The organism is Qipengyuania sp. (genome assembly GCF_043423005.1).
Lineage (GTDB): Bacteria > Pseudomonadota > Alphaproteobacteria > Sphingomonadales > Sphingomonadaceae > Qipengyuania.
This window is the reverse complement of record NZ_JBHWMI010000066.1, coordinates 1-54,744: the sequence shown is the minus strand read 5'-3', so window position 1 is coordinate 54,744 and position 54,744 is coordinate 1. Positions and strand designations below refer to the sequence as shown.

The 54,744-nt window shown below is 66.1% G+C and carries 62 protein-coding genes and 1 tRNA gene; 11 read left to right on the top strand and 52 right to left on the bottom strand.

Annotated features, from left to right (window positions below):
• Both ACHFFA_RS10325 and ACHFFA_RS10320 read left to right on the top strand, forming a co-directional pair.
• Positions 1-385, top strand: a 385-nt coding sequence (locus ACHFFA_RS10325; protein WP_394270761.1) for a hypothetical protein, incomplete at its 5' end; no start/stop codon positions are given.
• Positions 386-789: 404 nt separating this feature from the next.
• Positions 790-1,869 carry a branched-chain amino acid aminotransferase gene (locus tag ACHFFA_RS10320; protein WP_394270760.1) on the top strand — a complete coding sequence of 360 codons (1,080 nt, stop codon included), beginning with the start codon at positions 790-792 and terminating at the stop codon, positions 1,867-1,869.
• 6 nt (positions 1,870-1,875) lie between these two features.
• Here ACHFFA_RS10320 and ACHFFA_RS10315 read toward each other — a convergent pair whose 3' ends face one another.
• The 4 genes from ACHFFA_RS10315 to ACHFFA_RS10300 form a co-directional block, all read right to left on the bottom strand.
• The gene (locus ACHFFA_RS10315) at positions 1,876-3,963 is read right to left on the bottom strand and encodes an NAD(+) synthase (protein ID WP_394270759.1); all 2,088 of its coding nucleotides are present in this window, start codon (positions 3,961-3,963) and stop codon (positions 1,876-1,878) included.
• Between the two features lie 72 nt (positions 3,964-4,035).
• Positions 4,036-5,043, bottom strand: coding sequence for a DNA topoisomerase IB (locus ACHFFA_RS10310; RefSeq protein WP_394270758.1), 1,008 nt, complete (start codon positions 5,041-5,043; stop codon positions 4,036-4,038).
• 84 nt (positions 5,044-5,127) lie between these two features.
• Positions 5,128-5,202, bottom strand: a tRNA-Gln gene (locus tag ACHFFA_RS10305).
• Between the two features lie 13 nt (positions 5,203-5,215).
• A complete protein-coding gene (locus ACHFFA_RS10300) occupies positions 5,216-5,533 on the bottom strand; it encodes a hypothetical protein (RefSeq protein ID WP_394270757.1) in 318 nt (105 codons plus the stop codon).
• Between the two features lie 328 nt (positions 5,534-5,861).
• On the opposite strand from ACHFFA_RS10300, the gene ACHFFA_RS10295 reads away from it, so the two are divergent.
• Positions 5,862-6,773: a hypothetical protein gene (locus ACHFFA_RS10295; protein WP_394270756.1), complete on the top strand. Its 912-nt coding sequence runs from the start codon at positions 5,862-5,864 to the stop codon at positions 6,771-6,773.
• Positions 6,766-7,611, top strand: coding sequence for a WecB/TagA/CpsF family glycosyltransferase (locus tag ACHFFA_RS10290; protein ID WP_394270755.1), 846 nt, complete (start codon positions 6,766-6,768; stop codon positions 7,609-7,611). The genes ACHFFA_RS10295 and ACHFFA_RS10290 overlap by 8 nt, the downstream gene beginning before the upstream one ends.
• 33 nt (positions 7,612-7,644) lie before the next feature.
• Here ACHFFA_RS10290 and ACHFFA_RS10285 read toward each other — a convergent pair whose 3' ends face one another.
• From ACHFFA_RS10285 to ACHFFA_RS10255, 7 genes are all read right to left on the bottom strand, one after another.
• Positions 7,645-9,663 (bottom strand): TonB-dependent receptor plug domain-containing protein, encoded by a 2,019-nt coding sequence (locus ACHFFA_RS10285; protein WP_394270754.1) that lies wholly within the window; start codon positions 9,661-9,663, stop codon positions 7,645-7,647.
• Between the two features lie 90 nt (positions 9,664-9,753).
• On the bottom strand, positions 9,754-10,158 hold the full coding sequence (locus ACHFFA_RS10280) for a hypothetical protein (RefSeq protein ID WP_394270753.1): 405 nt from the start codon (positions 10,156-10,158) through the stop codon (positions 9,754-9,756).
• 17 nt (positions 10,159-10,175) lie between these two features.
• Entirely contained in the window at positions 10,176-12,506 is a 2,331-nt protein-coding gene (locus tag ACHFFA_RS10275) for a M10 family metallopeptidase C-terminal domain-containing protein (RefSeq protein WP_394270752.1), read from the bottom strand.
• A gap of 171 nt (positions 12,507-12,677) precedes the next feature.
• Positions 12,678-14,030, bottom strand: coding sequence for an HlyD family type I secretion periplasmic adaptor subunit (locus ACHFFA_RS10270; RefSeq protein ID WP_394270751.1), 1,353 nt, complete (start codon positions 14,028-14,030; stop codon positions 12,678-12,680).
• Positions 14,027-15,769 carry a type I secretion system permease/ATPase gene (locus ACHFFA_RS10265; RefSeq protein ID WP_394270750.1) on the bottom strand — a complete coding sequence of 581 codons (1,743 nt, stop codon included), beginning with the start codon at positions 15,767-15,769 and terminating at the stop codon, positions 14,027-14,029. Before ACHFFA_RS10265 ends, ACHFFA_RS10270 begins: the two co-directional genes overlap by 4 nt.
• Positions 15,766-17,169 carry a TolC family protein gene (locus tag ACHFFA_RS10260; protein ID WP_394270749.1) on the bottom strand — a complete coding sequence of 468 codons (1,404 nt, stop codon included), beginning with the start codon at positions 17,167-17,169 and terminating at the stop codon, positions 15,766-15,768. The genes ACHFFA_RS10265 and ACHFFA_RS10260 overlap by 4 nt, the downstream gene beginning before the upstream one ends.
• Before the next feature lie 119 nt (positions 17,170-17,288).
• Positions 17,289-17,744, bottom strand: a complete 456-nt coding sequence (locus ACHFFA_RS10255; protein WP_394270748.1) for a molybdenum cofactor guanylyltransferase — start codon at positions 17,742-17,744, stop codon at positions 17,289-17,291.
• Between the two features lie 94 nt (positions 17,745-17,838).
• On the opposite strand from ACHFFA_RS10255, the gene ACHFFA_RS10250 reads away from it, so the two are divergent.
• From ACHFFA_RS10250 to ACHFFA_RS10235, 4 genes are all read left to right on the top strand, one after another.
• The gene (locus ACHFFA_RS10250; protein ID WP_394270747.1) at positions 17,839-19,020 is read left to right on the top strand and encodes a molybdopterin molybdotransferase MoeA; all 1,182 of its coding nucleotides are present in this window, start codon (positions 17,839-17,841) and stop codon (positions 19,018-19,020) included.
• 40 nt (positions 19,021-19,060) lie between these two features.
• On the top strand, positions 19,061-20,065 hold the full coding sequence (gene moaA, locus ACHFFA_RS10245; protein ID WP_394270746.1) for a GTP 3',8-cyclase MoaA: 1,005 nt from the start codon (positions 19,061-19,063) through the stop codon (positions 20,063-20,065).
• Between the two features lie 79 nt (positions 20,066-20,144).
• Positions 20,145-20,858 carry a hypothetical protein gene (locus tag ACHFFA_RS10240; protein WP_394270745.1) on the top strand — a complete coding sequence of 238 codons (714 nt, stop codon included), beginning with the start codon at positions 20,145-20,147 and terminating at the stop codon, positions 20,856-20,858.
• Positions 20,855-21,478, top strand: a complete 624-nt coding sequence (locus ACHFFA_RS10235; RefSeq protein WP_394270744.1) for a trimeric intracellular cation channel family protein — start codon at positions 20,855-20,857, stop codon at positions 21,476-21,478. The genes ACHFFA_RS10240 and ACHFFA_RS10235 overlap by 4 nt, the downstream gene beginning before the upstream one ends.
• Before the next feature lie 9 nt (positions 21,479-21,487).
• Here ACHFFA_RS10235 and ACHFFA_RS10230 read toward each other — a convergent pair whose 3' ends face one another.
• The 33 genes from ACHFFA_RS10230 to rpsL all read right to left on the bottom strand — a co-directional run bounded on the left by ACHFFA_RS10230 (position 21,488) and on the right by rpsL (position 42,909).
• On the bottom strand, positions 21,488-22,318 hold the full coding sequence (locus ACHFFA_RS10230; protein WP_394270743.1) for a hypothetical protein: 831 nt from the start codon (positions 22,316-22,318) through the stop codon (positions 21,488-21,490).
• A 90-nt stretch (positions 22,319-22,408) separates the two neighbouring features.
• Entirely contained in the window at positions 22,409-22,981 is a 573-nt protein-coding gene (locus ACHFFA_RS10225; protein ID WP_394270742.1) for a hypothetical protein, read from the bottom strand.
• 194 nt (positions 22,982-23,175) lie between these two features.
• On the bottom strand, positions 23,176-23,601 hold the full coding sequence (rplQ, locus tag ACHFFA_RS10220) for a 50S ribosomal protein L17 (protein ID WP_394270741.1): 426 nt from the start codon (positions 23,599-23,601) through the stop codon (positions 23,176-23,178).
• A 143-nt stretch (positions 23,602-23,744) separates the two neighbouring features.
• Positions 23,745-24,800 (bottom strand): DNA-directed RNA polymerase subunit alpha, encoded by a 1,056-nt coding sequence (locus tag ACHFFA_RS10215; protein ID WP_394270740.1) that lies wholly within the window; start codon positions 24,798-24,800, stop codon positions 23,745-23,747.
• A gap of 109 nt (positions 24,801-24,909) precedes the next feature.
• Positions 24,910-25,299 (bottom strand): 30S ribosomal protein S11, encoded by a 390-nt coding sequence (rpsK, locus tag ACHFFA_RS10210; RefSeq protein ID WP_047805755.1) that lies wholly within the window; start codon positions 25,297-25,299, stop codon positions 24,910-24,912.
• A gap of 75 nt (positions 25,300-25,374) precedes the next feature.
• A complete protein-coding gene (gene rpsM / locus ACHFFA_RS10205) occupies positions 25,375-25,743 on the bottom strand; it encodes a 30S ribosomal protein S13 (RefSeq protein ID WP_394270739.1) in 369 nt (122 codons plus the stop codon).
• Positions 25,744-25,966: 223 nt separating this feature from the next.
• Positions 25,967-26,611, bottom strand: a complete 645-nt coding sequence (locus ACHFFA_RS10200) for an adenylate kinase (RefSeq protein WP_394270738.1) — start codon at positions 26,609-26,611, stop codon at positions 25,967-25,969.
• Positions 26,612-26,638: 27 nt separating this feature from the next.
• The gene (gene secY / locus ACHFFA_RS10195; protein WP_394270737.1) at positions 26,639-28,003 is read right to left on the bottom strand and encodes a preprotein translocase subunit SecY; all 1,365 of its coding nucleotides are present in this window, start codon (positions 28,001-28,003) and stop codon (positions 26,639-26,641) included.
• A 105-nt stretch (positions 28,004-28,108) separates the two neighbouring features.
• On the bottom strand, positions 28,109-28,627 hold the full coding sequence (gene rplO / locus ACHFFA_RS10190) for a 50S ribosomal protein L15 (protein WP_394270736.1): 519 nt from the start codon (positions 28,625-28,627) through the stop codon (positions 28,109-28,111).
• Between the two features lie 91 nt (positions 28,628-28,718).
• Positions 28,719-28,898, bottom strand: coding sequence for a 50S ribosomal protein L30 (rpmD, locus tag ACHFFA_RS10185; RefSeq protein ID WP_394270735.1), 180 nt, complete (start codon positions 28,896-28,898; stop codon positions 28,719-28,721).
• Positions 28,899-28,904: 6 nt separating this feature from the next.
• Positions 28,905-29,726 (bottom strand): 30S ribosomal protein S5, encoded by an 822-nt coding sequence (gene rpsE, locus ACHFFA_RS10180; protein ID WP_394270734.1) that lies wholly within the window; start codon positions 29,724-29,726, stop codon positions 28,905-28,907.
• A complete protein-coding gene (rplR, locus tag ACHFFA_RS10175) occupies positions 29,726-30,070 on the bottom strand; it encodes a 50S ribosomal protein L18 (protein WP_394270733.1) in 345 nt (114 codons plus the stop codon). Before rplR ends, rpsE begins: the two co-directional genes overlap by 1 nt.
• A 1-nt stretch (position 30,071) precedes the next feature.
• Complete coding sequence (gene rplF, locus ACHFFA_RS10170) at positions 30,072-30,605, bottom strand: 50S ribosomal protein L6 (RefSeq protein ID WP_394270732.1); 534 nt, start codon at positions 30,603-30,605, stop codon at positions 30,072-30,074.
• On the bottom strand, positions 30,605-31,000 hold the full coding sequence (rpsH, locus tag ACHFFA_RS10165) for a 30S ribosomal protein S8 (protein WP_394270731.1): 396 nt from the start codon (positions 30,998-31,000) through the stop codon (positions 30,605-30,607). Before rpsH ends, rplF begins: the two co-directional genes overlap by 1 nt.
• 11 nt (positions 31,001-31,011) lie before the next feature.
• Entirely contained in the window at positions 31,012-31,317 is a 306-nt protein-coding gene (rpsN, locus tag ACHFFA_RS10160) for a 30S ribosomal protein S14 (RefSeq protein ID WP_160607316.1), read from the bottom strand.
• A 41-nt stretch (positions 31,318-31,358) separates the two neighbouring features.
• Complete coding sequence (rplE, locus tag ACHFFA_RS10155; RefSeq protein ID WP_394270730.1) at positions 31,359-31,943, bottom strand: 50S ribosomal protein L5; 585 nt, start codon at positions 31,941-31,943, stop codon at positions 31,359-31,361.
• Positions 31,936-32,256, bottom strand: coding sequence for a 50S ribosomal protein L24 (rplX, locus tag ACHFFA_RS10150; protein WP_394270729.1), 321 nt, complete (start codon positions 32,254-32,256; stop codon positions 31,936-31,938). Before rplX ends, rplE begins: the two co-directional genes overlap by 8 nt.
• A complete protein-coding gene (rplN, locus tag ACHFFA_RS10145; protein WP_138615862.1) occupies positions 32,256-32,624 on the bottom strand; it encodes a 50S ribosomal protein L14 in 369 nt (122 codons plus the stop codon). Before rplN ends, rplX begins: the two co-directional genes overlap by 1 nt.
• Positions 32,625-32,698: 74 nt before the next feature.
• The gene (rpsQ, locus tag ACHFFA_RS10140; RefSeq protein WP_394270728.1) at positions 32,699-32,989 is read right to left on the bottom strand and encodes a 30S ribosomal protein S17; all 291 of its coding nucleotides are present in this window, start codon (positions 32,987-32,989) and stop codon (positions 32,699-32,701) included.
• A gap of 10 nt (positions 32,990-32,999) precedes the next feature.
• A complete protein-coding gene (gene rpmC / locus ACHFFA_RS10135; RefSeq protein WP_394270727.1) occupies positions 33,000-33,230 on the bottom strand; it encodes a 50S ribosomal protein L29 in 231 nt (76 codons plus the stop codon).
• Positions 33,227-33,661, bottom strand: coding sequence for a 50S ribosomal protein L16 (gene rplP, locus ACHFFA_RS10130; RefSeq protein WP_394270726.1), 435 nt, complete (start codon positions 33,659-33,661; stop codon positions 33,227-33,229). The genes rpmC and rplP overlap by 4 nt, the downstream gene beginning before the upstream one ends.
• A gap of 20 nt (positions 33,662-33,681) precedes the next feature.
• On the bottom strand, positions 33,682-34,377 hold the full coding sequence (gene rpsC / locus ACHFFA_RS10125; RefSeq protein WP_394270725.1) for a 30S ribosomal protein S3: 696 nt from the start codon (positions 34,375-34,377) through the stop codon (positions 33,682-33,684).
• Position 34,378: 1 nt separating this feature from the next.
• Positions 34,379-34,756 (bottom strand): 50S ribosomal protein L22, encoded by a 378-nt coding sequence (gene rplV, locus ACHFFA_RS10120; protein WP_394270724.1) that lies wholly within the window; start codon positions 34,754-34,756, stop codon positions 34,379-34,381.
• Positions 34,756-35,031: a 30S ribosomal protein S19 gene (gene rpsS, locus ACHFFA_RS10115; RefSeq protein WP_394270723.1), complete on the bottom strand. Its 276-nt coding sequence runs from the start codon at positions 35,029-35,031 to the stop codon at positions 34,756-34,758. The genes rplV and rpsS overlap by 1 nt, the downstream gene beginning before the upstream one ends.
• 6 nt (positions 35,032-35,037) lie before the next feature.
• Positions 35,038-35,874, bottom strand: a complete 837-nt coding sequence (gene rplB, locus ACHFFA_RS10110) for a 50S ribosomal protein L2 (protein WP_394270722.1) — start codon at positions 35,872-35,874, stop codon at positions 35,038-35,040.
• A 4-nt stretch (positions 35,875-35,878) separates the two neighbouring features.
• Positions 35,879-36,199, bottom strand: coding sequence for a 50S ribosomal protein L23 (locus ACHFFA_RS10105; RefSeq protein WP_394270721.1), 321 nt, complete (start codon positions 36,197-36,199; stop codon positions 35,879-35,881).
• Positions 36,192-36,827: a 50S ribosomal protein L4 gene (gene rplD, locus ACHFFA_RS10100; protein ID WP_394270720.1), complete on the bottom strand. Its 636-nt coding sequence runs from the start codon at positions 36,825-36,827 to the stop codon at positions 36,192-36,194. Before rplD ends, ACHFFA_RS10105 begins: the two co-directional genes overlap by 8 nt.
• Positions 36,828-36,831: 4 nt before the next feature.
• On the bottom strand, positions 36,832-37,707 hold the full coding sequence (gene rplC / locus ACHFFA_RS10095) for a 50S ribosomal protein L3 (RefSeq protein ID WP_394270719.1): 876 nt from the start codon (positions 37,705-37,707) through the stop codon (positions 36,832-36,834).
• Between the two features lie 225 nt (positions 37,708-37,932).
• Complete coding sequence (gene rpsJ, locus ACHFFA_RS10090) at positions 37,933-38,244, bottom strand: 30S ribosomal protein S10 (protein ID WP_394270718.1); 312 nt, start codon at positions 38,242-38,244, stop codon at positions 37,933-37,935.
• Between the two features lie 314 nt (positions 38,245-38,558).
• Positions 38,559-39,734 (bottom strand): elongation factor Tu, encoded by a 1,176-nt coding sequence (gene tuf, locus ACHFFA_RS10085; RefSeq protein ID WP_394270717.1) that lies wholly within the window; start codon positions 39,732-39,734, stop codon positions 38,559-38,561.
• A gap of 91 nt (positions 39,735-39,825) precedes the next feature.
• Positions 39,826-41,919, bottom strand: a complete 2,094-nt coding sequence (fusA, locus tag ACHFFA_RS10080) for an elongation factor G (protein WP_394270716.1) — start codon at positions 41,917-41,919, stop codon at positions 39,826-39,828.
• A gap of 84 nt (positions 41,920-42,003) precedes the next feature.
• Positions 42,004-42,474, bottom strand: coding sequence for a 30S ribosomal protein S7 (gene rpsG / locus ACHFFA_RS10075; RefSeq protein ID WP_394270715.1), 471 nt, complete (start codon positions 42,472-42,474; stop codon positions 42,004-42,006).
• Between the two features lie 63 nt (positions 42,475-42,537).
• Positions 42,538-42,909: a 30S ribosomal protein S12 gene (gene rpsL, locus ACHFFA_RS10070; RefSeq protein ID WP_019831557.1), complete on the bottom strand. Its 372-nt coding sequence runs from the start codon at positions 42,907-42,909 to the stop codon at positions 42,538-42,540.
• Positions 42,910-43,344: 435 nt separating this feature from the next.
• Here rpsL and ACHFFA_RS10065 point away from each other — a divergent pair, with 435 nt between their 5' ends.
• Together ACHFFA_RS10065 and ACHFFA_RS10060 are read left to right on the top strand one after the other, a co-directional pair.
• Positions 43,345-45,507: an RNA degradosome polyphosphate kinase gene (locus tag ACHFFA_RS10065; RefSeq protein WP_394270714.1), complete on the top strand. Its 2,163-nt coding sequence runs from the start codon at positions 43,345-43,347 to the stop codon at positions 45,505-45,507.
• A complete protein-coding gene (locus ACHFFA_RS10060; RefSeq protein WP_394270713.1) occupies positions 45,504-47,003 on the top strand; it encodes a Ppx/GppA family phosphatase in 1,500 nt (499 codons plus the stop codon). Before ACHFFA_RS10065 ends, ACHFFA_RS10060 begins: the two co-directional genes overlap by 4 nt.
• 4 nt (positions 47,004-47,007) lie before the next feature.
• Here the strand turns inward: ACHFFA_RS10060 and apaG are convergent, their stop codons facing one another.
• Positions 47,008-47,406 (bottom strand): Co2+/Mg2+ efflux protein ApaG, encoded by a 399-nt coding sequence (apaG, locus tag ACHFFA_RS10055; RefSeq protein ID WP_394270762.1) that lies wholly within the window; start codon positions 47,404-47,406, stop codon positions 47,008-47,010.
• A 79-nt stretch (positions 47,407-47,485) separates the two neighbouring features.
• Positions 47,486-48,691, bottom strand: coding sequence for an O-succinylhomoserine sulfhydrylase (metZ, locus tag ACHFFA_RS10050; protein WP_394270712.1), 1,206 nt, complete (start codon positions 48,689-48,691; stop codon positions 47,486-47,488).
• 86 nt (positions 48,692-48,777) lie between these two features.
• On the opposite strand from metZ, the gene ACHFFA_RS10045 reads away from it, so the two are divergent.
• Positions 48,778-50,049, top strand: a complete 1,272-nt coding sequence (locus ACHFFA_RS10045; RefSeq protein WP_394270711.1) for a phospholipid carrier-dependent glycosyltransferase — start codon at positions 48,778-48,780, stop codon at positions 50,047-50,049.
• 3 nt (positions 50,050-50,052) lie between these two features.
• Here the strand turns inward: ACHFFA_RS10045 and ACHFFA_RS10040 are convergent, their stop codons facing one another.
• From ACHFFA_RS10040 to gor, 6 genes are all read right to left on the bottom strand, one after another.
• Positions 50,053-51,192 (bottom strand): glycosyltransferase, encoded by a 1,140-nt coding sequence (locus ACHFFA_RS10040; protein WP_394270710.1) that lies wholly within the window; start codon positions 51,190-51,192, stop codon positions 50,053-50,055.
• Between the two features lie 71 nt (positions 51,193-51,263).
• Complete coding sequence (locus ACHFFA_RS10035) at positions 51,264-51,863, bottom strand: DNA repair protein RecO (protein WP_394270709.1); 600 nt, start codon at positions 51,861-51,863, stop codon at positions 51,264-51,266.
• Between the two features lie 18 nt (positions 51,864-51,881).
• Positions 51,882-52,154: a hypothetical protein gene (locus tag ACHFFA_RS10030; RefSeq protein WP_394270708.1), complete on the bottom strand. Its 273-nt coding sequence runs from the start codon at positions 52,152-52,154 to the stop codon at positions 51,882-51,884.
• Between the two features lie 46 nt (positions 52,155-52,200).
• Complete coding sequence (locus ACHFFA_RS10025) at positions 52,201-52,473, bottom strand: accessory factor UbiK family protein (RefSeq protein ID WP_394270707.1); 273 nt, start codon at positions 52,471-52,473, stop codon at positions 52,201-52,203.
• 43 nt (positions 52,474-52,516) lie between these two features.
• Complete coding sequence (locus ACHFFA_RS10020; protein WP_394270706.1) at positions 52,517-53,068, bottom strand: TspO/MBR family protein; 552 nt, start codon at positions 53,066-53,068, stop codon at positions 52,517-52,519.
• 103 nt (positions 53,069-53,171) lie between these two features.
• Positions 53,172-54,521, bottom strand: a complete 1,350-nt coding sequence (gene gor / locus ACHFFA_RS10015; protein ID WP_394270705.1) for a glutathione-disulfide reductase — start codon at positions 54,519-54,521, stop codon at positions 53,172-53,174.
• Positions 54,522-54,744 lie beyond the last annotated feature (223 nt).

Here is a 54,744-nt window from a genome sequence, read left to right as displayed (position 1 = left end):
CACTATCGACAATCCGCGCACCCCGGGCGACTGGAGCTACGCGCAGGTCGCCGGCGGGACCATCGCTCGCTATTCCGCCGGCGGCGCTCCGCTGTTCGCGATCGGCTGCGATACCGCGTCCCGCCGCGTCATGCTGACGCGTGAAGGCGTAACCACAGGCCCAGGCGGCGGTATGACGATCCGCACCGAGACAGCCGATCGGACCCTGCCCGCCACCCGCAATGCCGCCGGCACCGCGGCGAGCGCACAGGTCGCCGCCCGCGAGCCGCTGCTCGATGCGATCGCCCTGACGCGCGGCCGGTTCGCGGTGGAACTGGCCGGGACGCCGAACCTCTATCTTCCGAACTGGGCCGAGGTTTCCCGGGTGATCGAGGATTGCCGCTGAGCCTGCTGCGGTGCCGCTGAACAGGCACCGGCAAGGCGGGAAAGTCTGACGTGGGAAAACTTTTTTACAAGGCTTGTTTTCGCGCGCGCGGCGACTCAAATATGTCCCCGGGATCGGCGGCGCACGCAGGTCTTGAACCCCGGTGAAACGCGGGTTCTCAGCTCACTAGCTTGAAAGGAGGTGATCCGATGTCTCATGGTTCAGTAGCGAGGTCGGTGAAGATCCGCGCGGAGCATATTCGGTAAACCTCATTGCCGAGTAAGGCGACGTGAGCGGCACTTCCGGCCGCTGACCATGCGAAGGGCGGTTCCTCTCTGACGAGGGGGCCGCCCTTCTCATATGCGGGGCGCAGGTTCCCCGGCGCTCGCCTTGCGAAATCGCCGGAGTCCGACTACCCGCGCGGAATGATTTTCGAGCAGCGTCTGCACCCCGCCCCCGTCCCCTCGGCCATTCGCGACGAGGCGCTGGCGGATCCTGGCTTCGGCAAGCTTTTCACCGATCACATGATTGTGATCGACTACGACGCCGATCAGGGCGGCTGGCACAGCGCAAGCATCGGCCCGCGGGAACCCATCGCGCTCGACCCGGCCGCCGCCGTGCTGCATTACGCGCAGGAAATCTTCGAAGGAATGAAGGTCTACAAGCAGGCGGACGGCAGCCTTGCCCTGTTCAGACCCGAACGCAACGCCGCACGCCTCAATGCCAGCGCCCGGCGGATGGCCATGCCCGACCTGCCCGAAGAACTGTTTCTGGAAGCGGTCCGCAAGCTCGTCGACATCGACCGCGACTGGGTACCGACGATAGAGGGAAGCTCGCTATACCTGCGGCCCTTCATGTTCGCATCCGAAGCGTTCCTCGGTGTGCGCCCTGCCCGGCAGTACAAGTTCGTCGTCATCGCCAGCCCCGCGGGGGCCTATTTCAAGGGCGGTGCCAAGCCGGTGCGGCTGTGGGTCAGCCGCGATTACGTCCGCGCCGCGCCGGGCGGGACCGGGGCGGCCAAGACCGGCGGGAATTACGCCGCCAGCCTGGTGCCGCAGGCCGAAGGCATCGCCCGGGGCTGCGACCAGGTGGTGTTCCTCGACGCGGTCGAGCGCCGCTACGTCGAGGAACTCGGCGGCATGAACCTGTTCTTCGTCTTTGCCGACGGACGGGTGGTGACCCCGCCGCTTTCAGGCACGATCCTGCCCGGCGTCACCCGCGACAGCCTGATTACCCTCCTGCGCGAGGAAGGGTACAGCGTCAGCGAAGAACCCTACGGCATCGATGACTGGCGCGCCGATGCCACCAGCGGCGCGCTCAGCGAAACCTTTGCCTGCGGTACTGCCGCCGTGGTCACGCCGGTGGGCACGGTGATGGGCCCCGCGGGCGAATTCACCATCGGAGGGGGCGAGACCGGCTCGGTGACGGCACGGATGCGTGAACTGCTGCTCGGCATCCAGCTCGGCACGGTCGCCGACCGGCACGGCTGGATCACCCGCCTCTGACGATCGTCAGTCCGGCAGCGTTCCGGGCGGCAGCGCACGGCGCAGATCGTCGAGCCACACCGTCGCCACCGCATCGCTCGGCGCGCGCCAGTCGCCCCGTGGCGAGAGCGACCCGCCCGCGCTGACCTTCGGCCCGTTGGGAAGCGCGCTGCGCTTGAACTGGCTGATGGCGAAGAACCGCACGCAGAACGTCTCGAGCCATTTGGCGATCGTCGGCAGATCGTAGGCGTTCTTCGCGGTGTCCGGAAAATCGATCGGCCACATGCCCTGGGCGGCATCCTTCCACGCATGCCACGCAAGGTACGCGACATGCGATGGGCTCTGCCCGAAGCGCAGGATGTGGTGGAGGAAGAAGTCGTGCAGCTCGTAGGGCCCGATGATCGACTGGGTCGACTGCACCGCGCCGTCCTCGCCCGCCGGGACGAGTTCGGGGCTGATCTCGGTGGCAAGGATGTCGGTCAGCACGGCGTCGGTTTCGGCATCGAACTGGCCCGAGCGCACGCTCCACGCGATGAGGTATTGCATCAGCGTCTTGGGCACGCCGGCGTTGACGCCGTAATGGCTCATCTGGTCGCCGACGCCATAGGTGCACCAGCCAAGCGCGAGTTCGGACAGGTCGCCCGTCCCCAGCACGAAGCCCTTGTGCTGCCCGGCAAGGCGGAAGAGGTAGTCGGTCCTGAGGCCCGCCTGCACGTTCTCGAAGGTGAGGTCGTAGACCGGTTCGCCCTTGGCAAAGGGGTGGCCGAGATCCTCCAGCATCAGCCGCGCGGCGCGGGTTATGTCGATCTCCTGTGCAGTGATGCCGACCGCCTTCATCAGCCGCCAGGCGTTCGACTTCGTCCCTTCGGACGTGCCGAAACCGGGCATCGTGTAGCCGCGGATGTCCGTGCGCGGGCGACCCAGCCGGTCCATCGCCTTCGCCGCGACGATCAGTGCGTGGGTGCTGTCGAGCCCGCCTGACACCCCCAGCACCAGGCATTTGGAACCCGTCGCCTCCAGCCGCCGCTCCAGCGCATCGACCTGGATGTTGAACGCCTCGTAACAATCGGCATCGAGATGCTCGCGCCGGTTGGGGACGAAGGGGAACCGGCGGATCGGGCGCTTGAGCGCGCGGTCCGCGCCCGGCGGATCGAGCCGGAACGGCACCCGGCGATAGCTGTCTTCGGGACGCCCCGCCGCCTCCGCCGCATCGCCCCAGGTCTGCATCCGCAGCCGATCATTGACGATGCGCCGGGTGTCGATGTCGCAGATGCACAGCTCGGGCTCGCGGTCGAAGCGCACGCTTTCGGCCATCAGGTCGCCGAGTTCGTAGATCATGCCCTGCCCGTCCCAGCTGAGGTCGGTGGTGCTTTCGCCATGACCCGAGGCCGAATAGGCATAGGCGCACACGCCCCGGCTGGAACTGGCCTTGCACAGCATGTGCCGTTCGTCCGACTTGCCGATGGTGATGTTTGAGGCCGAAAGGTTGAGCACGATCGTCGCCCCCGCCAGCGCGGCCTTGACGCCGGGGGGTTCGGGCGCCCAGAAATCCTCGCAGATCTCGAGCCCGACGACGCAGCCGGGGATCGCTTCGTCCGCAAACAAGAGGTCGATGCCGAACGGCACGGTCCGCCCGGCCGCCTCGATCGTCAGACCGACGCAGCCCCGCCCGTGCGAGAAGTAGCGCTTCTCGTAGAACTCCCGGTAGTTGGGAAGAAAGCTCTTGGGCACCACGCCGAGGATCTCACCCTTCGCAACCACGACCGCGCAGTTGTAAATCCTGGCATTGCGGCGCAGCGGTGCGCCGATGACCAGCACGGGCCGCAGGTCGGCCGATGCATCGACGATCTCGCCCAGGTGCCGCTCGACTGCATCGAGCAGCGCCTGCTGCAGATGCAGATCGTCGAGCGCGTAGGACGACAGCGACAATTCGGGATAGAGCAACAGATCGACATCGTGTTCGCCCGCCAGCCGGGCCTGTTCGATGATCCCTTCCGCATTGAAGGCTACGTCGGCGGTGCGCACCTTGGGCGTACTTGTCGCGACGCGCACGAAACCATGGCGGTGGCGATCGAAGAAGGGGTGATCCTGGCTGTCGTTCATAAGGTCTGGCATTCCTTCACTGGGCAAGGTCGCTCCACCTTGGCGGGCACCCGGCGCGGCGGCAAGCGCAGCTGGTGGCAAGGGTCAGGCGATCTGCAACAGGTCGCGCGATCCCGGGCAGCCTTGCAGCAACTCGATCACCGCCCGTTCCTCACGCGTGTGCCAGCGGGTCGGGCGCGGCAGCTTGAGCTGGTCGCGCCAGCCTTCCTGCTCTTCGATCAGGGCGAGCACCGCGGGATGGATATAGCTTTTGCGCGTCACCGCCGGCGTATTGCCGAGGTGCGCCGCAACCGATTCGAGCAGCGCCTTCATCGGCACATTCTCCTGCGCCTGCCGCAGGTAATCGAAGCCCAGCACGGTTGCATGCCAGGTGCGGAAGTTCTTGGCGGTGAAGCGTTCGCCCATCGCCGCTTCGAGATATTCGTTGACGTCGCTCGACCCCACTGCGCGGACTTCGCCGCCATCGTCGACGTACTGGAACACCCGCTGGCCGGGCAGGTCCTGCATCTTGCGCACCGCCCGGGCAAGGCTGGCATCGGTAAGCCGCACGTCCTGCATCTTACCGGCCTTGCCCTTGTACCTCAGCCGCAGCTTGCGCCCGGTAACCTCGGCGTGCCGCTGGCGCAGCGTCGTCGCGCCGAAGCTGTTGTTGCGTTCGGCATAGCCTTCATTGCCGACCCGGATCGCCCCCAGATCGAGCAGGCGGACAACGCTGGCAACAGCCTGATCGCGCGAGATTTCGCGGCCCCCGGACAGATCCTCTTCCACCCGCTTGCGGACCAGTGGCAGAAGGTTACCGAACGCCAGGCAACGGTCGAACTTCTCGCTTTCCCGGGCGGCGCGGAACTCGGGGTGATAGCGGTATTGCTTGCGGCCCTTGGCATCGAGCCCGGTTGCCAGGATATGGCCGTTGGGCGCGGGGCAATACCAGCTGTCGGTGTAGGCGGGCGGCAAGGCGATCGCGTTGAGGCGGCGCTTTTCCGCACGATCCTTGATGAGCTTGCCCTCGGGATCGTAATAGGCCCACCCCTTACCCACCCGTTTGCGGGTGATACCGGGAAATTCGTCGTCGACGTAGATAAGCCCGTTCATGCCCCACAGATACCGCCATGCAGTCCTGCGGTTCCCCCGGCCGGGCCGGCGAGGTCTGATGGCTGACTGTAACGGGGAAGAGATTGGCTGGGGTGGCAGGATTCGAACCTGCGCATGGCGGTACCAAAAACCGCTGCCTTACCGCTTGGCTACACCCCAAGGCTCGCGGTCCCTATAGCGGGGCGAGAAGCAAAGGAAAGAGGGTGATATGCAAGAGCGCGCTGCGGCCGAGCGGGTGCCGGTCATCGTCGGGGTCGGACAGGTCAACGACCGGCCGGCCGAACCGGCTCGCGGGCTCGATCCGGTTGCCCTGATGGCCGAGGCGCTGCGCCGGGCGGACACCGATGCGGGCGGCGGCGTGCTGGCCGATTGCGATATACTGGCGGTGGTCAGGCAGATCGCGTTTCCGAAGCTCGCGGATGTTCCGGGCAACATCGCCCGCACGCTCGGCATCGCGCCGCGCAAAATGGGCGAGACCGACAAGCCCCATGGCGACAGCCCGGTCCGCCTGCTCAACGAGGCGGCGAACCTGATCGGTGCCGGTGAGGCCGTAATCTGCGCGGTGGTGGGCGGGGAAGCCTTGCGCACTGCTGCGGCACTGGCTCTTGCCGCGAGCGCGGATGGCGACACGCGCTCATCTGCAGCCGCGCTGCGCAATGCGCCTCACCGGGTCCGCGAAGGCTATGCACAAAGCCATGGTCTCGTCCTCCCGGCCGATATCTATCCCCTGTATGAAAATGCCTTGCGAGCGCGGTACGGCCAGACGCTGGCCGAAGGGCAGGCCGAAAGCGGCGCGCTGTGGGCCGGGATGAGCGCGGTTGCCTCCCGCAACGAGGCCGCATGGCTGCGGCAGGAGAAGCGCCGAAGACATCGTTTCCCCCGGCCCGGGCAATCGCCCGCTCGCCTTTCCCTACACCAAGCTGCAGGTCGCCAATGCGGCGGTCAACCAGGGGGCCGGGTTCCTTGTCACCAGCCTTGCCGAAGCCCGGCGGCGCGGCATCCCCGACGGTCGCATGGTGCACATCGGCTATGGCGCGGCGGCACAAGAGCCGGACGATATCCTCGCCCGGGCGTCCTACGATCGTTCGGCCAGCCTCGAGGTCGTGCTGGAACAGACGCTGTCGCTCAACCGGATCTCCCCCCGGGATTTGGCGTGGGTTGAGCTGTATTCCTGCTTTCCCTGCATACCCAAGCTGGCGCGGCGGGTGCTGGACTGGCCGCTCGACCGGCCGATCACCGTGCATGGCGGCCTGACTTTCGGGGGCGGGCCGATCGGCAATTACATGAGCCATGCGATCGCCGCTATGACGAACCGGCTACGCGGCACGAACGCCGCCGGGCTGTTGTTCGGCAATGGCGGCTATGCGACGACCAATCATGCGATCGTCTTGTCAGGCACGCCGACCGGGGCGGTCTTCCCGCAGGATTTCGACATGCAGCACCGGGCCGATGCCCGGCGGGGCGCGGTTCCGGCGATAGACCCGGCGTATGCAGGACCGGCGCGGATCGAGACCTACACCGCCTTTCCCGACGAAAGCGGCGACTATTCGCACGGCGTCGTGGTCGCCCTCACCCCGCAAGGCAAGCGCACGCTCGCACACAGCGACACTTCCGCAACGCGCCGGATCATCGCGCGTGCGCGACAAAAAGGGGGCGGCATTAACGATACGGGATTGATTAGCCGCGACAGGGCAGGCATTGCCGTCTGGAACCCGGCACCTGATGCTTGATCCCCTGTTCCCGATTGCCCGAAGCAGACAAAGCTTCACGAAGGCCGAACCCTGGACACCGATCCGTCACGTGCGGGTGGGTGATCAATGGGTGGCGCTTGCCAGCCGCGCGGACTTCGTCGCCGCCGCGCACGAGGATGCGGACTACGCGGAAAATTACGGCCGGGTGCGCACCCGGCTCGTGTTCGATGCCAACGGACAGGGCATTGCCCTGGCCAAGACCGACCCGGCCTTCCGCGACGCGTTCGGCCATGCCAACATCGTCCATGCCGACGGCCAGTTCATCGTCGCCGTCTCGCGCCGCTATTGCGAGGAGCCGATCCCCGAGCGCGCCCCGACGACCGACATGATCCACGATTTCGCCGCGGCTTGCGAGAAAAGCGGGCGCAGCTTCTACCTTCTCGGCGCGCGCGAACATACCAATGCGGGTTGCGCCGCAAGGCTGAAGGAGTTGTATCCGCGCCTGCGGATCGTCGGCCGCCACCACGGGTTCTTCAAGGGCCGTGAGGATGCGATCCTCGAGGACATCCACCGCTGCGCCCCGGACTTCCTGTGGGTGGGCCTGGGCAAGCCGCTGGAACAGGAGTTCTGTGCGCAATACCGCGAAGATCTGAATGCGGTGTGGACCATCACCTGCGGCGGATGCTTCAACTTCGTCACCGGCGAATACAAGCGCGCGCCGCTGTGGATGCAGGATGCCGGCGTCGAATGGGTGCACCGGATGATGACCCAGCCTCGTCATCTCGCGATGCGCTATGTCCGCACCAATCCGCGGGCACTGATGCTGGCCCTGACCCGGTCGGACCGGCAGACGCGGGTCATGGCCTACGAAGGATAATCCGCGGCCGACGGGGTATCCGGGGGCGAGCCTTCACAAGTCGAAGTCGAACCCGGCCCACAGCGTACGGGGCACCCCCAGATCGATCGATCCCCCGCTGTTGCGCGTGACGATCGTCTCGTCGGTCAGGTTCTCTGCGCGCAGCACCAGCGCAAGCCCGCGCCGCACCGGCACCTTCGCATAGGCGCCGAGCGTGGTGTAGGCCGGCAGGCGATCGGTTTCGAGATCGTCTTCGAACTGGCTGCCCACGTGCAAAATGCTGAGCGAAAGCACGCTATCCTCCGCCGGCGCCCAGGACAGCCGCCCGCTTGCCACGATCCGCGGGGTCTGTGCCGGGCGCTTGCCGTCGAGCGGATCGCCTACGCCGCCGTTTCGCATCTCGGCATCGGTCAGCGAAAGCGAGGCGTCGAGCGAGAGGTTGCCGCGCCGCCAGCCGCCACCTGCTTCCAGTCCGCGCGCCACGATCGCGTCGATATTGCGCCGCTGCCGCAGGTTTTCCCCGATGGTGACATTGGCGATCGCATCGTCGAGCCGGTTGGCGAAGGCGGTGGCGAACAGGCGCAGCGTCCCGCGCTCGTAATCGACACCAAGCTCCGCCCCACGCAGGGTTTCGTTGCGCAAATCGGCATTGGCCCGGGTCTCGACCGGAAAGACCACGAAGGGCCGGTACAACTCGTTCAAGGTCGGCAACCGCAGCCCGGTGTAGGCCGCGGCGCGCACGGCGATTGCGTCACCGAGGCGAACCAGCGCCCCGCCGCGGAACGAGGCGCGCCACCCGCTCCGCCCGGGAAAGGCGGTGTCCTGAATGATCGTGCCATCCGGCGCTTGCGCTCGAAAGAAGCCGTCGGCGATCCGGTAATGATCTGCGCGCGCGCCAGCGGTCAGCGTCACCGGGCCTAGCGTCGCATCATGCTCGGCAAACAGGCCGAGATCGGTGTTGACCCCGCCCGCCCGCCGCCGTTCGGTCACTGCGCCCGTTAAAGCACTGAGCGCGACCTCGTAGAGTTCGCCATCCGCCTGGCGATAATCTGCGCCCACTCGCAGGGTGTGCCCGCGGCCCAGAGGCGGGCGCAGTTCGATCTTGCCGCCGATGCCGGTGGACGGGGTTGCCCGCTGGTCCAGAACCGGGACGAAGCGGGTGGAACTGTTGACGATATTGCCGAAATCGCGCTCCTGCACATAGCCCAGCAGGTCGAACTGCCACCGCCCCCGCCCGACCAGCCGCACGGATGCATCCTGCGCCTCGGACCGGCTGGTCGCGCCGGCGAAACGCAGCTCGCGCGTATCGCGATAAAGCAGCGCCCGCGTCTGAAGCTCGATATCGGAGGTGATCGGGACCGCACTGCGCAGGCCCACGGTCCAGTCCTCGAAGGAGGCGCGCACGCTGGCGGCCACGCGTTGATCGGCCGGCGTGGTGTGGAACCCCGGCCCGCGGTTCCAGCGCGCGAAGCCGGCAACAAATCCCCGGCCGAGCGATCCGGACAAGCCCACTCCCGCCTCGGTATCGCCGCGCTGGTTGACAAGCGCTCTGAGGGCGAAAGGCGGGGTGTCCTCCGGTCCGGCGCTGGCCAGTTCGATCGTCCCTGTAAGGGCGCCGGCGCCGAAGGGTCCGGAACCGCCGCCCCGGGCGACCCGGATTTCGCCAAGCTGTTCGGGGGCGAAGGCGTTGAACGGCACGTAGCCGAAGAACGGATCGCTCATCGGAACGCCGTCGAAAAGGACGAGCGCGCGGCTGGTGGCGTTTCCGCCTAGTGCGCGCAGGGTGGCGCCCTGGGCGGAAGGGTTCGCCGAACGGCTGTCGGACCGGCGGAACTGCTGGAACCCGGCGACCAGCGCCAGGGCATTCTCCACCCGGCCCGATGGCTCGCTGACGATCTGTTCGCGCGTGATGACCTGGGTATCGTAGGCCGGCGCGGAAGGGGTGTCTTCGAGCCCTTGCCCGGTGACGACGATCACCGGGCCCGGCTGGTCCACCGCCGGATCGACCGGTTGTGCCGCGGCGATGACGGGAACGAAAGCGGCGGGAACGACAAGAAGGGTGCGGACGGTCATTGCTTGCACCGCCCCTAGCAAGATCGGGCGCAGTGGACAGCCCGTTGTCTCCCGGCGCAAACGCCCGGCGATCAGCGCAAACGCCGGCGATCAGCGAAAACGGTTGTCGAGATAGGCCGAGGTGTCCTGCGCGAAGCGTTGCCATGCCGCCCGGTCCATCTCGCGGTCCATGCTGTCGAACTGGATCTGCAACGGGTCATCGCCAGCCGAAAGGGTAACTATCGCCTCAGCCGCATCCGGGGTCGGCGCAGCGAGCGTAATTGCCGCAATCCGCGCTGCATGAGCGCCCGCGCCCAGTGCCGCGACGAATTCCTCGCACGCCCCGTTCGCCCGGGCCGCAGAGGCGGCCTTGCCGGTCACCGTGCAATCGATCATCGCCCCATCGCCCGTCTTGCCTGCATCTTCTTGCCCTGTCCCTGCCGCCCCGTTCACCCCGCTGGCACAGGCACCCAGCGCCAGGACAGCCGCAAGGGCAGCGGCGAGAACTTCGGGCACCGCCGGCAGCCTTGCGCTTAACCGATGGCCAGCGGGGCGATGGCGAGATCCTCGGCAGCCGACTGGTTTGCCGGAGCATTGCCGATCGCGAGAAAATCGCTCGCGGAAAGCGCCGTGCCTGCCGCGACGCTGGCAAACAGCACCGCAGCCCCCTGCCCCGAACCGTCGGCGTCGTAGAACAGGCTGCCGGTGGTCTGATCGTAGACGATCCGGTCATCCGCATCGAGCGCGGCCGTGCCGATCACGAAGGCCCCCTGCGCCAGCGTGCCTTCGTTCGGCAGGGCGGCGAATCCGGCCCGCCGGTCGAGGAGGATGCGGTCCACCCCGCTGGCAAAGTCCGTCATGATGTCGGCATTGGCGATGCCGGTATGCTCGAACACGAACTGGTCCGCGCCATTGCCGCCGGTGAGCGTGTCTGCCCCGAGCCCGCCCAGCAGCCGGTCGTTGCCGACCCCGCCGTCCAGCGTATCGGCCCCGATGTCGCCCACCAGCCGGTCCCACCCCGCACCGCCGAGGAGGACGTCGTTGCCGCCCTGCCCGTACAGCACGTCGTTGCCGTTCTGCCCGTCGATCATGTCCTGCCCGTTGCTGCCGTAAGCGACGTCGTTGCCCTGCCCGCCGAACACGCGGTCGTTGCCCTCGCCGCCGAGCAGCTGGTCGTCGCCATCGTCGCCGCGCAGGGTGTCCGCCCCGTCACCGCCGCGAAGGATGTCGTTGCCCGCGCCGCCCCACAGGACATCGTCGCCAAGGTTGCCGTCGAGCACGTCGTTATCCGCCCCGCCATCGAGCTGGTCGTTCCCATTGCCGCCCGCCAGGCGATCCGCGCCCGTGCCGCCGAACAGGCTGTCGTAGCCGTTCGATCCGCTCAGGTTGTCGGTCCCTTCGTCGCCATAGAGGATATCGTTGTTGAGCCCGCCGCGCAGGGTGTCCGCCCCGCTCCCGCCGCGCAGCACGTCTTCGCCGAGGTTGCCGTCGATCTGGTCGTCGCCGTTGCGGCCCTGGATCGTGTTGGCTGCGGCATTGCCGATGATTACGTCGGCACCCGAACCGCCGATCGCATTCTCGATAACGGTGCCGACCGCGATCGAGACGTTGCCGACCTCGCCCAAAACCGAGGAGAAGGTTTCGGAGTTCAAGTTGATCCGCTGCGTCCCCGTGTACTGGCTGTAGTCTAGCGTATCGAGGCCGCCGTTGTCGATGATCGTATAGGCGATGTCGCGGTATTGCGCGGCATCGTAGACCGCACGGCCCGCATTGGAATTGAACCCGTAGGTCGTGTCACCCAGGCGGGTCGTGGTCGACAGGCCGTAGAGCCGCGACATGGCGATGATGTCCGCCGTCATCGGGGTGACCACCCCGGCAAAGGTGAACCCTTCACCGGCGAAATAGCTGTTTTCGGTCTGGTCGAAATACGACATCACCGAAACCGCCCAGGAATCGTTGAGATAGGTCGCATCGGAGGCGTAGCTCGCCTCGCCGTTGTAGTCGCCCGCATGACCGAGGCCGAGGGCGTGGCCGATCTCGTGGATATAGGTCTGGAAGGCATAGCCATCAAGCGAGGTGCCGTAATCGGCCACCCAGTCGGACGAGACGTTGACGACCGAGGACAGGATCGTGGTCCCGGCGCGAGACGAGGTCGCATACGCGCCTTCATCGGTATTCTGGAAGGTAATCTGCCCGCCCGAGTTTATCTCGATGAAGCGCACCCCGATGACGTCGGTCCACAGGTCGAGCGCGGCGCGGGCGAGGTTTTGCTGGCTTATCGGCAGAGCGGTGAGGTTGACGGTGATCCCGCCGCCGGCAATCGTGAAGGCCCGCGATTGGCCGCCCCAATAGCCCGTCATCAGCTGGTCGGCGATTTCCTCGTTGCTGAGCAACGCCAGCGGCGCCGCCTCGGCCACGGTGATAGTGTAGTTGCCGATCTCCTGCCCGTCATAGCAATCGGCTTCGATATAGTAGGTGCCGCTGGTCGTGGCGGTGAAGCGAAGCAGCGAATTGTAGCTGTCGCCCCCATCGTCGTTCTGCACCAGCAGGGTGCCGTCGTCATCGTAGAGCCGGAGATAGGGATCGAATACGGGAGAGGGGCCCGACCCGTCGAGCGCGATGGTGACGGTCTGCCCGGCGACCAGCTGGACCCTGATCCAGTCACGATCGCCAAAGGAATCGAGCTGGCCTTCGTATTGCCCGCCGACCGTGACGGTGGCGGTGGTGCTGACGTTGCCGGGAACGTCCGGCCCGGCGGCGAAGACAGCGTCACCCTTGTCGCCGCTGGCACCGGTGGCGGCGGAGAACCGGTCGGCATCGGTCGGCACGAAAACCGCGCCCCCGCCCGGCCTGCGAAATGCCATGCTCAAGCCGTCATCCGCAGCAAGGCCGCCCCGTAGATTTCCAAGTGCCATTCGATGCTACCCCGTGATCGGCGACGTGCCGAAGATGTTGCACAGACTATCGCGGCCGAGCTTTAAGAAAGCCATGTGCCGCAGCCTTAAGAAGCGGTGAAGTGCCGACCCCGAGGTCTTTTACTCGCGAAATGCGGTTTCACTCAACCGTGTTATCGGCGTCAGCAGATATTGCAGCACCGTGCGCTTGTCGCCCAGCAGGCTGACGTCGGCCACCATCCCTGGGCCGATCACCAGTTCCTGCCCCGCCGGCCCCTGCAATGCATTGGCGGCGGTCGCCACGCGGACGACGTAGTAGATCTCGCCGGTATTGGGATCGACGATGGAATCGGGCGAGATCGTGCGCACCCTGCCTTCGAGCGAACCGTATACCGACTGGTCGTAGGCGGTGATGCCGACCTTGGCTTCCTGCCCGATCCGTACCGAGCCGATGTCCTGCGGGCGGATGCGCACCTCGACCAGCAGTGTATCTTCGTCCGAGACCAGTTCGACCAGCGGGGCGCCGGGCGAAACCGCGCTCCCTTTCGTGGTCACGAGTACGCGGCTGACTTCGCCGGCGGTGGGGGCGCGCAGCGTGGTTCGTGCCAGCCGCTCCTGCAGTGCCGGCAGACTGCTTGCCCGCGCTTCGTAATCGGCCTGCGCCAACGCCAGCTCGCCCGCCGCCTGTTCGCGCCAGTCCTGGCGGATGCGGGCGAGATTGGCATTGGCCTCAGCCACCTGGGCGCCGGCCTGCGACAGGGCGGCCTGGGCTGCGGCAAGGTCGCTTTGCGCGGTCGCCTGCTGCGAAACCGCGCGGGTCAGCGTCATGCGGGGCTCGATCCCGTTGTCGACCAGCGGGCGTACCGCGGTCACCTCGCTCTGCGCCTGCGTCAGGGCAGAACGGCGGGCCTGCACCGCCGCCTGCGCCTGGGCCACGCCCTGCCGCGCGTTCTGGACCTGCGCCTGCCCTGCGGCGAGCGCTGCGGAAAGCGCCGCCTGGCGCGAGGCATAGAGCGATTGCTCGACCTGCAACTGACGGGCGGCCTCGGCATCGGCGGGCGCGGGATAGGCTGGCGCCTGTCCGGCGACCTCGGCCCTCAGCCGGGCGATCTTCATGTCGAGGGCGATTGCGGTGGCCGAGGTGCTGCCCAGTTCCGCCCCGCTCTGCGTCGGATCGAGCCGCACGAGCTCGGCCCCCGCTGCGACCCGCTGGCCCGGCTGAACGAGGATATCCTCCAGAACCCCGCCCTCGAGGCTGGTGATGACCTGCAATTGCGAACTGGAGATGACCCGCCCCTGGCCGCGCACCGTGCGATCGATCTCGGCCAGTGCCGCCCAGGCGAACAGCACGACGAAAAAGATGGTGATGCCCCAGAACAGCAGGCGCGAGGCCTTGCCGGGTTCAATATCGTCGACCACATCCTCGATATGGCGCCGCCGTGAGGGGGCTTCGTGGACTTCGCCGTCAAGCGTGAATTCGTTGGGCGCGTTCATGCCTGCCGCCTTATCGGTTGAGTGCCACCATTGAGCTTCGCAAGCACCTCGTCGCGCGGACCGTCGGCAACGATCTTGCCCCGGTCGAGGATGACGATGCGGTCGACCAGTCGCAGCAACGGCTGGCGGTGGGTGACGACCACCAGCGTACGGCTGCGCAATTCGCCTTCGAGGCGGGTGATGAGGTCGGCTTCGGATTGCGCATCCATCGCGCTGGAGGGTTCGTCCATCACCATGATCGGCGGCTGCCCGGCAAGCGCGCGTGCGATCGCGACCGACTGCCGCTGCCCCCCTGACAACCCCTCGCCCCGATCGACCAGCCGCAGATCGTACCCGTTGGCGATGTTGGAGACGAACAGGTCGGTGCCGGAAACCCGCGCCGCGCGCAGCATCTCCTCGTCATCGACGAATTCGCGTTCGAGCTTGATGTTCTCGCGGATCGAACCGGAGAACAGCGCGGGTTCCTGCAAGACCGAACCGATCCGCGACCGCAGCGAGACGGGATCGAACTGTGCGAGGTCGACGCCGTCGATCAGGACCATGCCCTCCTGCGGCGGGTACAGCCCCAGGATCATCCGCGCGATCGTCGACTTGCCCGAGCCTACCCGGCCGAGCAGCGCGACATGCTCGCCCCGGGGGATCCGCAGGCTGACATTGTCGAGCGCCGGTGCGCTGGCTCCCGGATAGGTGAAGGTCACCCCGCGCAGCTCGACCGCACCGACCGTGGGGCCGAGCTGCAAGGGCTCGCTCGCCGGGCCTTCGCGCGGCTGATCCATAAGCTGGCGCACCTGGCGATAGGCCGTGCGTGTGGCGGTGATCCGTCCGACCAGCTGCGAGATCTGCGCCAGCGGGGCGATCGCGCGGCTGGCCAGCATCGAGCAGGCGATGAGGCCGCCAAGGGTCAGGCGGTTGTCGGCCACCAGGAACACCCCGACGATCACCACCCCGGCATAGCTGAGGGTGCCCGCGGTGGTCGCGAACGTGGTTCCGATGGACGAGATCAGCCGCTGGCGCATATTGCTGCGCGCGTGTTCGCGCACCGCGCCGGCCCAGCGACGCTTGAGCATGGTGTCCGCGCCGGAAACCTTGACGTGCTCGATATTGCCCACGGCCTCGACCAGCACCGATTGCTTGAGCAGCCCCTGCCCCAGCGTGGTCGCCGCGATCCGCTGCAAGGCGGGCTGCGCGGCGAGGCCGACGAGGATGACCAATGGCACCAGCAGGGCCGGCACCATCACCACCCATCCCCCGATCATCGCGACGACGATCAGCGTGATGATGATGAACGGAACGTCGACCACCGCCACCAGCGTTGCCGAGGCGAAGAAATCGCGGATGGTCTCCAGTTCGCGCATCATGCCGGTAAGCGCGCCGGTCGATCCCTTGCGCAGTTCCAGCCGCATCCCCAGCAGGCGCGAAAAGACGTCCTCGCCGATGTCCTGATCGATGCGGGCGCCGGCATGATCGACGAAATAGGCGCGCAGCAGCTTGAGGATGAAATCGAAGATCAGGATCACGCCCAGCCCGATCGACAGGGCGAGCAGCGAACCGAACGCGGCGTTCGGCACCACGCGATCATAGACGGTCATGGTGAACAGCGCGCTGACCAGACCGAACAGGTTGATCAGCACCGCGGCGACCGCGACCTTGCTGTAGGTGCGCCAGTTGCGGCGGATCGGCTCCATCAGCCATTCGCCGATGCGTCTTTGCGGAACGGCAACGAGGGTCTGGTCGCTCACAGCGGAATCTCCGTATCCTCGATGGCAAGCAGCTGCGTCATCCGACCGGTGCGCAGCAGCAGAACATAGCGCGCCGCATCGAGTTCGGCGAGCGAGCGAATGTAGGAACTGGCGGCATTGAGATAGACGCTCTGCGCGTCGGCCACATCGAACAGCGAACCGCGCAGGGCGCCGAACCGCGCCACCACGATGTCGCGCGACTGGCGGGCCGCGCGATACGCCTGATCGAGCGCGGCGACCTCGTCCTCCAGCGCCTGCACGTCGGACCACGCGATGGCGGCATCGCGCGCCGCTTCCTCGCGCACCCGGTCGGCCACTGCAGAGGCGGCGTCGGCCTCGGCCCCCGCCGCCCGCGCGCGGGCCCAGACACCGCCGCCGAACAACCGCCAGCCGATGTTGAGAGTGCCGCGCAGATCGTAATCGATCTTGTCTTCCAGAATGCCATAGCGGCCATAGTCGACCCGGCCCGAAATCGTCGGCAGCTTGCGCGCATTGGCGGCGCGCGCCTCCTGCCGCCGGGCCTCGGCCAGCGCGGCATAGCTCTTGACCTCGGGCGTGTTCTGGGAAGCCAGCTCGGCAAAATCCTGCGAGACGCGCGCCGAATCGAGCAGCGGCGGCCGCATGAGGCGCTCGGGTGCGGCAAAACCGCTCAGCTGCTTGAAGCGGGCCTCGGCGCCGCGCAATTCGCGGCGCGCCTGGGCCAGCTGCACTGCGCCCTGCGCCCTCAGCGAGGCGACCCGCGCCCGGTCGCCCTCGGCGGACACGCCCTGAAGGATGCGGCGTTCGATCGCCTCGTCAAGCCCGTCCTGCGCGGCAAGAAAGCCTTCGAACAGGCGCTCGAGCCCCTGATAGCCGAACACCCGGGTCCAGGCGATTACCATGTCGCCCGCGACTTCGCCCGCCTTGGCCTCGCGCTGGAATCCGGCCGCACGAAGGCGCGCCGCCGCTGCCCGTGTGGTGGCCGCGGCGCTGCCGAAGTCGAAGATCGGCTGGACGAAATTGAGATTGAAGTCGGTTCGCGCGCGGGGACGCGACCGTTCGATCAGGTTCTGCGGATCGTTCGTGAACTGGCGGTCGAACGTGCGAAAGCTGGCGAGGTTGACGTCGATGACGGGCAGGCGGGCGCTGCGGGCCTCGGTGACGCGGGCGGCGGCGGCATTCTCCAGGGCGATCGCCTCACGCGTCGCGGGGCTGTCCTGCAAGGCGGCGACCACGATGGCGCGGAAGGTTTCGGGATCGGCGGTGGTCTGTGCCAGCGACAGCACCGGATCGTCGGCGAAATCGATCTTCAGCGGGGCGGTTACCGGTTCGGGCAGATCAGTTGCATCCTGCGCACCGATCGCCTCGACCGGCAGGCGGTTGGCGACGATATCCTGCGCGTGAACGGGCGTCGCCAGCACGAGCGCACCCGCGCCTCCCGCCAGAATTGCCGTTCCCCGCCACGATCGCATTCGTCTCACCCGTCCCGCACGGCATTCCCGTTAGCAGCCAATCATCGCTCGGTAACCTTAAATTCGGCTTAAGACTGACCGCGGACGGCGACGCCACGCGCCCCCGACAGTGCGGCGAACATGCCGACGTCATGACTCCTGCCGCTGGCGAGCAGGAGATCGAGGTGCACGAGGTCGGCCACCTGCCACAGGCCGATCATCGGGTTGCCAATCGAATGCGCCGGCGAGGGCGCCAGTTGGCGCACCAGCCCGGCAGGCGGCGGGGCGAGGTCCGCCGGCCAGGACAGGACATGCCGCAGCCCCCGTTCGCGCGCGTGGCGGAGCGCCGCCGCCAGCAGGCCGAGCGGTCCGGCATTATCGCGCGGCCATGGGGCAAGCATGGCATCGCCGGCATTTGAACCGCCGACCGTGCAGACTTCGGCGCATTGCTCTTTCAATGCGCGCAGCGCCCGGGCAGCGGCCGCCCCCTCGTCATTCGCAGCCGGGCCTTCGCCAAGCATCAGCACCGCACCCAGCACGCGCATCAAAAACGTCTCCTGTGGACAGGGGGGCGGGTGAGCGACCTCATACGACCCCAACGCACGGGGAGCGATTTGGCCGCCTGAACATTCCCACGCCATGCAGTCCTTCGATGATGTGAGCACGATCCTGCGCGCGGCCGCGCAACCGCTCGGCGCGGTGACCGTGCCCGTGGCCGCGGCTGCGGGCCATGTGCTGGCGGGCGATGTCACGGCCCGGCTCGACGCGCCCCGCACCGCGGTTTCGGTGATGGACGGGTATGCAGTGCGCGCGGTCGACCTGCCCGGACCGTTCCGGCTTGTGGGAACTGCCCCGGCGGGCACGGCGGAGGCCCTGTCGCTTTCCCCCGGCGAAGCGGTGCGGATATTTACCGGGGCGCCGCTTCCGGCGGGAGCGGACCGGGTGCTGGTGCAGGAGATCGTTTCGGCCGAAGATGGGCAGGCCCGCCTCGTCGGCCAGTTAGGCGACGATCCCTTCATTCGCGCGCAAGGGTCGGATTTCGCCGCGGGTGCGGTGCTGCTCCACGCAGGCGAGGCCATCGATCACCGCAACATCGTCCTTCTGGCAGCGTCGGACCGGGCCGCGGTGCGGGTCTGGCGCCGCCCGCGGGTAGCGATCATCGCGACCGGCGACGAACTTGCCGAACCGGGCACCGCGCTCGAGACGCCGGGGGCGCTGCCGGAAAGCGTCACCCTGGGGGTGGCCGCCCTCGCATCCTCGTGGGGTGCAGCGGTGATCGAGCGCCGCATCCTGCGCGACGATCCGGCCCTCATCGCCGCCACCGGAGCCGAGCTTGCCGCGCTGTGCGATGTACTGGTCATCATCGGCGGAGCCTCGGTCGGGGACCGCGACTTTGCCCGCCATGTCGTGCCGCAAGGTGGCTATTCCCCCCTGTTCGAGAAAGCGGCGATCCGCCCCGGGCGGCCGATCTGGGCAGCGAAGGGCGGACCGGGCCAGTACGTCCTCGGGCTGCCGGGCAATCCCACATCGGCGCTGGTGACCGCGCGGCTGTTCCTCGCCCCCCTGCTCCATGCGCTGGGTGGCGGCGACTATGCAGCGGCGCTCGACTGGGTGGAAGCGCCGCTTGCACGACCGCTCCCCCCGGCGGGCGGGCGCGAGCATTTTGCCCGCGGGATCATCGAAGGCGGGCGCGCCATCCCGTTCGACGATCAGCGCTCGAGCGCGCAGGCGACGCTGGCCCGGGCGAGCGTTCTCATCCGTCAGGCGGCGGGCAGCGCGGCGCAGCCGGCAGGCTCCAGCCTGCCGTGCCTGCGGCTGTGACGCGGTTGTGCATCGGGCCGCGAGCCCCTAGGTCTTGACCATGCCCCCCCTGCAAAGTCCGACGGCTCTGGTCGACGGCTTCGGCCGCACCATCGATTACGTGCGCCTGTCGGTCACGGACCGGTGCAATCTGCGCTGCACCTATTGCATGGCCGAAACGATGACCTTCCTCCCCCGGCATGATCTGCTGACATTGGAGGAGCTGGCCCTGCTGGCCGAACATCTGGTGGGCCGCGGGGTCAGGCGGGTGCGGATCACCGGCGGCGAACCGCTGGTGCGGCGCGGCATCGAGACCCTGTTCGACCGGATCGGCGCGCTGATCGGGGCCGGGCTCGACGAACTGACGCTGACCACCAACGGCACGCGCCTCGCCGGAATGGCGGAGGCGTTGCAGCGGGCCGGGGTACGGCGGGTGAATGTCAGCCTCGATACGCTGGACCCGCACCGGTTCGCCGAGGTGACGCGGGGCGGCGATCTGGCGCAGGTTCTGGCCGGGATCGAGGCGGCGGGCGCCGCGGGATTGGGGGTCAAGATCAACGCCGTCGCCATGAAGGGGGTGAACGAGGATGAATTCGGCCGCCTCGCCCGGTGGTGCGCGCGCGACGGGCACGACCTTGCGATCATCGAGACGATGCCGCTGGGCGAGACGGGAAGCAACCGCAAGGACAGCTACCTGCCCGTCAGCGTCGCACAGGATGCGATCGCCGGCCATTTCGACCTTGCGCCCTCGCGCTATCGCACCGGTGGGCCGGCACGCTATTTCGAACTTGGCGACAGCGGCGCACGGGTGGGTTTCATCTCGCCCCTGAGCAACAATTTCTGTGCCACCTGCAATCGCATCCGCATCGCCGCGACGGGCACCGTCTACGGCTGTCTCGGCCATGATCAGAAGGTCGAACTGCGCGACATCATTCGCAGCGGCGGCGCGCCTGCCCTCGATGCGGCGCTCGACCGGCTGCTGTCAGGCAAGCCCGAGCGCCACGGCTTCGACCTCTCCCGCCCCGCCCCCGCGGTGGCCCGGCACATGAGCGTTACCGGCGGCTGACCCCGTCCGCCGCCCGCCGCCCGCACTTGTCTTCGCGGGTTGTTCGCGCCAAGGCCAAGGCGGACCGGAGGAGATCGACATGACCCGTCAGGGGGCGATGCGGCAGTTCGCGCGCTGGCACATCAGGCTGGGCTGGCTCGTCGCCGTGCCGCTGCTGCTGTGGACAGCCAGCGGCCTGGTGATGGTGGCGCGGCCGATCGAGGAAGTGCGCGGCGATCACCTGCGCCTGCCCGTGGCAGAACGGCCCCTGCCCCAAGACACCCGCATAGCGATCTCGTTACCGGCGGAAGGCACGCGCCCCGTGCGTTCCGTCATCACCCGGGTCGAGGGCGGCGAGACGATCACCCGCATCGCCTATATGGATGGCACCAGTGAACGCTTCCGCGCCGATGGCAGTGCCATGGGCCCCCTGTCCGAGATCGAGGCGCGGATGATCGTCGCCCGCGGCATCCGCGGCGGAGATCAGGTGACGGAGGCGACACGGTTCGAGGCACAGGATGTCCCGCTCGATTACCGCCGCCCGGAAGCGGTCTGGCAGATCGTGCTGGACGATGGCACCCATGTCTATGTCGGCGTCGATACCGGCGAGATCGAGGCGGTTCGCACGCGCTGGTGGCGAGTGTTCGACGTGATGTGGGGGCTGCATATCATGGACCTTCAGACCCGCGAGGATACGCATCACCCCGTCCTTGTCGCCTCCGCCGCGCTGGCGCTGGCGGGAACGGTACTGGGCACCGCGCTGCTGTTCCGCCGCCGGCGCCGCACCCCGCGCCCGGACGCCTTGGGGACATGAACGAGGAAGTCCTCACCCCTGTCCTCGACTGGCTCGACCTGGCGGGCGTGGCCATCTTCGCGCTCACCGGGGCGCTGGTCGCGGCCAAGGAGCGGCAGACGCTGGTCACGCTCTGCTTCTTCGCGCTCGTCACCGGGGTCGGCGGGGGCACGGTGCGCGATCTGCTGATCGGCGCGCCGGTATTCTGGATCGTCGACCCGTGGGTGGCGGCAGTCTGCCTGTTCATCGCGTTGTTCGCATGGGTCACGCCCACAAGGTGGTGGGAGGGGCGGATCCTGTCTTTGGCGGATGGCCTGGGGCTTGCCGCCTATTCGGTGCTCGGCACGGCAAAGGCGCTCGAATACGGGGTACCGCCCGTGCCGGCCTTCACGATGGGGGTGGTGACAGGATGCGTGGGCGGGATCGTTCGCGATATCCTGGCGCAGCGGCCGTCGATCCTGATGCGACCGGAGCTTTACGTGACCGCGGCGGCGCTTTCGGCCAGCCTGACGGTGCTGGGCGATCTGGCCGGGATCATGCGCTGGTGGGTCTGGATCGCGGCAACCACGGCGGGGTTTTCCCTGCGGTTGCTGGCGATCCACTGGAACCTGGCCCTCCCCGCCTATCGCGAGCGCCGCTGACTCCGGACGTCAGATGTAGTCGTCGTCATCGTCCGGCGAGCCCTCGTCCTCGCCGGGCAGCGGGCCGCCAGGATACGCAGGCTGTGCAGTGTCATCCACCACGGGCGGGCGCCCCGCCTGCCGGTCGAGCCGCTCGCGCTCTTCGGCATAACGCCGGGCATCCCACTGCCGATCGTCGCGGTCATCATCGTCATCGCCAGCGCGATCATCGTCATCGTAGCGATCATCCGAGTAGCGATCGTCATCATAGCGATCGTCATCATAGCGATCATCGTCATCGCCTCGATCGTAGCGGTCATCACGCGGTGGACGAACGTCGCCGCCCCGGTAGTCGATTCCGCCGATCATGCCGTCGTTGCCGATCGTGCAGGTGAACGCCCCGCCGCCCTCGGTGGTGCCGCTGACGATCCACCCCGACGCCCGTCGATCGACCTGCTCGACATCCTCGCCACGCCGTTCACGCTCGACCTCGGCAACACACATATCCGCAGCCCTGGCCAAGCCGTCGCTGGCCCGGTAGTCGCCGCGCCAAGTGCCGCGGTCAGATGGATAGGGGTCGCGTGGCAACCGCTCGCGGCGGTCGTCGTCGCGGCTCGCCGCACCGGCGATGGCCGCTATGGCGCCGATCACCAGCACGCCTGCGACCACCTCTCCGGCATCGATGCCGCCGCGATCGCGCCGGTGATGCCAGTGGCGGTGATTGTAGACCGTGCCTGGGTCGGCGCTCCAGGCGGGCGAAGCGACGCGGTAAGGCGCCGGTGCGGCGGCGGCCGGCGGCACCGTCAGGGGCAGCAGCGCCGCCATGACTGGAAGGGCGAACACATGTTTCCCGATCGGCATGGAGCACTCCGCTTTGCTTGATTTGCGAAAAAAATAGGCGGCTCAGACTGTCGCCAATCTGAACCGCCTTACAGCTTCATCTGCGGTGGCTTAGCGCAGACCGCGGATACCGCCGAAGTTCACGTCGCGGACACGGCCACGCTCGACCAGGCAGGTGAAAGTGCCGTTGTCGGTGCCGCGATAACCGCGACGATCATAGCGGTCATACCGTCCGTAGCCGCGCGTATCGTCGACCGCGACGCGGCCCTTGACCTGCCAGCCATAGCGAGTGTCTCGCACATCCCGGATGTCGGTCACCTGGGCATAGCGAAAGCCATAGCGGGACAGTTCGCTGCGTGCGGCATTGACACACCGTTCTACCGCGCCCCGGGGGTTGCCCCGCTGGCGATAGGCGTTCCGGCGGTACTCATAGCCATCGTCGTAATAGCGTCCGTCGCGGTAATAGCGATCGCCACGATAATAATCGCGGTCGCGGCTGGCGGCGTTGGCGATTGCGGCGATCCCGCCGATGATGACCGCACCGGCGATCACGTCGCCTACCGAAATGCCGTCGTCGTCACGGTGACGCTGCGCCGCCGCCGGAGTAGCGCCGGCCAATGCGACTGCGCCGACCGTGGCTGCCGCGATCCCACCCTTCGCAAGCTTCCTGAAATCAAAAGTCATGAGGGCCTCCCTCGAAAGGAACCGGGGCGGGATTGCCTCGGCCTTGGGACGACTCATACGCATGACTTGCTATTGCGATGCTGAATCACTTGCTTAGCCTTCGTTCATTTTTGAGCGCCGCAAACTGAACGACGAAGCACAGAAAAAGGGCCGGAGGTTTCCCCCGGCCCCTAAAGATTGCCCCTTATTTGCGATCACGCGGCGGCGTCGTATTCCTCGTCGTCGCTCATCACCGGGCCGCTATCGAGGCCCTTGGCGTCGACATCGCGGTCGACCAGTTCGATGACGGCCATCTGCGCCGCATCGCTGCCGCGATAGCCCGCCTTGATGACGCGGGTGTAGCCACCGTCACGATCGCCGTACCGCTGGGCGATGACATCGAACAGCTTCTTGAGCTGGGCTTCATCGCCGAGGCGGCTCATCGCGAGGCGGCGATTGCTCAGCCCGCCACGCTTCGCCAGCGTGATCAGCTTTTCGACGTAGGGCCGCAATTCCTTCGCCTTGGCTGCGGTCGTGGTGATCTGCTCGTGCTTGATCAGCGCCGCTGCCATGTTGCGGAACAGGGCCTTGCGGTGGCCGGTCTTGCGCTGCAGCTTGCGGCCGGAAATCTTGTGGCGCATTTCTTGTACTCCGTTCGATAAGGGCCCGTACGAGGTAGCCCGAAGCCGGTGACCGTCGGGGCCGTCACCTTCGCCCGTTTACCCGTTTGCGGCCGATAACGCCGGCCTCGTACATGCAGGGCCGGCGCCGGATCGGCTGACAATCAGCCGAGCAGTTCCTGCTCGAGCTTCTTGGCCATTTCCTCGATGTTCTCGGGCGGCCAGCCCGGGATATCCATGCCGAGGCGCAGGCCCATGCTCGAAAGCACTTCCTTGATCTCGTTGAGCGACTTGCGGCCAAAATTCGGCGTCCGCAGCATCTCGGCCTCGGTCTTCTGGACCAGATCGCCGATGTAGATGATGTTGTCGTTCTTGAGGCAGTTGGCGCTGCGAACCGACAGTTCCAGCTCGTCGACCTTCTTGAGCAGGTAGCGGTTGAGCTGGTTCGTATCGCTTTCCTGCGATTCGACCGGCTGCCCGATCATCCCGCCGCTCGGCTGCGGCACGCCGTCCTCGAAGTGCACGAACAGCGAGAGTTGGTCCTGCAGGATGCGCGCGGCATAGGCCACGGCGTCCTCGGGGGTGACGGTGCCGTCGGTCTCGATGGTCAGCGAAAGCTTGTCGTAGTCGAGCTCCTGCCCGACGCGCGCATTTTCCACCTTGTAGCTGACCTGGCGCACCGGCGAATACAGGCTGTCGACCGGGATCAGCCCGATCGGCGCATCGACCGGACGGTTCATGACCGCGGGGCGATAGCCCTTCCCGATATCGGCAGTCAGCTCCATGTTGAGCGTCGCGCCCTCGTCGAGGTGGCAGATGACGAGGTCCTTGTTCATCACCTCGATATCGCCCGAAACGGCAATATCGCCGGCGGTGACGGCGCCCGGACCCGAGGCCGAGAGCTGGAGGCGCTTGGCACCCTCGCCTTCCATGCGCAGCGCGATCTGCTTCACGTTCAGCACGATATCGGTCACATCCTCGCGCACGCCGGCAAGCGAAGAGAATTCGTGGAGCACGTTCTCGATCTTGATCGCGGTGATCGCAGCGCCCTGAAGGGAGGAGAGAAGCACGCGGCGCAGCGCATTGCCGAGCGTCAGGCCAAAGCCCCGCTCGAGCGGCTCGGCAACGAACGTGGCCTTGCGCTTCTTGTCGCCACCTTCCTTGATGTCGAGAGTATTGGGTTTCTTGAGTTCCTGCCAGTTCTTGGTGTTGACGGACATGGATTTCCCCTGGGGCTAGGTACGGGCGGGACCGGGGCGGGTCGGCATTCGCGACCGGTCCGTGAAGGAACGGGGCTGCCGCCTGTGCGACGCGCCCCGCTGGTCCGCGTCAGACGCGGCGGCGCTTGGACGGACGGACGCCGTTGTGCGGGATCGGGGTCACGTCGCGGATCGAGGTGATCGTGAAGCCGACGGCGGCCAGACCGCGCAACGCGCTCTCGCGGCCCGAACCGGGGCCCTTGACCTCGACTTCAAGCGTGCGGACGCCATGTTCAGCGGCCTTCTTGCCGGCATCGTCCGCCGCGACCTGGGCGGCATAGGGCGTCGACTTGCGGCTGCCCTTGAAGCCCATCATGCCGGCGCTCGACCAGCTGATGGCATTGCCCTGGGCATCGGTGATGGTGATCATCGTATTGTTGAAGCTGGCGTTGATATGCGCCACGCCGCTCGAGATGTTCTTCTTGTCGCGGCGCCTGATACGGCCGGGTTCGCGTGCCATGTGTCGGTATCCTTGTAACTTCGCGTGCAGCAGAAGGGAAAAGCGCGGGGCGGGAGCGCGGCCCCCGCCAGATGCTTACTTCTTCTTGCCGGCGATGGGCTTGGCCTTGCCCTTGCGGGTGCGGGCGTTGGTGTGGGTACGCTGACCGCGGACCGGGAGGCCTGCACGGTGACGCAGGCCGCGATACGAACGCAGGTCCATCAACCGCTTGATGTTCATCGCAGTGTCGCGGCGAAGGTCACCCTCGACCATGTGATCCGCATCGATCGTCTCGCGGATGCGCAGCACTTCCTCGTCGGAAAGGTCCTGCACGCGGCGTGCGTGATCGATACCCAGCTTGTCCGCAATCTCGAGCGCCTTGGCGCGTCCGATACCGTGAATATAGGTGAGCGCGATGATAACGCGCTTGTTGGTGGGGATGTTGACCCCGGCAATACGAGCCACTTAGTTCTCCATGCTCCACAGGGCGGCGCCGATTGGCGGCCCTATCTCATCGCTTTATCCACCCGGCCGCCCATTTCACTGGAACGCGAAGAGACCGGAAGGGCAGCACGAATGGTGCCACCTGCCGGGCTGTAGGGAATTGCCGAATGAAGCGCGCGCTTAGTGGGATTCGCCCATGTCGTCAACAACCGATTAAGCCGGGGCTCGGCTCGTGCGTCCGGACTCAAACCAGAAGCGCGTCGATTTCGCTCGTCACCGTCTCGATCGGTGCCATGCCATCGACCCGGCTGACGATCCCGCGGGTCTCGTAGCCCGGCAGGATCGGTGCCGTTTCCGCGCGATACACCGCCATCCGGTGACGAACCGTCTGCTCGTTGTCATCGGGCCGGCGCTTGAACTCGTGCGATCCGCAGCGATCGCAGGTCCCCTCGCGCTCGGGCTGCTTGAAGCGGTCGTGATAGCCTTCGCCGCAACTGGCGCAGGCATAACGTCCGGTGATACGGGCAACGAGCGCATCCTCGTCGACCTCGAGTTCGATCACGTGATCGAGCTGGCGACCATGACGGGCAAGGATTTCATCGAGGGCGAGCGCCTGTGCCGATGTCCTCGGGTAGCCGTCGAAGATGGCGCCGGTCTCAGGCCCCATCGCGGTCAGCTCGGCGTCGATCAGTTCCGAGACGATCTCGTCCGAAACCAGTTCGCCCCGCTCCATCACCGCCCGCGCCTTGAGGCCCACCGGGGACTGCGCCTTGACTGCCGCGCGCAGCATATCGCCGGTCGACAACTGCCGCATTCCGTGATGCTCCACCAGGCGCTGCGCCTGGGTGCCCTTGCCCGCGCCCGGGGGGCCAAGAAGAATGATATTCATCGCGGTCGCTCCCCTTCCCGCTCGCCCCTATCGCATCCGGCCCTTGAGCTTCGCCTTCTTGATGAGATCGCCATATTGATGAGCCAGCAGATGCGACTGGATCTGGCTGATCGTATCGACCGTCACGTTGACGACGATCAGCAGACTGGTCCCGCCGAGGAACAGCGGCACACCCGTCTGCGCGATCATGTATTCAGGCACCACGCAGACGAAGGTCAGGTAGATCGCGCCGACAACGGTGATGCGGGTCAGCACGTAGTCGAGATAGGTCTCGGTCCGCTTGCCCGGCCGGATGCCCGGAATGAATCCGCCGTTCTTTTTGAGATTGTCGGCCGTCTCTTCCGGATTGAACACTACCGCGGTGTAGAAGAAGCAGAAGAAGATGATCCCGATCGCATACAGCGTCATGTAGAGCGGCTGACCATGCTGCAGATACTGGAGGGCCGTCTGCAGGCTGCCGCCGAGGCTGCTGCTGGTGTCGAGCGAATTGCCGGCAAACTGGGTGATTGTCAGCGGCAGCAGCAGCAGCGAGCTGGCGAAGATCGGCGGAATGACGCCGGCCGTGTTAAGCTTGAGCGGCAGGTGCGAGCGATCCGCCTGCATCATTCCGCGCTGCGTCGCACGCTTGGGATACTGGATCAGCAGCCGCCGCTGCGCCCGCTCGACGAAGCAGATCAGCAGGATCAGCCCGACGACCATGGCGATGAAGCCGAGCAGCACCACCGTTCCGATCGAACCCTCGCTATAGCCTGAACCCATGTTCGAGACGAAGGTCGGAAACTGGGCCACGATGCCGGCCATGATGATCAGCGAGACGCCGTTGCCGATGCCGCGGCTGGTGATCTGCTCGCCCAGCCATAGCAGGAACATCGTGCCGCCGATGAGCGAGATGACCGCACCGATCCGGAACATGAGGCCGGGATCAACCACTGCCTGCAGGCCGCTTTGCGCACCGTAGCTTTCGAGCCCGGAGGCGAGGAACCAGCCCTGCACCGCACACAAGAGCACGGTCCCGTAACGGGTGTACTGGTTGAGCTTCTGCCGCCCGACCGAGCCTTCTTTCTTCAGCGCGGCCAAAGACGGGTGGAGCGCCGCGGCCATCTGGATGACGATCGATGCGGTAATGTAGGGCATGACGCCGAGGGCGATGAGGCTCATGCGCTCCAGGCTGCCGCCCGAGAAAGTGTTGAACAGATCGAGGATGCCGCCGCGGGTCTGATCGTACAGCGTGCTCAGGATCAGCGGATTGACCCCGGGCAGCGGTACGAAGCTCAGGAAGCGAAAGACGATCAGCGCGCCGATCGTGAACCAGATGCGCTTCTTGAGCTCGGTCGCCTTCGAGAAATTGGCGAAGCTCAGATTGCTCGCGAGATTGTCGGCGCGTGTAGCCATTGGATAATCTTCAATCCTGGTATGACGCCGGTCCCTCCCGGCTCAGGAAAGCTAGATAGGCGGCGAGGCCCGACTTGTCGAACCCCGCCAACCTTTTTGTTCCGCTTATTCCGCGGTGGCGCCGTCAGCAGCGTCATCGCTGCCGGCAGCTTCGCCCTTGCGGGGCGCGATCAGCTCAATGCTTCCGCCCGCCTGCTCCACCGCCTCGCGAGCACCTTTCGACGCGCCGCTGACATTCAGCGTGATCTTGCTGGTGAGTTCGCCCTTGCCGAGGACGCGGACACCGTTCTTGCCGCCACGGGCGAGGCCCGCCGCCTTAAGCGCGGCGTGATCGATCGTCGCGCCCGCATCGAGCTTGCCGGCGTCGATGAACTTCTGGATCATGCCCAGATTGACCTCGGCGTAATCCTTCGAGAAGGGATTGTTGAACCCGCGCTTCGGCAAGCGCATGTGAAGAGGCATCTGACCGCCTTCGAAGCCCTTGATGGCGACGCCCGAGCGGCTCTTCTGGCCCTTCTGGCCACGGCCGCTGGTCTTGCCCTTGCCCGAACCGATGCCGCGTCCGACGCGGATGCGGCCCTTGCGGGCGCCAGGATTGTCGCGAAGATCGTTCAGTTTGGTCATGTGTGCACTCGCTTTCGCTTTACTACGCGCTGAAAATGGGAAGGCGGCCCGCTAGCGCAGCAGGCCGCCCCCGTCAAACCTGCAGTCGCTCTCAGTCTTCGACGATCGCGACCAGATGCGGAACCTTGGCCAGAGCGCCGCGCACCTCGGGGGTGTCCTGACGCTCGACGACCTTGTGCATCTTGTCCAGGCCGAGCCCGACCAGGATCTTGCGCTGATCCTTGGGGCGACGGATCGGCGAGCCGATCTGCTTGATCTTGATGGTCGCCATCTTGAATTACTCCACCAGGGCGGCGGCGTCGGCTTCGGCCTCCGCCTCGCTGGCGCCACCACGGCCAAGCAGGTCGGCGACCTTCTTGCCGCGACGCTGGGCAACCGACTTCGGCGAAGTCTGGCTGGTCAACGCGTCGAACGTGGCGCGGATCATGTTGTACGGGTTGGACGTCCCGACCGACTTGGTCACAACGTCGGCAACGCCGAGGCTCTCGAACACGGCACGCATCGGACCGCCGGCGATGATGCCGGTACCCGGAGGCGCGGTGCGGACGGTGACCTTGCCGGCACCGAACCGGCCGTTGCCGTCATGGTGAAGCGTACGGCCATCCTTGAGCGGAACGCGAACCATGTGCTTACGCGCCGCGGCGCTCGCCTTGCTGATCGCCTCGGGCACTTCGCGGGCCTTGCCCTTGCCAAAGCCGACCCGGCCCGAGCCGTCACCCACGACAACGAGCGCTGCGAAGCCGAAGCGCTTGCCGCCCTTCACCGTCTTCGACACGCGGTTGATGTGGACCAGCTTCTCGATGATGCCGTCGTCTTCTTCCTCGCGGCGGTTGCCACGACGATCGTCGCGCCCCCGGCCACGACCGCGGCCGCCATCGCGCCCGCCGTCACGGTTGCCACCGCGTCCGCCTCGGCCGCCCCGCTCGCGCGGCTGACCTTCGGCACCCTGCGCCGCACTCTGGTTCTCGGCAGCTTCGGAAGGAGTATCGGCCACCGCCGGTTCGGCATGGGTTACCGCATGCTGCGTCTGCGCCTCGGCCGGAGCCGTCTCGGCGGTCTGTTCGGCGGTGTTTTTGGTGTTGTCGTTTTCTGGCATCATCAGAACTCCAGCCCGCCTTCGCGTGCGGCGTCGGCCAGCGCCTTGACGCGGCCATGGAACAGGAACCCGCCACGATCGAACACGACGGTCGTCACGCCGGCATTCTTCGCCGCCGCGGCAATATCGCTGCCGACCTTGCGCGCGGCATCGACATTCGCGCCCGTGCCTTCGGCACCCAGCGTCGACGCCGCAGCCAGCGTCTTGCCGGCGGCATCATCGATCACCTGGGCATAGATATGCTTGCCGGTGCGATGGACCGACAAGCGGGGCTTGCCCCCTGCGCGGCTGCGCAGTGCGGTGCGCACGCGCCGGCGGCGGCGTTCGAAAAGAGAAAGCTTTGCCATCTTACTTCTTCTTCCCTTCCTTGCGGAAGATGTACTCGCCGCGGTACTTGATGCCCTTGCCCTTGTAGGGTTCGGGCTTGCGCCAGCGACGCACGTTGGCAGCGAACTGGCCGACGGCCTGCTTGTCGATCCCGCTGATCTCGATCGTGGTCTGATCGGGGGTCTTCACTTCGAGACCCTCGGGCACGTCGAGGTCGACGTCGTGCGAATAGCCGAGCTGAAGCTTGAGCTTCTTGCCCTGGGCCTGCGCACGATAGCCGACGCCGGTGATCTCGAGCACGCGGGTGTAGCCCGCCGTCACGCCTTCGACGAGGTTCGCCACCAGCGTCCGCTGCATGCCCCAGTGGCTGCGCGCGGCCTTGGTGTCGTTGGCCGGATTGATCGCGATCGAGCCATCCTCGATCCGGTAGTCGACCAGGTCGGACATGCCCATTGCGAGGGTACCCTTGGGGCCCTTTACCGACAGCATGCCGTTATCGATGTTGGCGGTGACCCCGCTGGGGATCTCCACCGGGCGTTTGCCGATGCGGCTCATCAGAACACCTCCGCCAGCACTTCGCCGCCGACGTTCTCGTTGCGCGCCTCGGCATCCGAGAGCACGCCCTTGGGCGTCGAGACGATGGTGATGCCAAGGCCATTGCGCACGGTCGGCAGGTCCTTCGACCCGGCATAGACCCGGCGACCCGGCTTGGACACACGGGCGACATGCTTGATCGCAGGTTCGCCCTCGAAATACTTCAGTTCGATCCGCAGCGCCGGGTGGCGGCCGCTGTCATCGGCACTGTAGCCACGGATGTAGCCTTCGCGCTGGAGAACCTCGAGCACGTTGGCGCGCAGCTTGCTCGCGGGCGAAAGGACGCTGTCCTTCTTCGCCTGCTGGCCGTTGCGGATACGGGTGAGCATATCACCCAGGGGATCGGTCATAGCCATCTATCGGTTCCTCACCAGCTCGACTTGGTCAGGCCCGGAATAAGGCCCTTGTTGCCGAGGTCGCGCAGCTCGATCCGGTTAAGGCCGAACTTGCGATAATAGCCGCGCGGGCGGCCGGTGGTGGAGCAGCGGTTGCGCACCCGGGTGGGGTTCGCGTTGCGCGGCAGCTCGGCCATCTTGAGGCGCGCGATCAGACGCTCGCCCTCGTCGAGGCTTTCGTCATCGGCAATCGCCTTCAGCTTCGCGTACTTGTCCGCATACTGCTTGACGAGCTTCTTGCGCCGCTCGTTCTTGTTGATCGAACTCAGTTTCGCCATTGGACTTAAGTTCCTTCCTTATCCTGCGATCCGGAAGCGGCTCACGCCGCCTCCTTCTCTTCCGGCTTCGCTTCGGCCGGGAACGGGAAACCGAACAGGCGCAGCAGTTCGCGCGCTTCGTCGTCGGTCTTCGCCGTGGTTGTCACGATGATATCCATGCCCCGGACCTTCTCGATCCTGTCGTAGGAGATTTCGGGGAAGATGATCTGTTCCTTGAGGCCCATCGCGTAGTTGCCGCGCCCGTCGAACGAACGGGGGTTCAAGCCGCGAAAGTCGCGGATGCGGGGCATGGCGATGGTTACCAGGCGGTCGAGGAATTCGTACATCCGTTCACGGCGCAGGGTCACCTTCGCCCCGATCGGCATGCCTTCGCGCAGCTTGAACTGCGCGATCGACTTCTTGGCCTTCGTGATGACCGGCTTCTGCCCGGCGATCAGTGCCATTTCCTCGGCTGCGGTCTGGACCTTCTTCTTGTCCTGGCTCGCTTCGCCCACGCCCATGTTGAGCGTGATCTTCTCGAGCCGCGGCACTTCGAGGCGATTCTTGTAACCGAACTTCTCGGTCATCGCCTTGACGATCTCGTCCTCGTAGCGCTGCTTGAGGCGCGGAGTGTAAGTGTCAGCCATCGATGGTCTCCCCGGACTTGACGGCAACGCGCACCTTCTTGCCGTCCTTCTCTTCGAAGCGGACGCGGGTGGGCTTGCCGTCCTTGGGATCGGCCAGCGCCACCTTGGAGACGTGCAGCGGCGCCTCGAAGCGATCGATCCCGCCTTGCGGGTTCGTCTGGTTCGGCTTGCGATGACGCGCAGCGATGTTGACGCCTTCGACGACGACCTTGCCGTCCTTGGGCATCACCCTGGCGACGGTGCCGGTCTTGCCCTTGTCCTTGCCGGACAGGACGACGACGCTGTCACCCTTCTTGATCTTGGCGGCGGCCATTACAACACCTCCGGCGCGAGGCTGATGATCTTCATGAAACCGCGCCCACGCAGCTCGCGCACGACCGGGCCGAAAATACGGGTGCCGATCGGCTCCTCGTTCTTGTTGACCAGCACTGCGGCGTTGCTGTCGAAACGGATCACGCTGCCATCGGGACGGCGGACGTCCTTGCGGGTACGAACGATCACCGCGCGGTGCACGTCGCCCTTCTTCACCTTGGTGCGCGGCTGGGCTTCCTTGACGGAAACCACGATCACGTCGCCGACGGACGCGGTGCGGCGCTTCGAGCCGCCCAGTACCTTGATGCACTGGACGCGCTTGGCGCCGCTGTTGTCCGCGACGTCGAGATTGGATTGCATCTGGATCATTGATCCGGTTCCTTCTCACTGGCTTGCCGGGACCATGGCCGATTGCGCCGGCCCGGCAGTTCCTTACGTCTAGTTCAGTTGCCGGCGGCGGCGACGTCGAGATCAGCCTCGACAGCCTGGGTCCCGCCCGCGGTGACCCGGTCCTTCACGGCCCAGGTCTTGGTCTTCGAGATCGGCTTCGTCTCTTCGATCCGTACCACATCGCCGAGCCGGTATTCATTGGCTTCGTCATGCGCGTGATACTTCTTCGAGCGGCGGATGATCTTCCCGTAGAGCGGGTGCTTCACCTTGCGCTCGACGAGCACGGTCACGGTCTTGTCGGTCTTGTCGGAGGTGACGGTCCCGACCAGGATACGCTTGGGCATGGTCTACTCCTTACGCCCCGGTGGTTTTCGAGGCTTGCGCGGTCTTCGCGCGCTCGGACTGCAGCGTCTTGATGCGCGCGATGGTGCGACGCACCTCGCGGATCCGCGACGGGCCCTCGAGCTGGTTGGTGGCAGCCTGGAAGCGCAAATTGAACTGCTCGCGCTTGAGGCTGACGAGTTCGTCGGTCAGCTGATCGTCGCTCTTCTGGCGCAGGTCTTCAAACTTGGTCTGGGCCATCATTCGCCTCCGAGGTGGCTGGAATCGCCGAGTCGGGCGACAACCTTGGTCTTGACCGGCAGCTTCATCGCCGCACGCTCGAACGCTTCGGCGGCAAGCGGGCCGGCAACGCCGTCGAGCTCGAACAGGATGCGGCCGGGCTTCACGCGGGCAGCCCAGTATTCGACCGAACCCTTGCCCTTGCCCTGACGCACTTCGGCCGGCTTCTTCGACACCGGAACGTCGGGGAAGACGCGGATCCAGAGGCGGCCCTGGCGCTTGATGTGACGCGTGATCGCACGGCGGGCCGCTTCGATCTGGCGCGCGGTGATCCGCTCGGGCTCGATCGCCTTCAGCCCGTAGGAGCCGAAATTGAGCGTCGTGCCGCCCTTGGCGTTGCCGTGGATGCGGCCCTTGAACGCCTTGCGGAACTTGGTTTTCTTCGGTTGCAGCATTATCTCTACCTATCCTGCAATCAACGGGCCGGACGCACGCCGGAGGTCTGCGATTCCATCATCAGACGATCCTGCGCGGTCGGATCATGGCCGAGAATCTCGCCCTTGAAGACCCACACCTTGATGCCGATGATGCCATAGGCGGTCAGCGCCTCGGCTTCGGCATAGTCGATATTGGCGCGCAGCGTGTGCAGCGGCACGCGGCCTTCGCGGTACTGCTCGACGCGAGCGATTTCCGCCCCGCCCAGACGACCGCCGCAGACGATCTTGATGCCTTCCGCACCAAGCCGCATGGCCGACTGCATCGCCCGCTTCATCGCCCGGCGGAACGCGACGCGGCGGATCAGCTGATCGGCGATGCCCTGGGCAACGAGCTTGGCATCGACTTCCGGCTTGCGGATCTCGACGATGTTGAGCTTCACCTCGCTCGCCGTCATGGTGGCGAGCTTGGCGCGCAGCTTCTCGATGTCCGCACCCTTCTTGCCGATGATGACGCCCGGGCGCGCAGCATAGATCGAGATGCGGCACAGCTTGGCCGGACGCTCGATCACCACCTTCGAGATCGCTGCCTGGGGCATGGTCTCGACGATGTACTTGCGCAGTTCGATGTCTTCACTGAGCAGCTTGGCATAGTCGCGCCCTTCGGCGTACCAGCGGCTGTCCCAGGTGCGGTTGATCTGCAGGCGCAGACCGATCGGATTGCTCTTCTGGCCCATCTTACGCCTCTTCCTGCTCGCGAACGACGATGCGCAGCCGGCTGAACGGCTTGAGGATGCGCGTGCTCTTGCCGCGACCGCGGGTGTGGAAGCGCTTCATGGTCACCGACTTGCCGACCGAGGCTTCCGCGACCACGAGCGCATCGACGTCGAGGTTGTGGTTGTTCTCCGCATTGGCGATCGCCGAGGCGAGCACCTTGGTCGCGTCCTTGGCCATCGCGCGCTTGGAGAAAGCGAGGATGTTGAGCGCTTCCTCGGCCTTCTTGCCGCGGATCAGGGCGGCGACGAGGTTCAGCTTCTGGGCCGAACCACGGATGGTCGTGCCCACGGCCAGCGCCTCGTTGTCGCCCACGCGGCGGGGTGCTTTCTGCTTGCTCATCAGCGCTTGCCCTTCTTGTCGGCGGCGTGACCCGGGAACGTGCGGGTCGGCGCGAACTCGCCGAGCTTGTGGCCGACCATCTCTTCCGAGACGGACACGGGAATGAATTTGTGGCCGTTGTAGACGTTGAACGTCAGGCCGACGAAGTCGGGCAGGATCGTGCTGCGGCGCGACCAGGTCCTGATCGGCTTGGCGTTGCTTGCATCCTGTGCGTCCTGCGCCTTCTTCAGAAGGCTGAGTTCGACGAACGGACCTTTCCAGACGGAACGTGCCATGTCCGGTTACCTCTTCTTCTTGGCGTGGCGCGAACGGATGATCATCTTGTCCGTCTGCTTGTTGTGGCGGGTACGCGCACCCTTGGTCGGCTTGCCCCACGGGGTCACCGGATGGCGACCGCCGGAGGTCCGGCCTTCACCACCGCCGTGCGGGTGATCGACCGGGTTCTTCGCCACACCGCGAGTGAGCGGCTTGACGCCCATCCAGCGCTTGCGCCCGGCCTTGCCGAAGTTCTGGTTCTGGTTGTCGGGGTTCGACACAGCGCCAACCGTGCCCATGCAGTCGGCGCGCAGGTAACGCTGCTCGCCGCTGTTGAGACGCACGATGACCATGCCGCGATCGCGGCCGACGAGCTGGACGTACGAGCCCGCTGCACGAGCGATCTGACCGCCCTTGCCCGGCTTCATCTCGACGTTGTGGCAGATCGTGCCGACCGGCATCTGGCCGAGCAGCATGGCGTTGCCGGGCTTGGTGTCGACCCGCTCGCCCGCCACGACCTTGTCACCAACGGCCAGACGCTGCGGCGCCAGGATATAGACCAGTTCGTCATCGGCATAGCGAACCAGCGCGATGAAGGCGGTGCGATTGGGATCGTACTCGAGCCGTTCGACCGTGCCTTCGACGTCCCACTTGCGCCGCTTGAAATCGACGTAGCGGTACTTCTGCTTGTGGCCGCCGGCCATGCCGCGCGAGGTGACGTGACCCTTGTTGTTACGGCCACCGGTCTTGCGCTTGCCTTCGGTCAGCGCCTTGACGGGCTTGCCCTTGTAGAGGCCAGACTTGTCGACCAGGATGAGACCACGGCGTGCCGGGCTCGTCGGTTTGTAGTTCTTGAGTGCCATCGGATCAGTTCACACCCTCTGTCACGTCGATCGGATCCTGGCCCTGGGCCAGCGTCACGATCGCCTTTTTCTCGTCGCTGCGACGGTAGGGCTTGCCCTTCCAGCGCTTGGTCTTGCCCTTCACCACGATGGTGTTGACCGCGGCAACCTTGCGATCGAAGATGGCCTCGACAGCCTCCTTGATCTGCGGTTTGGTCGCGGTTCCGGCTACCTTGAAGACCACGGCATTGTGCTCGCTCGCCAGGGTCGACTTTTCGGTGATGTGCGGCGCCAGCACGACATCGTAATGCCGCGCATCGATCGCGCCGGTCTGCTTCTTAGCCATTGAAGCGGCCCTCCAGCTTTTCCACCGCGTCCCGCGTCAGGACCAGCGTATCATGCTTCAGGATGTCGTAAACATTCGCCCCGCGCGCCGGGAGGACGTTGATCCCCACCAGGTTGCCGGCAGCCTTGCGGAAGCCCTCGTTGACGCTGTCGCCATCGATAACTAGGACCTTGCGACCCCAGCCCGCCTTGTCGAGATGGCCCTTGAGGACCTTCGTCTTCGCGTCGGCCAGATCGAGGCTGTCGACGATCACGAGGCCGTCCTTCGCCTTGCTGGACAGCGCCATCTTCAGACCGAGCGCGCGGACCTTCTTGTTGAGCGACTGCTCGAAATCACGCTTGCGCGCACCATGAGCCTTGCCGCCGCCGATGAAGATCGGAGCTGCGCGGTCGCCGTGACGAGCGGTGCCGCCACCTTTCTGGCGGCCGAACTTCTTGCCCGTGCGGGCCACGTCCGAACGCTCGCGAGTCGGGCGGGCGGTGCCGCGGCGGTTCTCGAGCTGCCACGTGACGACACGGTGGAGGATGTCGGCACGCGGCGCGACACCGAAGACCTCGTCGTTGAGCTCGATATCGGCGTCTGCCCCCGAAATCTCGCTACCGTCGATTTTCTGGACCTTCACCTTCACGGGATCAGCCCTCCTTGTTCTCGCCCGAACCGTTGTCGGTCTCGGACGTATCGGTGGTGGTGTCGGTGTCGGTGTCGGCGCCGGCTTCCTGTTCGGTCAGCAGACGCTCCTGCTCCTCGATGGAAACCTCCGGGTTCACCTCATGCTCGGCAGCGGACTCGACCATGCCGGGAGCCGCCTCCTCGTGCTCGAACTGATCCTGGTTCCGGCGCATGACGCCCGGGAACGGCAACTCGTCAGCCGGGGCGATCTTGACCGCATCGCGGACGAGCAGCCAAGCGTTCTTCGCACCCGGGACGGAACCCTTGACGAACAGCAGGCCGCGATCGGCATCGGTGCGGACGATCTCGAGGTTCTGCTGCGTGCGCTGACGGTCGCCCATGTGGCCGGCCATCTTCTTGCCCTTGAACACGCGGCCCGGGTCCTGACGATTACCCGTCGACCCGTGCGAGCGGTGCGAGAGCGAAACACCGTGCGAGGCACGAAGACCGCCGAAGCCCCAGCGCTTCATGGCGCCGGCAAAGCCCTTGCCCTGCGTGTGACCGGTGATGTCGACCTTCTGGCCGGCGATGAAATGTTCGGCCGAGATGAACGCACCGACCGGCAGCAAAGCCTCTTCGGTGTCGACGCGGAATTCCGCGACCTTCATCTTCAACGCGACTTCGGCCTTGGCGAAAGCTTCGCGCTGCGGCTTGTTGACGTTCTTCTGCTTGGCCGCTCCCGAGCCGACCTGGACGCCATAATAGCCGTCGCGATCAGCGGTACGGTGGGCGGTAACCTGGCAATCTTCCAGCGCGAGAACGGTCACCGGCACGTGCCGCCCGTCCTCCTGGAAGAGGCGGGTCATCCCGACTTTCCTTGCGATAACGCCTGTGCGCATCGTCTGAACTCCTCAACAGAGGCACCCGGGCCCATCCCGGGTGCGTGCTTGGCCCGTTTCAGTGATGCATCGCCCCGTCCGGGCCAAATTGCAGCCCCTCCGGGGAGGGGAAGCGAGACGGGGGACGCAGACCCGGATCAGATCCGGCGGTATCCCGTGTTGCACCAGCCGCGGCGGGCTTCGCAACATCCGCACCGCCCCGTGCGGGGCAGGCGGGCAGCCGGCTTACGCCAGCTTGATCTCGACGTTGACGCCAGCCGACAGATCGAGCTTCATCAGCGCATCGACCGTCTGGGCGTTGGGCTGCACGATATCGAGCAGCCGCTTGTAGGTACGCACCTCGAACTGCTCGCGCGACTTCTTGTCGATGTGCGGGCCGCGGTTGACGGTGAACTTCTCGATACGCGTCGGCATGGGAATGGGGCCGCGAATAAGCGCGCCGGTACGCCGGGCGGTTTCAGCGATCTCACCAGTCGCCTGATCGAGAACGCGATGGTCGAACGCCTTGAGGCGAATGCGAATATTCTGAGCTTCCATGTCCTGCACCGATGCGAAAGAGCAAAAGCGAACCAGCGACTGATCCGCGAACAAAAAGAAAGGCCCGCCCTGCAATGCCCGGTGACCCGGTACGGGCAGCCTTTCCAGAATTTCGTGTGGCAGCGACGAATCCCTGCCGGATGGCGCGCGTATAAGGGGCAGGTGCGGGCCTGACAACCCCCGTTATGCGCTAATTCGTCCGGGCCCTGAACGAGCGTTTCCGCGCCTGTAGAACCCAACAAATGCAAAGACCCGCCCCCGGCGAAGGGGGCGGGTCCTGGCCAGCGTCCGCACCACGAAGGTGCGTCAGCCGATTACTTCGAGATCGAAGCCACGACGCCCGAGCCGACGGTCCGGCCGCCTTCACGGATGGCGAAACGCAGACCTTCGTCCATGGCGATCGGCGCGATCAGCTTGACGTTGATCGTCACGTTGTCGCCCGGCATGACCATCTCGGTGCCTTCGGGAAGGATCACTTCGCCGGTCACGTCGGTCGTGCGGAAGTAGAACTGCGGACGATAGTTGGCGAAGAACGGCGTGTGACGCCCGCCCTCGTCCTTCGACAGGACGTAGACCTCGGCGCTGAACTCGGTGTGCGGCGTAACCGAACCGGGCTTCGCAAGGACCTGTCCACGCTCGACGTCTTCGCGCGCGACGCCGCGGATCAGCGCACCGATGTTGTCGCCCGCCTCGCCGCGGTCGAGCAGCTTGCGGAACATCTCGACGCCGGTGACGGTCGTCTTGGCGGTGTCCTTGATGCCGACGATCTCGACTTCGTCGCCGACGTTGACGATGCCGGTCTCGACACGGCCGGTGACGACGGTGCCGCGGCCCGAGATCGAGAACACGTCTTCGATCGGCATCTGGATCGGCTTGTCGTTCGGACGATCCGGGGTCGGGATGTACTCGTCGACCGCCTTCATCAGTTCCTTGATGGCGTTCTCGCCGATTTCCGGATCACGCCCTTCGAGCGCGGCCAGGGCCGAACCCTTGACGATCGGGATGTTGTCGCCGTCGAAATCGTACGAGCTGAGCAGTTCGCGGACTTCGAGTTCGACCAGCTCGAGGATTTCCTCGTCATCGACCTGATCGACCTTGTTCAGGAACACGACCAGCTGCGGCACGCCGACCTGACGGGCGAGCAGGATGTGTTCGCGGGTCTGCGGCATCGGGCCGTCGGCGGCGTTCACAACCAGGATCGCGCCGTCCATCTGGGCCGCGCCGGTGATCATGTTCTTGACGTAGTCGGCGTGGCCGGGGCAGTCGACGTGCGCGTAGTGACGGGCATCGGTCTCGTACTCGACGTGCGCGGTCGAGATCGTGATGCCGCGCTCACGCTCTTCCGGGGCCTTGTCGATGTTCGCGAAATCGACGGCTGCACCCTGCACCTTGGTGATCGCCGCGGTGAGCGTGGTCTTGCCGTGGTCGACGTGGCCAATCGTGCCGACGTTGACGTGCGGCTTGTTACGCTCGAATTTTTCCTTCGCCATTTTCCAATAACCTCTGTTTGAATACGGGATTTATGCGGGGAGGAAACGGCGCCCGCGCAATCAGGCGCCGCCCCTAGACGTGACAGCCTGCTTAGGCAAGCTTCTCCTTGACCTCGGCCGCGACGTTCGCCGGGACCTCGTCATAATGGCTGAACTGCATCGTGTACTGCGCGCGGCCTTGCGTGAACGAGCGCAGTTCGTTGACGTAGCCGAACATGTTCGCGAGCGGCACCATCGCCTCGACCGCCTGGGCATTGCCCCGGCTGTCGGTGCCTTGGATCTGCCCGCGCCGCGAGTTGATGTCGCCGATGACGTCGCCGAGGTAATCCTCCGGCGTCACCACTTCGACCTTCATGATCGGCTCGAGCAGCTTGATCCCCGACTTGCTTGCCACCTCGCGCATCGCACCGCGGCCGGCGATTTCGAACGCGATCGCGCTCGAGTCGACGTCGTGGTACGCACCGTCATAGAGGGTGACGGTGAAGTCGATGATCGGGAAGCCGACGAGGTAGCCGCTCTCGGCCTGCTCGCGGAAGCCCTTCTCGATCGCCGGGATGTACTCCTTGGGGATGTTGCCGCCCTTGATTTCGTCCTGGAAGACGAAACCCTGACCGCGCTCGCCCGGCTCGACCCTGACCTTCACCCGGCCGAACTGGCCCGAACCACCCGACTGCTTCTTGTGGGTGTAGTCGACGTCGACGTTCTTCGCGAGGTATTCGCGGTAGGCCACCTGCGGCGCACCGACGTTGGCCTCGACCTTGAACTCGCGCTTCATGCGATCGACGAGACTGTCGAGGTGAAGCTCGCCCATGCCCTTGATGATCGTCTGCCCGCTCTCGTGATCGGTCGACACGCGGAAGCTCGGGTCTTCCTGCGCCAGCCGGTTGAGGGCGATACCCATCTTCTCCTGGTCGGCCTTGGTCTTGGGTTCGACCGACAGCTCAATGACGGGTTCCGGGAACTCCATCCGTTCAAGGATGATCGGGTTCGCCGGATCGCACAGCGTATCGCCGGTGGTCGTGTCCTTCATCCCGGCGAGCGCGACGATGTCGCCGGCGAAGGCTTCCTCGATGTCTTCGCGGTTGTTGGAATGCATCAGCAGCATGCGGCCGATCTTTTCCTTCTTGTCCTTCACGCTGTTGAGCACCTGGCCCTTGGTCAGCTTGCCCGAGTAGATGCGGGTGAAGGTCAGCGAGCCCACGAACGGGTCGTTCATGATCTTGAACGCCAGCGCGCTGAACGGCGCGTCGTCGCTCGACGGACGCTCGTCCTCCTGGTCGCTGTCGGGCAGCACGCCCTTGATGGCCGGCACGTCGAGCGGGCTCGGCAGGTAGTCAACCACCGCATCGAGCAGCGGCTGGACGCCCTTGTTCTTGAACGAGGACCCGCAGGTGACCGGCACGAAGCTCTGGTTGAGGGTGCCCTTGCGGATGAGGCGCTTGAGCGTGGCGGTGTCGGGTTCGGTCCCTTCGAGATAGGCTTCCATCGCCTCGTCGTCCTGCTCGACGGCAAGCTCGATCAGACGTTCGCGATATTCCGCCGCCTTGTCCACCATGTCGGCCGGAATCTCGACATAATCGAACTTCGCGCCGAGGCTTTCGTCATGCCACACGATCCCGCGATTGTTCACCAGATCGACGAGGCCCTTGAAGCTCCCCTCGGCCCCGATCGGGAGGTACAGCACCGCCGGCGTGGCACCGAGACGATCGATGATCGTCTGCACGCAATAGTAAAAATCGGCGCCGGTGCGATCGAGCTTGTTGATGTAGCACATCCGCGGAACGCCATACTTTTCAGCCTGACGCCATACGGTTTCCGACTGCGGCTCGACCCCGGCGACGCCGTCGAACGCCGCGATCGCACCGTCGAGCACGCGCAGGCTGCGCTCGACCTCGATGGTGAAGTCGACGTGGCCGGGCGTGTCGATGATGTTGAAGCGGTGTTCGGGGCCTTCGCCGTCGTCAGCCTTCCAGAAGGTCGTCGTGGCGGCCGAGGTGATCGTGATCCCGCGCTCCTGCTCCTGCTCCATCCAGTCCATGGTCGCGGCGCCGTCATGGACTTCGCCGATCTTGTAGGACTTGCCGGTGTAGAACAGGATGCGTTCGGTCGTGGTGGTCTTGCCGGCATCGATGTGGGCCATGATGCCGAAATTACGGTACCGCTCCAGCGGATATTCGCGGGCCATGAAGAATTCCTCGGGGTAGTCGGGGGGGCGCAGCTTGCGGCGCCCTCCCATATGGTCACAAAGACGACGGTTTGAAGACGCGCCCTACCAGCGGTAGTGGCTGAAGGCGCGGTTGGCATCCGCCATGCGGTGAGTGTCTTCGCGCTTCTTGACCGCATTGCCGCGGTTGTTGGCCGCATCCATCAGCTCGCCCGAAAGACGGGCGGCCATGGTGGTTTCGGGACGCCCGCGCGCCGCGGTGATCATCCAGCGAATGGCCAGCGCCTGGGCACGCTCGGGACGGACCTCGACCGGCACCTGATAGGTCGCACCGCCGACGCGGCGGCTGCGCACCTCGACCTGCGGCTTGATGTTGTCGAGCGCGGTGTGGAACACCTCGACCGGGTTGCCCTTCGACTTCTGCTCGACCGTGTCGAGCGCGCCATAGACGATCTTCTCGGCAACGGCCTTCTTACCGTCGAGCATGAGGTTGTTCATGAACTTCGACAGCACCAAATCCCCGAACTTGGGATCGGGCAGGATTTCCCGCTTCTCGGGACGACGACGACGTGACATCGGAAACTTCCTTCTTGTCAGGCGGCGGCGGCGCCATGCGCCCGCTCGGTCCGCCGGGAAACCTTACTTCGGACGCTTCGCCCCATACTTGGAGCGGCTCTGCTTGCGATCCTTGACGCCCTGCGTATCGAGGACGCCGCGCAGCACGTGATAGCGCACGCCCGGAAGGTCGCGCACACGGCCGCCGCGGATCAGCACCACGCTGTGCTCCTGCAGGTTGTGGCCTTCGCCCGGGATGTAGCTGATGACTTCGCGCTGGTTGGTCAGGCGCACCTTGGCCACCTTGCGCAGTGCCGAGTTCGGCTTCTTCGGCGTCGTCGTGTAGACGCGGGTGCAGACGCCGCGCTTCTGCGGGTTCTGCTCCATCGCAGGGACCTTGGACTTGGCCTTCTGCGGTTCGCGGCCCTTGCGGACCAGCTGGTTGATCGTCGGCATAGACTTCTTTCTCTTCACCGTGTGGCGGTGACGACTGGCAGGACGGGCGATGTTCCGGATCGCGGCAAACCGGGCCGGGAGCGCCTTACCGGCACCCCTTGCGAACTGTCTGCGCGAGCCTGAAACACTCCACCCGAAAAGCCTGGCCACCGGGTTACTTTGACGGTTGCCCCAAACAGGTCGAACCTGTTCCAATAGACAAGAGCCATGCTGCGAATGGCAGCTGGCCCTTGGGACATCACCGGCAATGTTCAGCTCTATCTGGCCGGGCCGGACGCGAATCCGGCATCGGATAGGCGCGCCCTTACGCTTCGCGAGCGACCCGGTCAAGGCTCTCCCCCGGCGGTACGGCGCGCAGGAACGGCTGGCGCGCAGCCGCGCTATGGTCATATGGCAAGCCGATGTTCTGCACCGCCTTCGAAGGCATCCGCCGCGATGCCCGCTGACACCGCCCCTCCGGTCACGCCTGCCGCTGCGGTTAAACCGCCTGCGGCATCGGGCGCACGCTACGTCAACCGCGAGCTCAGCTGGCTTAGCTTCAATCGGCGCGTCCTCGCCGAAAGCGAGAACGAAAGCTATCCCTTGCTCGAACGGCTGCGCTTCCTGTCGATCTCGGGCAGCAATCTCGACGAGTTCACGACCGTTCGGGTCGCCGGGCTCGAAGGTCAGGTGCTGCGCGGGATCGAGACCCCGGGGATAGACGGCCTGCCCCCCCATCAGCAGCTCGAGGCGATCCGCGCCCAGTTGCAGGCAGTCGAGAAGCGCCAGCAGGCCAGTCTCGAAACCTTGCGGGCGCAGCTTGCCGACGAGGGCATCCTGATCGGCCGGGTGAGCGAACTTTCCGCCCAGCGACGCAGCTGGCTGGAAGAGTATTTCACCACCGACATCGTGCCGCTGATCACCCCGCAGGCCATCGATCCCTCGCATCCCTTTCCATTCGTCGGCAATGGCGGCATGGGGGTGCTGTTCCGGCTCAAGCGAGGCCGGCGCCAGCCCGATCTGGTCGAAATGGTGCTGATCCCGAGCGGGGCCCCGCGCTTCGTCCGGCTGCCGGGGGATCAGGCGATCTTCGTCGCCATCGAACAGCTGATCGTCGCGTTCGCCAGTCAGCTGTTCCCGGGCTTTCGGATCCTGGGTGACGGGATCTTCCGCGTGCTGCGAGACAGCGACATCGAGGTGGAGGAAGACGCCGAAGACCTCGTCCGCTACTTCCGCACCGCGATCCAGCGCCGGCGCCGCGGGCGGGTCGTGCTGCTCGAGCTCGACGAGGATTGCGATCCCGCCGCCGAGGCGCTGCTGCGCGAACAGTTCGAGGTCGATGCCGCGATGATCGTCAAGAGCGCCGGGATGCTGGGCATCCGCGATCTCGGCGCGATCTGCGGGGAAGCCCGGCCCGATCTCAAGTTCAAGCCGTTCTCCCCCCGCTATCCCGAACGGGTGCTGGCGCACGATGGCGATTGCTTCTCCGCCATCCGCGAGAAGGACATGGTAATTCATCACCCCTACGAAAGCTTCGAGGTGGTGGTCGACTTCCTCCATCAGGCCGCAACCGATCCCGCCGTAGTCTCGATCAAGCAGACCCTCTACCGTGCAGGCGACCAGTCGCCGGTAATCGCGGCGCTGATTGAGGCGGCTCAGAACGGCAAGGCGGTGACCGCGGTGGTCGAGCTCAAGGCGCGGTTCGACGAGGAACGCAACATCCGCTGGGCAAGCGAACTCGAACGCGCCGGGGTGCAGGTGATCTATGGCTTCACCGAATGGAAGACACACGCCAAGGTCAGCCTCGTGGTCCGGCGCGAGGAGGAAGGGTACCGCACCTACTGCCATTTCGGCACCGGCAATTATCACCCGACCAACGCGAAGATCTACACCGACCTCAGCTTCTTCACGGCCGATGCGGCGCTGGGCCGGGATGCTGCGCGGATGTTCAATTTCATTACCGGCTATATCGAACCGCAGGATCTCGAAGCGATCGCCATCTCCCCGCTCGACCTGCGCGAGCGGTTGTTTTCCCTCATCGACAGCGAGATCGCCAATGCCCGCGCGGGCAAGCCTGCCGGCATCTGGATCAAGGTCAATTCGATTACCGACCGCCTGATGATCGACAAGCTTTACGAGGCCAGCGCGGCCGGGGTGCAGATCAACATGGTGGTGCGCGGCATCTGTTCGCTGCGGGCGGGCGTGCCGGGCCTGAGCGAGAACATCAGCGTCAAATCGATCATCGGCCGCTTCCTTGAGCATGCGCGCCTGTGGGCCTTCGCCAACGGCAAGGCTCTGCCCAGCCGGCAGGCCAGGGTCTTTCTCTCCAGTGCCGATGCCATGGGCCGCAACCTTTCCCGCCGGGTGGAGGTCATGGTGCCGATCACCAACAAGACCGTGCACGATCAGGTCCTCGGCCAGGTCATGCTGGCCAATATCCTCGACACCGAACAGAGCTGGTCGCTCGGACCGGATGGACAGTACCTCCGGATGCGCCGGGGCGAAGGCGGCTTCAACTGTCATGACTATTTCATGGCCAACCCTTCGCTATCGGGTCGCGGATCGGCGCTGCACCGTGAAGAGGTGCCGCGTCTGGCGCTGAAGGATGCCGGAACTTGACCCCGCGCCGGAGCCGCCGTGCAAGACAATCCGCGCGAGCGGTGATCGATATCGGATCGAATACCGTTCGCCTCGTCATCTACGACGGACCGCGCCGCGCGCCCGAAGTGATCTGGAACGAGAAGGTCGTCGCCCGGCTTGGCCGAGACCTTCAGGCCAGCGGGGCTATTCCCGAGGACGCTGCACAGGAAGCCTTGCGGGCGCTTGCCCGTTACAAGCTGCTGCTGGACGATCGCGGGATCGCCGATGTGCAAACGGTCTCCACCGCCGCCTCGCGCGATGCGACCAATGGGCAGGCCTTCCTCGAACAAGTAGAGCGGCTGGGCCTCGCGCCGCGGCTGCTGTCGGGCGAGGAGGAGGCGCTGGCCGCCGCGCTGGGGGTGATCGGCGCCTTCCCCAATGCCGATGGTATCGCGGTCGATCTTGGCGGCGGCAGCCTCGAACTGGTGCGGATCGCGAACGGGGACACCGGGCAGCCGACCAGCCTCCCCTTCGGCACGCTGCGTCTCCCCGGCCTGCGCAGCCAGGGGCGGTTCGGGCGGACTTTCGACGAAGCGTTCGATGCCGGCGGATGGGATGGCGATGGCGGCCAGCCGCTCTACATGATCGGCGGCACATGGCGTGCGCTGGCCGATTTCGCCATGCGCGAGGCGGCCTATCCCCTGTCCGATCCGCACGGCTTCCGCCTTCCCGCCGCCGCGGCGGAGCGACTGGCCAAGCGGCTGTCACAGACTCGCCCGGGCGAACTGGAAAATGCCGGTCTATCGCCAATGCGGGCCGCCTATCTGCCCGATTCCGCCGCCCTGCTGCGGCGCCTGATCGGGCGGCTTGCCCCGCGCAAGCTGATCTTTTCGAGCTGGGGCCTGCGCGAGGGTCTCCTCTTTGCCGGGCTCAGCCCGCTGCAAAGGCGGCTCGACCCACTGCTGGCCGGGGTGCAGGCCTTCGCCGAGCCGCGCGATGCTACGCTGATCGATGCGACCCGGCTCGCCGGATGGACAGCCGACCTTGCCGCGGCCGCGCCGCCCGCGGCAGAGCGGCTGCGATTGGCGGCGGCGCATCTTTCCGCGGCGTTGCAAAGGGTCGAGCCCAATCTGCGCGCCCGCCACGCAGAGGAATGGTCGCTCGACAAGCGCTGGATCGCGCTCGACCCCGCGGGACGCGCAGTGATCTGCGCCGCACTCTATGGCAGTCTCGGCCGGACCGTCTGGCCGGAGATGCTCGACAAGCTGGCGAGCAAGGATAGCCTGCGCGACGGTGTCGCATGGGGTCTTGGCTTCCGGCTGGCCCGTCGGTTGGGCGCCGGATCGCAGGTGCCGCTTACCCGCAGCCAACTGCGCCTCGAAGACGGTCGGCTGACCCTGGCGGTCGATCGCAGCCGCGAGAAGCTGATCACGCAGCCCGTGCGCAAGGAGCTGGCGGCGCTGGCATCGTGGACCGGGCGCGAGCCGGGGGTGGACATCATTTCGCTGGAACCTAGCGACCGCTCGCCGAACTGAATCGCTAGTCGGCAGTTGCCGGTGCGGCGAGCGGGAAGAACGGGATCCTCACTTCGAACGGCGATCCGTCCTCGCGGTGGAAGGTGTAGAACCCCTCCATCGATCCGAACGGAGTTTCGAGCGGGCAGCCCGAGACGTAATCGTGGCTCTGCCCGGGGCGCAGCTGCGGCTGTTCGCCGATGACGCCCTCTCCATCGACATGGGCGACCATCCCGCGGCCATCGGTGATGCGCCAGTGCCGCAGCATCAGCCGCACCGTTTCGTGCGAGGCGTTCTCGATCCGGATGTGATAGACCCAGAACCACTTGCCCGCTTCGGGCTGCGACTGTTCGGGCAGGTAATTGACTGCGACCCGCACGGTGATCCCGTCGGTCATGGCGTTGTGCTGGAACAGTCCCTTGATCACGCCCCCAACCTAGTTTCCCCGCCCCCGCGCGCAAGGGCCGGGAGCGCGCTTTTCGACATGGGCGCGACGAAGCGCGCTAAAGCCCGGCAGCCGTCAGCGCCCGGTCGAGGTCGTCCTTCAGGTCTTCCACATCCTCGAGCCCGACGTTGATGCGGAGCAAGCCTTCGGTGATGCCCATTTCCTCGCGCGCATCGGTGCTCATTGCGGCATGGGTGGTACTGGCCGGATGGCACATCAAGGTGCGCGCGTCGCCGATATTGTTGGAGATATCGATAAGCTCGAGCGCGTCGAGCAGAGCGAAGGCGGCGGCGCGGTCGCGCAGGTCGAAGGCGAAGATCGGACCCGCTGCCGACATCTGCCGCATCGCCAGCTCATGCCGGGGATGGCTGGGCAAACCGGGATGGCGCATCCGTTCGACCCGCTTCTCGATGAAGCGGCCGACTTCCAACGCATTCTCGCTCTGCTGCCGCGACCGCAGGTCCAGCGTTTCCAGACCCTTGAGCACAACCCAGGCGTTGAAGGGCGAAAGGTTGGGCCCGGTGTTGCGCTGAAAAGGGAGCAGCGCCTCCTCGATCCACTCCTTCGAGCCGCAGACCGCGCCCGCCAGCACCCGGCCCTGCCCGTCCATCAGCTTGGTCGCGCTGTAGGCGACGACATCGGCCCCGAAATCCATCGGCCGCTGAAGCGCGCTGGTGGCAAAGGCGTTGTCGACCACGGTGACGATACCGTGCGCCCGCGCCAGCCCGCAGACATGCGCCATGTCGACGATATCCAGCGTCGGGTTAGCCGGCGTCTCGAAGAAAAACACCCGGGTGTTCGGCCGTATCGCAGCGGCCCATGCGTCATTGTCGGCGCTGTCGACGATCGTCGTCTCGATCCCGAAGCGCGGCAGCAGGCTGTCGAGCAGCCAGCGGCACGATCCGAATGCCGCCCGCGCGCCGACCACGTGATCCCCGGCAGACAGCTGGCACAACAGCGCCGCCGTCATCGCCGCCATTCCGCTGGCCTGGGCGCGGCACGCCTCCGCACCCTCGAGCAGCGCGATCCGCTCCTCCAGCATGGCGACGGTGGGGTTCTGCAACCGCGAATAGGTCATGCCTTCGGCGGTGCCGGCGAACCGGTCGGCCACCGTCGTCGCATCGTCGTAGGTGTAGCCCGAGGTCAGGAACAGCGCCTCGCTGGTCTCGCCATGCTCGCTGCGCCAGGTGCCGCCGCGGATCGCCTGGGTTGCGGGACGCCAGCGGGTGGTCTGCGAACGGTCGGTGCCGGTGGTTCTCTTCATGAACCCGGTCGCTTAGGAACGCTGTGCGGGCGTGGCAAGCAAAGCCTGTTGTTTCGCATCGGCCCCTCGCCTAAGCACCCGCGCCGATGCCCCGCCCGCCTGTGCATGATCGTGATCCCCGGCTGTGGTGCGCGGGTCTGGCCCTGGCCTTCTGGGGCCTGCTGCTGGCGAACCTCGCAGTCCCCTCGGCCGATTATTTCGACGAGATCCACTACATTCCCGCCGCGCGCGAGCTGCTCGCGCTCGACCGCTTCGCCAATCGCGAGCATCCGTTGTTCGGCAAGGAACTGCTGGCCCTGTCGATCGGGCTGCTCGGCGACAATGCGTGGGGCTGGCGGTTGCTCCCGTCGCTCGCCGGGATGCTGACCCTTTATGGCGCGATGCGGGCGATGTGGTTCGCTTCGGCCAGTCGCTATGCCACGATCGCCTGCGGCGTTCTGATCGCCAGCGGCTTTCATCTGTTCGTGCTGTCACGCATCGCGATGCTCGACATCTTCATGCTGGCGGCGGTGGCGCTGGCCTACTGGCAGATCGCAGCCGCGATGCGCGAACCGGAACGCGGCCGCGTCCGCCTTGCCGCCGCCGGGGTCGCGCTGGGGCTGGCGATCGGGGCGAAGTGGAACGCCATCCCGCTCGTCGTCCTGCCCGGCATCGCCTTCCTGGTGCTGCGGTTTCTCGCCGGCAGGCGCAACCTCCTGTTCAGCCGGCGGGGGATGCCGGTACCGGGAATGACCCTGATCGAGGCTGCGGTATGGCTCGGCGTCGTTCCCCTGCTCACCTATGCGGCGACTTTCCTGCCCGGCTGGTTCTATGCCCATGATGCCATCCCGGGCGGACTGATCGAGCATCACCGCTTCATGCTCGAATTGCAGGAGCAGGTGCGAAAGCCGCACCCCTACCAGTCGACCTGGTCGCAATGGGTGCTCAATACCCGCGCGATCTGGTTCCTGTACGAGAACGTCGACGGGGCTCAGCGCGGGGTAGTCTTCCTCGGCAACCCGCTGACGATGTGGCTGGGGCTGCCCGCGGTCCTGTGGTGTGCATGGCAGGGCCTGATCCGTCATCAGCCGGCGCACGGGGCGGCGGCGGTGCTGTATGCGGCGAGTCTGGGAATGTGGATCATCGCCGCCAAGCCGATCCAGTTCTACTATCATTATGCCTTGCCGGGGCTGTTCCTGCTCGGCGCCCTCGCCCTGGCGCTGGACGATCTGCGGCGTGCCGGGTGGCGCCGTACCAGCGGCTGGACGCTTGCCGCCAGCGTGGCCCTGTTCGTGCTGTTCTTTCCGATCCTCAGCGCCCTGCCCCTCCCCACCAAAGGTGCGTTCGCGCTGTGGACGTGGTTGCCCGGCTGGCGCTGACGCCTAGTAACGGCCCCAGACGAAGCGGCTCGACAGCGCATAGTTCCAGACCGAGCCGATCGCGATCCCGACGAGTGCCGCGGGGAAGGTATGAAAGCCGGCATCGTGCATCGTGGTGGCGACCGCGACATTGGCGAAGGCACCGATCGAGCACGCGACGATGAAGCTGACCCACCCCCAGAACAGCCGATCCGGCGTATCCAGCCGCTTGTCGCGATAGGTCAGCCAGTTGTTGAGCCAGAAGTTGAACGTCATCGCCCCGAAGGTCGCGATCGCCTGGCTCCAGCTGAAGGCCGTCCCCACGGTGAGGATCAGACCATAGAGGATCGCCATGTGCACCAGCACGCCCAGCGCGCCGACCGTGCCGAACAGGGCGAACCGGGTGGGAATGATGCGGCCGAAGCTCTTGTCGTAGAGGCCGGCCAGGAAATCGAGCGCGATCGCCCGATCGAGCTTTGATTCGCCGGACCGGCGGGCGGAGAAGTTCATCGGAAAGTCCTTTACCCGCAGCGGCGTATCGGCGGTGGCAAGCAGATCGAGCAGGATCTTGAACCCGATGCCCGAAAGCCGCGGGGCCAGTGCCCGGGCGGTGGCGGTGGGCAGCAGGAAGAACCCGCTCATCGGATCGGACAGGTCCACCCCGGTCAGCTTGCGCGCCAGGGTGTTGGCGAGATTGGACAGCTTCTCGCGGTCGGGGCGGTTCCAGTCCGCCATGCTCGCACCATCGGCAAACCGGCTGGCGACGGCGACCTCTGCCTCCCCCCCGCGGACGGCGGCCAGCATGTCGACCAACAGCAGCGGATCGTGCTGGTGATCGGCGTCCATCACCGCGACATAGGGCGCCGCGGTGGCGCAGAAGCCTTCGATCGCCGCGCTCGACAGGCCGCGGCGGCCGATCCGCTGGATGACCCGCACCCGCGGGTCCGTGCGCGAGAGGCGGCGCGCCTCATCCGCCGTACCGTCCCTGGAATCGTCGTCGACGATCAGCACTTCCCACCCCGCCGGGCCGAGCGCGTTCTCGATCCGCTCGACCAGCGGTGCGAGATTGTCGCGTTCGTTCAGGGTCGGCAGCACGATGGCAAGCTCGGGTCCGCCGGCGGTGGCAGGCTTGCTATCAGTGCGCGGTTGCAGGGAGGGCGTCATGTCCATCGCCCTTGCCGCTTAGCGGCGAAATCTCAAGAGATGGTTAGCAACATGCAAACAGCCGACTTGCCTCACCCGCCAATGCGTTGCAGCCGTTCGCGCAGCAGGGTGCGCGCGGCGTAGATATCGGCCCGGGCATCGCCCAGCAGGTGGCGCTGGATCGCCGGGCCGATCCGGTCGAGCAAGGACATCGCCTCGGCCAGGCCGGCGATGGCGGGCCGGTTGCCGCCATAGCCCAGCTCGCGCAGCATCAGCACCTCGTACGAGGCGAGCGCCGGAACCCATCCGCGCGCCGAAGGAGCGGTGCAGATCGCGTCGAGCAGTCCGCCGAGCGCGGCGTGGAGGGCGGGATAGGGATTGCGTTCAGGCAGAGCCGAGGCGGTCAGCGCGCAGACCCAGGCGATGGCGGCGGCGGGCAGCGGCTCCGCCAGCCACGGACCGCGGCTGCGCACCAGTTCCAGCCGGGCGAAGGGCAACTGGCTGTCGCTGCGCGCGCGGACCTCCGCCTCGACGAGATTGCCAGGTATCACCACCGGGCGAAGGTTCCGGCCGCGCCCGCCAGCCACGTAGCCGGCGACGACCCCGTGCTCGGCAGTCAGCAGCCGCGCGATGACCGCCGTTTCGCCATGCGCCCGGGCGGCAAGAACGATGGCTGGCGCGCGCAGATGCATCGTCAGCTGCGGTCCGCGTCAAGCGGCGGCGGTGGAAACCCCGCTCCCGTCATGAGCCGGATCGGACTGGCGCAGCGAGGCTGCGACCGCGGGGCTCTGTGCGCGGCCCATCGACCAGTTCTTCTGCATCCGGACTGTGGGATTGGGCGCACACCAGATTTCACCGGTTTCGTCCATCGCGGTGATCCACAGCAGGTTATGTTCCTGCCCGTAATCGATGATACCGATTGCATATCCGTCCCCCTTGCCAAGCACGTGAAGGGGTATCGTCGGATCGAGCTGCGTGAACATGACAGGGCACCTTTCGCCAGCCCAACGGGCGAAGCGGTGCCGGGTTTCAAACCTCGGAAAGGTTGGCGCTTTTGCCGTCTGGCCGCTTCTCCAGCGCAGCGACCCGTTCGGCCAGGCGTTCGGTTTCTTCGCGGGCGCGGGCAGCCATCGCCTTGACCGCGTCGAATTCCTCGCGGCTGACGAAATCCATTCCGCCGAACGCCTCCTTGGCGCGTTCGCGGGCTGCCTCGCGTGCTTCACGGGTCATGCCGGCGAATGTCCCGGCGGCGGCGTTGGCAAGCTTGACGAAATCGGCGATCAGCGGGTTCTGGCTCTGCATGACGAGGCAGATGGGCGCGCGGCAGGGGTTTGTCCAGCCTGCTTCAGCCGATCCGAACCCGCTCCGTCGCGCCGCCCGGCAGTCCGCCATCGGCCTCGGGGTTGAGCTGCAGGAACTGCCAGTTCAGCACGCTCGCGAACAGGACCCAGGCAAGATAGGGCAGCAGCAGCATACCCGCGATACGCCGCACCTTCCAGAACAGCGCGATCACGATCACCAAGGTCACGTCGACCAGCAGGATGACGATCAGCCCCCAGGTCAGTTGCTGGGCACCGAAGAATGTCGGAGTCCAGGCAAGGTTGAGCGCGAAATGCACGACGAAAGCGACAAGTGCCGCAGGCCGGGCGCGCGCACCCCAGGCCGCACATACCAGCGCCAGTGCGATGCCGATCAGGACATAGAGGATGGCCCAGACGATCCCGAAGGTTGCCGGCGGCGGGAAGGTCGACGGCTTGTCGAGCGACTGGAACCACGCGCTCTCGGGGCTGCCGCTCTGGCCCGAGAGGAATCCCAGCAGCACGATCAGCGGCACGGTGAACAGCGCCCAGCGTAGCAAGGAGGCGCGCAGCTGTCCGTTCGATGCGAGCATGTTCATCCGTGTCGTCCCCCGCCCCTGATTCGCCGGCGGTCCTTTTGACGGCCGGTTGCCTGCCGTGCAATGCCCGCCCCCGATCCGTGCCGCGGCGACACCATCGTCCCTACCGCATCAGCACCAGTTCTTCGGCCATCGTCGGGTGGAGGGCCACGGTGGCGTCGAAGTCCGCCTTGGTCAGCCCCGCCTTCACCGCGATCGCGGCGGCCTGCATGATCTCCGGCGCCTCGGGCCCGATCATGTGGAGGCCGACGATCCGGTCGTTATCGCCGTCGCAGATCATCTTGTAGAGACTGCGCTCGTTACGCCCGGCAAGGACGTGCTTCATCGGCCGGAAATCCGATTGATAGACCTTGACCGTGCCGAGCTTGTTGCGCGCCTCGCCCTCGGTCATGCCGACCCCGGCCATCGGGGGATGGCTGAACACCGCGCTGGGTATGGCATCGTAGTCGACCGTGGTGGGGTTGTTGCCGAACACCGTATCGGCGAACGCCTGCCCTTCGCGGATTGCCACCGGGGTCAACTGCACCCGGTCGGTACAATCGCCCACCGCATAGACGTGATCGCGGTTGGTGCGCGAAAAGCGGTCGACCTTGACCTCTCCCTTGTCGCCCAGTTCGACCCCGATGCTCTCAAGCCCCAGTCCGCCGGTATTGGGAACGCGGCCGGTGGCGAAGAGGACGCAATCGACCTCGATGTCGTCGTAACCGGTCATCGCCACGCGCAGCGCCCCGTCGTCGGTCTTCTCGATGCCGCGGAACTCGGCGTGAAAGCGAAAGTCGATGCCCTTGGTGACGCTGATCTTCAGCAGCCGATCGCGCAGGCTCTCGTCGTACTGGCGCAGGATCAGGTCGCTGCGGTTGACGATGGTGACGTGCGCGCCGAACTGGTTGAAGATGCCGGCGAATTCATTGGCGATATAGCCGCCGCCGGCGATCAGGACGCGCCGCGGAACATCGTCGAGATGAAACGCCTCGTTGCTGGTGATCCCGAGTTCGGAACCGGGGCATTCCGGCACGTGGGGCGTCGCCCCGGTGGCGACGAGGATGTATCGCGCCGTCACCGTCCTGCCGCCGGCGAGGGTGATCTCGTGCTCGCCGGTGATGCGGGCGCGCTCGTGAAAGATTTCCACCCCGTGGTTCTGCAAGGTGTCGGTATAGGCGCCGTTCAGTCGGTCGACATCGGCCAGTACGTTGTCACGCAAGGCCTTCCAGTCGAAGCGGCATTCGCCCAGCGTCCAGCCGAACTTGCGCGCGTCCTCCAGATCCTCGGCAAAATGCGCGCCGTAAACGAGCATCTTCTTGGGCACGCAGCCGCGGATGACGCAGGTGCCGCCCACCCGGTATTCCTCGGCCACCGCAACCTTGGCGCCATGGGCCGCGGCAACCCTGCTGGCGCGCACTCCGCCCGAACCCGCGCCGATGGTGAAGAGATCGTAATCGTAGTCTGCGGGCATGAAGCGGCTCCGGTTGCGGGTGAGCCGGCGATATGGCGGCGGGGGCTGCCAAGGGCAACCGCTCCCGCACGCCAATCACCATGCCCCGAGGGGCCGCGCGTTACCGCCCGCCGCTGCCGCGATTGCGGCTCCGGGCCGGTCGCTTGCCCTGCGGTGCGCCGCCCTGCCCGCCTTCGCGGCGGGGCTGGCCGCCATCCCGGCGAGGCTGGCCCCCATCGCACAA

Coding starts and splice junctions, on each gene's coding strand:
- ACHFFA_RS10105 (WP_394270721.1), bottom strand. CDS start 36,199: ATGGCTAAGAAGCAGACCGGCGCGATCGATGCGCGGCATTACGATGTC.
- ACHFFA_RS10270 (WP_394270751.1), bottom strand. CDS start 14,030: ATGAACGCGCCCAACGAATTCACGCTTGACGGCGAAGTCCACGAAGCC.
- ACHFFA_RS10025 (WP_394270707.1), bottom strand. CDS start 52,473: ATGCAGAGCCAGAACCCGCTGATCGCCGATTTCGTCAAGCTTGCCAAC.
- rplQ (WP_394270741.1), bottom strand. CDS start 23,601: ATGCGCCACAAGATTTCCGGCCGCAAGCTGCAGCGCAAGACCGGCCAC.
- ACHFFA_RS10300 (WP_394270757.1), bottom strand. CDS start 5,533: ATGGGGCTTGTCGGTCTCGCCCATTTTGCGCGGCGCGATGCCGAGCGT.
- rpsJ (WP_394270718.1), bottom strand. CDS start 38,244: ATGGAAGCTCAGAATATTCGCATTCGCCTCAAGGCGTTCGACCATCGC.
- secY (WP_394270737.1), bottom strand. CDS start 28,003: ATGGCTACACGCGCCGACAATCTCGCGAGCAATCTGAGCTTCGCCAAT.
- ACHFFA_RS10255 (WP_394270748.1), bottom strand. CDS start 17,744: ATGCGCGTGCTGGGTGCGGTGCTGATGCTTGGCGAAGGCCCGGCTGCG.
- ACHFFA_RS10230 (WP_394270743.1), bottom strand. CDS start 22,318: ATGCCGATCGGGAAACATGTGTTCGCCCTTCCAGTCATGGCGGCGCTG.
- rpsG (WP_394270715.1), bottom strand. CDS start 42,474: ATGTCACGTCGTCGTCGTCCCGAGAAGCGGGAAATCCTGCCCGATCCC.
- rpmC (WP_394270727.1), bottom strand. CDS start 33,230: ATGATGGCCCAGACCAAGTTTGAAGACCTGCGCCAGAAGAGCGACGAT.
- ACHFFA_RS10320 (WP_394270760.1), top strand. CDS start 790: ATGATTTTCGAGCAGCGTCTGCACCCCGCCCCCGTCCCCTCGGCCATT.
- ACHFFA_RS10045 (WP_394270711.1), top strand. CDS start 48,778: ATGCCCCGCCCGCCTGTGCATGATCGTGATCCCCGGCTGTGGTGCGCG.
- rplO (WP_394270736.1), bottom strand. CDS start 28,627: ATGACCAAACTGAACGATCTTCGCGACAATCCTGGCGCCCGCAAGGGC.
- ACHFFA_RS10200 (WP_394270738.1), bottom strand. CDS start 26,611: ATGAATATCATTCTTCTTGGCCCCCCGGGCGCGGGCAAGGGCACCCAG.
- gor (WP_394270705.1), bottom strand. CDS start 54,521: ATGCCCGCAGACTACGATTACGATCTCTTCACCATCGGCGCGGGTTCG.
- rpsL (WP_019831557.1), bottom strand. CDS start 42,909: ATGCCGACGATCAACCAGCTGGTCCGCAAGGGCCGCGAACCGCAGAAG.
- ACHFFA_RS10290 (WP_394270755.1), top strand. CDS start 6,766: ATGCTTGATCCCCTGTTCCCGATTGCCCGAAGCAGACAAAGCTTCACG.
- rpmD (WP_394270735.1), bottom strand. CDS start 28,898: ATGGCGACCATCAAGATCAAGCAGATCGGCTCGCCGATCCGTCGCCCC.
- ACHFFA_RS10240 (WP_394270745.1), top strand. CDS start 20,145: ATGACCCGTCAGGGGGCGATGCGGCAGTTCGCGCGCTGGCACATCAGG.
- ACHFFA_RS10035 (WP_394270709.1), bottom strand. CDS start 51,863: ATGCATCTGCGCGCGCCAGCCATCGTTCTTGCCGCCCGGGCGCATGGC.
- rplF (WP_394270732.1), bottom strand. CDS start 30,605: ATGAGCCGCATCGGCAAACGCCCGGTGGAGATCCCCAGCGGGGTCACC.
- rpsN (WP_160607316.1), bottom strand. CDS start 31,317: ATGGCGAAACTGAGTTCGATCAACAAGAACGAGCGGCGCAAGAAGCTC.
- ACHFFA_RS10030 (WP_394270708.1), bottom strand. CDS start 52,154: ATGTTCACGCAGCTCGATCCGACGATACCCCTTCACGTGCTTGGCAAG.
- rpsH (WP_394270731.1), bottom strand. CDS start 31,000: ATGGCTATGACCGATCCCCTGGGTGATATGCTCACCCGTATCCGCAAC.
- ACHFFA_RS10215 (WP_394270740.1), bottom strand. CDS start 24,800: ATGTCCGTCAACACCAAGAACTGGCAGGAACTCAAGAAACCCAATACT.
- rpsC (WP_394270725.1), bottom strand. CDS start 34,377: ATGGGCCAGAAGAGCAATCCGATCGGTCTGCGCCTGCAGATCAACCGC.
- moaA (WP_394270746.1), top strand. CDS start 19,061: ATGCCCCCCCTGCAAAGTCCGACGGCTCTGGTCGACGGCTTCGGCCGC.
- tuf (WP_394270717.1), bottom strand. CDS start 39,734: ATGGCGAAGGAAAAATTCGAGCGTAACAAGCCGCACGTCAACGTCGGC.
- ACHFFA_RS10285 (WP_394270754.1), bottom strand. CDS start 9,663: ATGACCGTCCGCACCCTTCTTGTCGTTCCCGCCGCTTTCGTTCCCGTC.
- rplC (WP_394270719.1), bottom strand. CDS start 37,707: ATGCGCACAGGCGTTATCGCAAGGAAAGTCGGGATGACCCGCCTCTTC.
- ACHFFA_RS10020 (WP_394270706.1), bottom strand. CDS start 53,068: ATGAACATGCTCGCATCGAACGGACAGCTGCGCGCCTCCTTGCTACGC.
- rpsS (WP_394270723.1), bottom strand. CDS start 35,031: ATGGCACGTTCCGTCTGGAAAGGTCCGTTCGTCGAACTCAGCCTTCTG.
- rplX (WP_394270729.1), bottom strand. CDS start 32,256: ATGGCCGCCGCCAAGATCAAGAAGGGTGACAGCGTCGTCGTCCTGTCC.
- rplV (WP_394270724.1), bottom strand. CDS start 34,756: ATGAGCAAGCAGAAAGCACCCCGCCGCGTGGGCGACAACGAGGCGCTG.
- rplN (WP_138615862.1), bottom strand. CDS start 32,624: ATGATCCAGATGCAATCCAATCTCGACGTCGCGGACAACAGCGGCGCC.
- rplR (WP_394270733.1), bottom strand. CDS start 30,070: ATGGCAAAGCTTTCTCTTTTCGAACGCCGCCGCCGGCGCGTGCGCACC.
- ACHFFA_RS10310 (WP_394270758.1), bottom strand. CDS start 5,043: ATGAACGGGCTTATCTACGTCGACGACGAATTTCCCGGTATCACCCGC.
- rplB (WP_394270722.1), bottom strand. CDS start 35,874: ATGGCACTCAAGAACTACAAACCGACGAGCCCGGCACGCCGTGGTCTC.
- ACHFFA_RS10235 (WP_394270744.1), top strand. CDS start 20,855: ATGAACGAGGAAGTCCTCACCCCTGTCCTCGACTGGCTCGACCTGGCG.
- rplE (WP_394270730.1), bottom strand. CDS start 31,943: ATGGCTGACACTTACACTCCGCGCCTCAAGCAGCGCTACGAGGACGAG.
- rpsE (WP_394270734.1), bottom strand. CDS start 29,726: ATGATGCCAGAAAACGACAACACCAAAAACACCGCCGAACAGACCGCC.
- ACHFFA_RS10250 (WP_394270747.1), top strand. CDS start 17,839: ATGCAGTCCTTCGATGATGTGAGCACGATCCTGCGCGCGGCCGCGCAA.
- ACHFFA_RS10040 (WP_394270710.1), bottom strand. CDS start 51,192: ATGACGCCCTCCCTGCAACCGCGCACTGATAGCAAGCCTGCCACCGCC.
- ACHFFA_RS10225 (WP_394270742.1), bottom strand. CDS start 22,981: ATGACTTTTGATTTCAGGAAGCTTGCGAAGGGTGGGATCGCGGCAGCC.
- rpsK (WP_047805755.1), bottom strand. CDS start 25,299: ATGGCACGCGAACCCGGCCGTATCAGGCGCCGCGACAAGAAGAACATC.
- ACHFFA_RS10275 (WP_394270752.1), bottom strand. CDS start 12,506: ATGGCATTTCGCAGGCCGGGCGGGGGCGCGGTTTTCGTGCCGACCGAT.
- metZ (WP_394270712.1), bottom strand. CDS start 48,691: ATGAAGAGAACCACCGGCACCGACCGTTCGCAGACCACCCGCTGGCGT.
- rplP (WP_394270726.1), bottom strand. CDS start 33,661: ATGCTGCAACCGAAGAAAACCAAGTTCCGCAAGGCGTTCAAGGGCCGC.
- rpsQ (WP_394270728.1), bottom strand. CDS start 32,989: ATGCCCAAGCGTATCCTGGTCGGGACCGTCACCTCCGACAAGACCGAC.
- ACHFFA_RS10315 (WP_394270759.1), bottom strand. CDS start 3,963: ATGCCAGACCTTATGAACGACAGCCAGGATCACCCCTTCTTCGATCGC.
- ACHFFA_RS10065 (WP_394270714.1), top strand. CDS start 43,345: ATGCCCGCTGACACCGCCCCTCCGGTCACGCCTGCCGCTGCGGTTAAA.
- fusA (WP_394270716.1), bottom strand. CDS start 41,919: ATGGCCCGCGAATATCCGCTGGAGCGGTACCGTAATTTCGGCATCATG.